The organism is Mycolicibacter nonchromogenicus (assembly GCF_002101775.1).
In the GTDB taxonomy this organism is placed as follows: Bacteria; Actinomycetota; Actinomycetes; order Mycobacteriales; family Mycobacteriaceae; genus Mycobacterium; species Mycobacterium nonchromogenicum.
The window spans coordinates 1-57,671 of the sequence record NZ_LQPI01000031.1; the positions used below are offsets into that span (position 1 = coordinate 1).

Sequence of the window (57,671 nt, forward strand, 5' to 3'; positions counted from 1 at the left end):
CACGGAATCAGTTACAGATCCCTTCCTGACACCTCCGGAGGCATTTGAGAAGGACTAACCCGATCTATATCAGCGAGCCTCGACGCAGGAGAGGCGAAGCTGGACCGCCGTATCCAATCCGGCTGAATCGGGCCGCGGGGCCGCCTGGGCCGGTTGGATGGCTGCCATGAAAACAATTGCCGCCGTGGCCCATGCGCCCAACCAGCCCTTCGAGATCATGGAGCTGGACCTGCAGGGGCCCGGTCCCGGCGAAGTGCTGATCAAGTTCGTCGCGGCCGGGCTGTGTCACTCGGACCTGCACCTGGCCGATGGTGACTGGCCCTCGCGGTTCCCGATCGTCGGCGGGCACGAGGGCTCGGGGATCATCGAAGACGTCGGTCCGGGCGTCACCAAGGTCCAGCCCGGCGATCACGTGGTCTGCTGTTTCATCCCCAGCTGCGGCAGCTGCCGGTACTGCTCGACCGGGCGGCAGAATCTGTGCGACATGGGGGCCACCATCCTGGAGGGCTGCATGCCCGACGGCACGTTCCGCTTCCGCGCCAAGGGAACCGATTACGGCGGGTTCTGCATGCTGGGCACCTTCGCGGAGCGCGCGACCGTCTCACAGCACTCGGTGGTCAAGATCGATGACTGGCTGCCGCTGGAGACCGCGGTGCTGGTCGGCTGCGGGGTGCCCACCGGCTGGGCGACGGCCAACTACGCCGGCGGGGTGCGCGCCGGGGACACCGTGGTCATCTACGGCATCGGCGGCGTGGGCATCAACGCCGTACAGGGCGCCGCGCACGCCGGCGCCAAGCACGTGGTGGCCGTCGATCCGGTCGAGTTCAAGCGTGAGACCGCCGTGAAGCTGGGAGCCACGCACGCGTACGCCACCGCCGACGAGGCGACGGCCGCGATCGCCGAGCTGACCTGGGGGCAGATGGCTGACCAGGCGCTGATCACTGTCGGCGACCTCGATGAGGCCGTCATCACCGCCGCGGTCAACACCGTCGGCAAGGGCGGCACCGTCGTCATCGCGGCCATGGCCCAGTTGGACGACCTCGACGTGCAGGTGTCGGGCACCATGCTCGCGCTGTACGGCAAGACGATCAAAGGCACGCTGTTCGGCGGCGCCAACCCGCAGTACGACATCGTGCGGCTGTTGCGTCTCTACGACGCCGGCCAGCTGAAACTCGACGAGCTGATCACCCGGCGCTACACCCTCGAGCAGGTCAACGAGGGCTATGAGGACCTGCGTGCCGGCAAGAACATCCGCGGGGTGATCGTGCACCGCTGAGCCGGATGAGGGCGAGCAGCGGGTCCGCGTGGTATGCCTGAAGTCGTGTCCGACGGACTGTTCGACCTAACGGGTGCGCCGGCGCCCGAACCGAATGGGCCCGGCGGTGCCTCCACGCCATTGGCGGTGCGGATGCGCCCCGCCAGCCTCGACGAGGTGGTCGGCCAAGACCACCTGCTGGGGCCGGGCTCCCCGCTGCGCCGGCTGGTCGACGGCTCCGGGGCGGCCTCGGTCATCCTCTACGGGCCGCCCGGCACCGGAAAGACCACGCTTGCCTCGCTGATCTCCGGCGCCACCGGCCGACGATTCGAGGCGCTCTCGGCGCTCAGTGCCGGAGTCAAAGAGGTGCGCGCCGTGATCGACACCGCGCGACGCGCGGCCGCCTACGGCGAGCAGACCGTGCTGTTCATCGATGAGGTGCACCGGTTCTCCAAGACCCAGCAAGACGCGTTGCTGGCCGCGGTCGAGAACCGGGTGGTGCTGCTGGTGGCCGCCACCACGGAGAATCCGTCGTTCTCGGTGGTCGCCCCGCTGTTGAGCCGGTCGCTGATTTTGCAGCTGCGGCCGCTGGGGCCTGAGGACATCGCCACGGTGGTGCGCCGCGCGATCGACGACGACCGCGGCCTTGGCGGACGCGTCGAGGTGGCTCCCGACGCCGTCGACCTGCTGGTTCGGCTGGCGGCCGGGGACGCCCGCCGAGCCCTGACCGCACTGGAAGTCGCGGCGGAGGCCGGCACCCGGGTGACCGTCGAGGTCGTTGAGGGCTCCCTGGACCAGGCGGCGGTGCGCTACGACCGCGACGGCGACCAGCACTATGACGTGATCAGTGCGTTCATCAAGTCGGTGCGCGGCTCCGACGTCGACGCCGCGTTGCACTATCTGGCCCGGATGCTGGTCGCGGGGGAGGACCCGCGGTTCATCGCCCGCCGGCTGATGATCCTGGCCAGCGAAGACATCGGCATGGGGGATCCGACCGCGCTGCAGACGGCGGTCGCGGCCGCCCAGACCGTCGCACTGATCGGTATGCCCGAGGCCCAACTGACCCTGGCGCATGCCACCGTGCACCTGGCCACCGCGCCGAAGTCCAATGCGGTGACCACCGCGCTGGGCGCGGCGATGGCCGACATCCGGGCCGGAAAGGCCGGGGCCGTTCCGGCGCACCTGCGCGACGGGCACTACGCGGGGGCGCAGTCGCTGGGCAATGCGGTCGGGTACCGCTACGCCCACGACCATCCCGACGGTGTTGTGGCGCAGCAATATCCACCTGACGAGCTGGTGGGTGTCGACTACTATCAGCCCACCGGGCGGGGCGCCGAACGTGAGATCGGCGCGCGTCTGGCGCGGTTGCGAGCGATCATCCGGCGCCGCTGATCACCGGTGCTGCCGGCGAGGCTGCAGCGCCCCGGCACGAGCGAGAGCTCCTACCCTGGAACCATGAACACCGAAGTCCTCGACATCGACACCTCCCGGCGGCGCACCGTCGACCTCACCGATCAGGTGCGGTCGTTCTGTGCCGGGCAGCGCGACGGGTTGTGCAACGTGTTCGTGCCGCACGCGACGGCCGGCGTGGCGATCATCGAGACCGGCGCCGGATCCGACTCCGACCTGGTCGACACGCTGGAGCGGCTGCTACCGCGCGACGACCGCTACCGGCACGCGCACGGCTCGCCCGGGCACGGGGCCGATCATGTGCTGCCGGCGATCGTCGCGCCCTCGATCACGGTGCCGGTGGCCGACGGTGAGCCGCTGCTGGGCATCTGGCAGTCGGTGGTCCTGGTCGACCTGAACCGCGACAACCCTCGTCGAAGCGTGCGCTTGAGTTTTGTCGGCGCCACCTGAGGATCCTTGCCTGCCGAGAACGAGATCGGCAGACCGGTACTGTAGTGCCGTCTAATCGGACGAGACGGCGGGAAGCGATAGATAGTGCAGACACACGAGATCAGGAAGCGCTTCCTCGATCACTTCGTGAAAGCGGGCCACACCGAGGTGCCCAGCGCTTCGGTGATCCTGGATGACCCCAACCTGTTGTTCATCAACGCCGGCATGGTGCAGTTCGTGCCGTTCTTCCTGGGGCAGCGCACCCCGCCGTACGCCACCGCCACCAGCATCCAGAAGTGCATCCGGACCCCGGACATCGACGAGGTGGGCATCACCACCCGGCACAACACCTTCTTCCAGATGGCCGGCAACTTCTCGTTCGGCGACTACTTCAAACGCGGTGCGATCGAGCTGGCCTGGACGCTGCTGACCAACAGCGTCGAAGACGGTGGCTATGGAATGGACCCCGAACGGCTGTGGGCCACCGTCTATCTCGACGACGACGAGGCCATCGCGTTGTGGCAGGAGATCGCCGGACTGCCACTCGAGCGGATCCAGCGCCGCGGCATGGCCGACAACTACTGGTCGATGGGCATCCCGGGGCCGTGCGGCCCCTCGTCGGAGATCTACTACGACCGCGGCCCGGAGTTCGGTGTCGACGGTGGGCCGGTCGCCAACGAGGATCGCTACATCGAGATCTGGAACCTCGTGTTCATGCAGAACGAGCGTGGCGAGGGCACCTCCAAGGACGACTACGAGATCCTCGGGCCACTGCCGCGCAAAAACATCGACACCGGCATGGGCATCGAGCGGGTCGCCTTCCTGCTGCAGGGCGTGCACAACGTCTACGAGACCGACCTGGTCCGCCCGGTCATCGATCTGGTGGCGACCCGCGCGCCGCGCGGCTACAACACCGGCAATGACGCCGACGATGTGCGGTACCGGATCATCGCCGACCACTCCCGCACCGCGGCCATCCTGATCGGTGACGGTGTGAGCCCGGGCAACGACGGCCGCGGCTACGTGTTGCGCCGGCTGCTGCGCCGGGTGATCCGCTCGGCCAAGCTGCTGGGCATCGAGGGCCCGATCGTCGGCGACCTGATGGCGACGGTGCGCGACACGATGGGACCGTCGTATCCGGAATTGGTCACCGACTTCGAACGGATCAACCGGATCGCAGTCGCCGAGGAGACCGCGTTCAACCGCACCCTGACCTCGGGCTCGAAACTGTTCGAGGACGCAGCGGCAGCCACCCGGGCCGCCGGGGCCACCGTGCTCTCCGGCAGCGACGCCTTCGCGCTGCACGACACCTACGGCTTCCCGATCGAACTCACCCTGGAGATGGCCTCGGAGGCCGGGCTGCAGGTCGACGAGGCCGGGTTCCGCACGCTGATGGCCGAGCAGCGACAGCGCGCCAAGGCCGACGCCGCCGCGCGCAAGCATGCCCACGCCGACCTGAGCGCCTACCGGGAGCTGATCGACGCCGGACCGACCGAGTTCACCGGGTTCGACGAGCTCACCACCGAGGGCCGCATCCTGGGCATCTTCGTCGACGGCAGGCGCGTGCCGGTGGTGTCGCATGAGGATGTCGCCGCAGACCGCGTGGAGCTGGTGCTGGACCGCACCCCGCTCTACGCCGAGGCCGGCGGCCAGATCGCCGACGCCGGGACCATCAGCGCCGGCACCGCCCAGGCCACGGTGACCGACGTGCAGAAGATCGCTCAGACGCTGTTCGTGCACCGGGTCAACGTCGAGTCCGGCGAATTCGTCGAGGGCGACACGGTCACCGCAGCGGTGGACCAGGGCTGGCGCAAGGGCGCCACCCAGGGGCACTCGGGTACGCACATGGTGCACGCCGCTCTGCGGCAGGTGTTGGGACCCAACGCTGTTCAGGCCGGCTCACTGAACCGGCCCGGCTATCTGCGATTCGACTTCAACTGGCAGGGCGCGCTGAGCGACGAGCAACGCCGCCAGGTCGAGGAGGTCACCAACGAGGCCGTCCAGGCCGACTTCGAGGTGCACACCTTCGTCGAAGACCTGGAGAAGGCCAAGGCCATGGGTGCCATGGCGATGTTCGGCGAGAAGTACCCCGAAAAGGTCCGCGTCGTGGAGATCGGCGGGCCGTTCTCTCTGGAACTGTGCGGCGGCACCCACGTGCACAACTCGGCACAGATCGGTCCGGTCACCATCCTGGGCGAATCGTCGGTGGGATCCGGGGTACGCCGCGTCGAGGCCTACGTCGGGCTGGACTCGTTCCGGCACCTGGCCAAGGAGCGGGCGCTGATGGCCGGGCTGGCCTCGTCGCTGAAGGTGCCCTCGGAGGAGGTGCCGGCCCGGGTGGCCAACCTGGTCGAGCGCCTCAAGGCCGCCGAGAAGGAACTGGAGCGGGTCCGGCTGGCCAACGCGCGAGCGGCGGCGGCGAATGCCGCTGCCGGCGCCGAACAAATCGGTAACGTGCGCCTGGTGGCGCAGCGGATGTCGGGCGGTATCGGCGCAGGGGACCTGCGCTCGCTGGTGGGCGACGTCCGCGGCAGGCTGGGCGAGTCGCCCGCGGTGGTGGCGCTGATCGCTGATGCACCGGAAGCGGCGGGCAGCGTTCCGTATGTGGTCGCCGCCAACGCCGCCGCACAGGAGCTCGGATTGCGCGCCGATGACCTGGTCAAGGAGGTGGCGGCCGCGGTCTCCGGAAGGGGCGGTGGCAAGGCCGATCTGGCGCAGGGCTCCGGAAAGGACTCCGCCGGGATCGAGGCCGCGCTCGCGGCGATCCGCGCGGCGGTCGCCCGGAGCGCGCCGGCGTGACCTCACCCCACCATCGCACCCCGGACCGGCCCGGCGGGCCGGACGATCCCGGCCGCGGACGACGGCTCGGGATCGATGTGGGCAGTGTGCGTATCGGGGTGTCGTGTAGTGATCCCGACGGACTGCTGGCCACCCCGGTGGAGACCGTGCGACGCCACACATCCGGCTCGCACCTGCGCCGACTGGCCGATCTGGCCGACGAATACGACGTCGTCGAAGTGGTGGTGGGATTGCCGCGCACCCTGGCTGACCGGGCCGGTTCGGCTGCCGAGGACGCCATCAAGGTGGCCGATGACCTGACGCGGGTACTGGCGCAACGCCGTCGGCGCGCCCCGGTGCGGCTGGCCGACGAGCGGTTGAGCACCGTCAGCGCGGCGCGGTCGCTGCACGCGGCCGGCGTGCGGTCCAAACGGCAGCGTTCGGTGATCGACCAGGCCGCCGCGGTGACGATTCTGCAGAGCTGGCTCGACCAGCGCAGGTCCCTGAGCATGCCGGCCCCGGACGCGCAGACGGAGGGCAACGGTGCCTGACAGACGAGCCGGGACGCGGGCCACACCTCAGGCGGTGGGGCCGCCGAGACGCCGGATGAGCCGAACCCAGCGGGCCCGTGAGCAGCGCCGCCGGCGCCAGCACGACAGGCACCGCCGGGTGGCCAGGGGCCTTGGCATGACGCTGATCGCTCTGGTGGCGATCGCCGGGGTGTTCCTGGGCTCGAAATTCTGGCACTCCAAAGGTCCGGTCGTCGACTTCACCGGCGACGGCGGCCAGCAGGTGCTGATCGAAGTGCACGAGGGTGACTTCACCACCGCGGTCGCCGAAACCATGCTCGAGGCGGGCGTGATCGCCAACGTCAAGAAATTCCTCAGCGCCGCGCAGGGCAACCCCGCCATCGCGGCGATCCAGCCCGGTTTCTACCGGTTGCGGACCGAGATCCCGGCGGCCACCGCGGTGCAGCAGCTCACCGACCCGCAGAGTCGGGTGGGCAAACTGGTGATTCCGGAGGGGCGTCAGCTCGATGACACCACGGACATGAAGACCGACCGGGTGACGCCGGGAGTGTTCACCCTCATCGCCGAGGCCAGCTGCCTGGAACTCAACGGTGACCGCACCTGCCTGGACGCCCAAGACCTGCGCCGCGCCGCGGAGACCGAGCCGCCGGAGGCGCTGTCCGTGCCGGACTGGGCCCTGGGGCCGGTCATCCAGTTGGGCAGCGACCACCGCCGCATCGAGGGCCTGATCACGGCGGGCACGTGGAACGTCGACCCGACCGCCTCGGCGCCCACGGTGCTGTCGAGTCTGATCAGCCAGAGCACCGCGCAGCTAGACAAGTCCGGCCTGCCCGACACCGCCGCGCAGCAGGGCATGACGCCCTACGAGATGCTGGTGGTGGCGTCGCTGGTGCAACGCGAAGCGCTGCCGCACGACTTCGCCAAGGTGGCGAGGGTGATCGACAACCGGCTGGGGCAGCCGCAGCGGCTGGAGTTCGACTCGACGGTCAACTATCCGCTGGACCGCCAGGAAGTGGCCACCACCGATGCCGACCGGGCCAAGGTGACGCCGTGGAACACCTACGCCTCCGACGGTCTGCCGGCCACCCCGATCTGCTCACCGGGAATGGATGCCCTGCGCGCCGCCGAGCATCCCGAACCGGGCGACTGGCTCTACTTCGTGACGATCGACAAGGACGGCACCACCCTGTTCACCCACAACTACCAGCAGCACCTGACCAACATCGAGATGGCGCTGGACAACGGTGTCCTCGACAGTTCCCGCTGACGCCGGGCCGCGCCGGGCCGCGGTGCTGGGTTCGCCGATCGCCCACTCGCGGTCACCGCAACTGCATCTGGCGGCCTATCGGGCGCTCGGTCTGCAGGACTGGACCTATGAGCGCATCGAGTGCAGTGCCGAGCAGCTGCCGGCGCTGGTCGCCGGTTTCGGGCCGGAATGGGTCGGTGTCTCGGTCACTATGCCGGGCAAGTTCGCGGCCCTGGCCTTCGCCGACGAACGCACCCGGCGCGCCGAGCGCATCGGTTCGGCGAACACGCTGGTGCGCACCGCCACCGGATGGTTGGCCGACAACACCGATGTGGACGGGGTGAAGGGGGCGCTCGGGTCGGTGTCGGGGGCAGCGATCGTGCTGGGCTCGGGCGGCACCGCGCCGGCGGCGGTGGTGGCGCTGACCGAACTGGGCGCCAGCCACATCACGGTGGCGGCCCGCAACGCCGACAACGCCGCGCGGGTGGTCGCGCTGGCCACCGAGGTCGGTGTGCCGGCTCGCTTCTGCGCGCTGGATGACCCCGGCCTGGCCGCGGCGGCCGCCGGCGCCTCAGTGCTGGTCAGCACGTTGCCGGCGGAGGTCGCCGGCCGCTATGCGCCGGTCCTGGCCGGGGTGCCGGTGCTGTTGGACGCCATCTACGACCCGTGGCCGACGCCGCTTGCCACTGCGGTGAGCGCGGCGGGCGGCACCGTGATCAGTGGCCTGCAGATGTTGTTGCATCAGGCCTTCACCCAGGTGGAGTTGTTCACCGGTCGCCCGGCGCCCCGCGCGGAGATGACTTGCGCGGTGGCCGACCTCGGCTGAGCATGGCGCCATGGCGGAAGCGGTGGCGGCAGTCGCCGTGCTGGTGTGGCTTACGCTGCTGAGCGGCTACGACATCCGGCAGCGCCGGCTGCCGAACTGGTTGACACTGCCTGCGGCGGTGCTGGTTCCGGCGGTGGCTGCCCTGGTCGGCCGCGGGCCCGCGGCGCTGGCCGGCGCGGCGGCTCTCGCCGGGGTCTATCTGGCCGTCCATCTGATAGTCCCGACCGGATTGGGTGCCGGCGACGTCAAGCTGGCCGTCGCGCTCGGGGCGCTCACCGGCACCTTCGGCGCCGACGTGTGGCTGCTGGCCGCGCTGGCCGCGCCGCTGCTGACCGGATTGTGGGGGCTGATCGTGGCGCCGGCGGGTCGGGCGCGCACCGTGCCGCACGGACCGTCGATGTGCCTGTCCAGCGCGCTGGCAGCGGCCCTGGCCATGTGGTGAACAGGTCTTGCCGCCGCTCGTTGGCCGGGTACCATGCTCAGGGAACGCATATTAACGTCGCCTGTGACCTTGCCGGGAGACGATTGCTGCTCAGCCCATTTTTAGGTAGCATTGATCCTAAGTGAAGTTGTTAACCGGCAGCCAGAGGAGGTGACCGTGAAGCGAACCGTACTTGGAGTCGTGGCAGCTGCTTCGGTTGCTGCCGCTGGCGGGATCGTCCTCGCCGGCAACATGGCTTCGCCGTCCCTGCCTGACGTGCAGGTTCCGGCGGTTCAGCTGTCCAGCGCAGAGGGAAGCGATGCCACCGTGCAGTGGCTGGACCTGTTTGCGCAGACCGCGGCCGCCTACCCGGACGCCTTCGGCGGGTATCTGCTGGACCCGAGCGCGGCGGTGCCGTCGGGTGAGGCACCGTTGGTGCTGATCGACCCGGAGACCTCCGCAGAGGACTTCGACCGGATCCTCGACGGCGCGGTCGACAATGTCGGCACTCAGCTCGATGCGGTGACCTCGCCGAGCAACGGCCCCGACGCGGTCACCTACCTGATCCTCAAGAACGGTTCCTGAACCCGAGCGAACTCGTTCGCCGGTGGCGGGACCGGATCGACACCGGTTGTCGCTGCGCTGAGCAGCCTGTGTGCGCAACCGTAAACTCCTCCGAGCCCGGGCGGGCCTGACCGGCATGGGAAGATGGGACACGTGTTGCGTTGGATAACCGCCGGGGAATCGCACGGTCGCGCGTTGGTGGCCATGGTCGAGGGCATGGTCGCCGGAGTGGCCGTCACCTCGGCTGACATCGCCGATCAGCTCGCTCGCCGACGCCTGGGCTACGGGCGCGGGGCCCGCATGAAGTTCGAGGCCGACGCGGTCACCGTGCTGTCCGGGGTGCGGCACGGCGTCACCCTGGGCGGCCCGATCGCCGTCGAGATCGGCAACACCGAATGGCCCAAGTGGGAGACGGTGATGTCGACCGATCCGGTGGACCCGGCCCAACTGGAGAGCGAGGGCGGCGCGCGCAATGCGCCGCTGACGCGGCCACGGCCCGGCCACGCCGACTTCGCCGGCATGCTCAAGTACGGCTTCGACGACGCCCGTCCGGTCCTCGAACGTGCCAGCGCACGGGAGACCGCCGCCCGCGTCACCGCGGGCACCATCGCGCGGGCATTCCTGGACCAGGCGCTGGGTGTTCAGGTGATCTCCCACGTGATCTCGATCGGCGCCTCCGAGCCCTACGACGGTCCGGTGCCGCAACCGGCCGACTTGGCCGCCATCGATGCCAGCCCCGTGCGGGCCTTCGACGCAGACGCCGAGGCATCCATGATCGCCGAGATCGAGGCGGCCAAGGCCGACGGCGACACCCTGGGCGGCGTGGTCGAGGTGGTCGTGTCGGGACTGCCGATCGGTCTGGGCTCCTTCATCAGCGGCGACGAGCGGCTCGACAGCCAACTGGCTGCCGCGATCATGGGCATTCAGGCGATCAAGGGCGTCGAGATCGGCGATGGTTTCACCACCGCCCGCCGGCGCGGGAGCGCGGCCCACGACGAGATGTACCCCGGCCCCGACGGCGTGGTCCGCTCCACCAATCGGGCCGGCGGCCTCGAGGGCGGCATGACCAACGGTCTGCCGTTGCGGGTGCGTGCGGCGATGAAGCCGATCTCCACGGTGCCGCGTGCCCTGGCCACCGTCGACATGGCCACCGGCGAGGAAGCCGTGGCGATCCATCAGCGCTCCGATGTGTGTGCGGTGCCGGCCGCCGGTGTGGTGGCCGAAGCCATGGTGGCGTTGGTGCTGGCCCGCGCCGCGCTGGCAAAGTTCGGCGGCGATTCGCTGGCTGAAACCCGGCGCAACATCGAGGCCTACCGACGTTCGGTGGCCGACCGGGTGCCGGCGGGCGATCAGGAACGGGTCTCGGGGTAGCCCATGGCGCCCAGAGCGGTTCTGGTGGGGTTGCCCGGCGCGGGCAAGTCCACGATAGGACGGCGCCTGGCCAAGGCCCTCGACGTTGAGCTGCTCGACACCGATGCGGCCATCGAGGCCCGTACCGGTCGCACCATCGCTGACATCTTCGCCACCGACGGCGAACCGGAATTCCGTCGCATCGAAGAAGAGGTGATCCGGGAGGCGCTGGCCGAGCACACCGGGGTGCTGTCGCTCGGAGGCGGAGCCGTCACCACCCCCGGGGTACGCGAGGCGCTGGCCGGACACACCGTGGTGTTCTTGGAGATCAGCGCGGCCGAAGGTGTGCGGCGCACCGGCGGCAGCGCGGTACGGCCGCTGCTCGCCGGACCTGGCCGGGCCGAGAAGTTCCGCGAGTTGATGTCGCAGCGGGTGCCGCTGTACCGCAGGCTCGCGACGATCCGGGTCAACACCAACCGGCGTAATCCGGGTGCGGTGGTCCGCTATATCGTGTCTCGGCTGGACGGCGACGCTCCCGCCGAGCAGGGCGACCCCCAGCCGGTGGCGCCGGCGCCCCCCGATTCGCCCCCCACACCCGCCACGCTGGCCGCACGACAGACCGGAGGACGCAAGTGACCGACATTCCCGAGCCGATCACCGTGACGGTGGCCACCGACCCGCCGTACCCGGTGGTGATCGGCAAAGGCCTGCTCGGTGATCTCGCCGGGTTGCTCGCCGGGCGCAACAAGGTCGCGATCCTGCACCAGCCGACGTTGGAAGCAACCGCGGAGGGAATCCGAACCTACCTGGCCGACAAGGGGATCGAGGCGCACCGCATCGAGATTCCGGACGCCGAGGACGGTAAGTCGCTGCAGGTGCTGGGCTTCATCTGGGATGTGCTGGGCCGCATCGGACTGGACCGCCGTGACGCACTGGTCAGCCTCGGTGGCGGTGCCGCGACCGACGTCGCGGGATTCGCCGCGGCGACCTGGTTGCGCGGCATTTCGATCGTGCATGTGCCCACCACGCTGCTGGCCATGGTGGACGCCGCCGTCGGCGGCAAGACGGGCATCAACACCGAAGCCGGCAAGAACCTGGTCGGTGCGTTCCACCAACCCGCCGCCGTCGTCGTCGACCTGGCCACCCTGGAGACGTTGCCGCAGCGCGAGATCGTCGCGGGCATGCCCGAGATCGTCAAAGCCGGCTTCATCGCCGATCCGGTCATCCTGGATCTGATCGAGGCCGACCCGGTGGCGGCGATGGACCCGGCGGGGGAGGTTCTCGGCGAGTTGATCCGGCGTGCCATCACCGTCAAGGCAGAGGTGGTCGCCGCCGACGAGAAAGAGTCGGATCTGCGCGAGATCCTCAATTACGGACACACTCTGGCGCATGCGATCGAGGCGCTGGAGCACTACCAATGGCGCCACGGCGACGCAGTCTCCGTCGGCCTGGTGTTCGCCGCTGAACTGGCTCGCATCACCGGACGTCTCGACGACGCGACCGCGGACCGGCATCGCTCGATCCTGCTGTCGCTCGGACTGCCGGTCAGCTACTACGAGGACGCGCTGCCGGCGCTGCTGGAATACATGATGGGGGACAAGAAGACTCGGGCCGGGGTGTTGCGGTTCGTGGTGCTCGACGGCCTGGCCAAGCCGGGCCGGCTGGAAGGGCCTGACCCGATGCTGCTGGCAGCCGCCTACGACGAGGTGGGCCGGCGATTCCGATTGGAGCGGCGATGAACCGGATCAACGTCATCAACGGCCCCAACCTGCAGCGGTTGGGTCGCCGCGAGCCGGACGTCTACGGCAACACCAGCTATGCCGACCTGCAGGCGCTGATCGAGCGGGAAGCGGCCGAACTCGGAGTGGATGTCGATGTGCGCCAAAGCGACAGCGAAGCCGAGCTGCTGGAATGGATTCACGCCGCAGCCGATGCCGCGGAACCGGTGATCCTCAACGCCGGCGGTCTGACCCATACCTCGGTGGCGCTGCGGGACGCATGCGCTGAGTTGCCCGCCCCGCTCATTGAGCTGCACATCTCCAACGTGCATGCCCGCGAAGACTTTCGGCGACACTCCTACCTGAGCCCGATCGCCAACGGGGTGATCGTCGGCTTCGGGGTGCGCGGTTATCTGCTGGCGCTGCGCTATTTGGTCGAGTCGTCGGAGGACGACTCGGCTTCGGACACCGCGTCCTGCGACTGAGTCTCGGCGCCGCCGTTGTCCTCGATCACGGGGAACTCGGTGGTGGCGTCGCTGTCGGCCGGGAACTCTTCGGTGGTGAAGCCCCCGGAAGGAGCGGTGGGGTCGGCCAGAGTCGCAGCGGCGGCCTCGGTCTGCACGGCGCCGGTCTCTTCGGCGGCCACCGCGGGAGCGCCGACGGTGGCGAACACATCGGTGGCCGGCTGGCTCTCCGCCGCAGCGGCCCGGACCGGGCGCCGCTCCGGGTGCTTCTCGTACTCGCGGTCGATGGCGCGCCGTCCCAGCGCCACCCCGGCCACCGCCACCACGAACACCAGCAGCGCGGTGAAGGCCGCGAAGCTGGTCAGCTCATTGAAGAAGGTGCTGATGTAGAGCGCCTTGTCGAACTGGCCTATCAGCCACGAGACGAACCCGCTGAGCAGCCCGGCGACCAGGCCGGCACCCAGCCAGGTCATCGCGAGGTCGGCGCGCCGGTCCGGGTCGGCTTCGGCCTTGGCGTCCTCGCGGCCATCGGCACGACCCCAGATGAACACCGCGATCGAGAACAAGATCATCAACACGAGGCTGATCAGTCCGGCCTGCGCCTCGAAGGCGTTGATCAGTACCCCCTGGATGAGGCGGATCACGACCATCAGTGCAGCGAACACCAGCCCGCGCAGAAACCACTTGCTCATGGGGCCACAGCGTAGCGAGTACCGTCACACCGCGTGACACATTCCTCTCGTCGGGCGCGTCTGAGTGCCGAGATACGCGCCGCCGGCCTGGACGCGATGCTGGTCACCGACTTGATCAACGTGCGTTATCTGTCCGGGTTCACCGGCTCGGCCGGGGCACTGCTGGTCTACGCCGACGAGCAGCCGCCGATTTTGGCGACCGACGGCCGCTACCGCACGCAGGCGGCCCGCCAGGCCCCCGACCTGCAGGTTGCCATCGAACGCACCGGGGCACGTCATCTGGTGAGCCAGGCTGCGGCGGCCGGGGCGCTGCGGGTCGGCTTCGAGGCGCACGTGGTGACCGTGGACGGATTCGACGCCCTGTCGGCAGCGCTGCAGGCGGCGGGCGGGGACAGGCCCGTCGAACTGGTCCGGGCCTCGAACACCGTGGAGGTGCTGCGCGAGGTCAAGGACGCCGGCGAGGTGGCCCTGCTGCGACTGGCCTGTGAGGCTGCCGACGCGGCCCTGCATGATCTGGTGGAGCGCGGCGGGCTGCGGCCGGGCCGCACCGAACGGGACGTCCGCCGGGAACTGGAAGCCCTGATGCTCGACCACGGCGCCGACGCAGCGTCGTTCGAGACGATCGTGGCGACCGGCCCCAATTCGGCGATTCCGCATCACCGGCCCACCGACGCGGTGCTGGCCGCCGGTGACTTCGTCAAGATCGACTTCGGTGCCCTGGTGGCCGGATACCACTCCGACATGACCCGCACCTTCGTGCTGGGGCCGCCCGCGGACTGGCAGCGGGAGATCTATGCGGTGGTGCAGGCCGCGCAGCGGGCCGGTCGGCAGGCGTTGCGACCAGGCGCGGAGTTGCGTGAGGTGGACGCCGCCGCACGGGCTGTGATCGCCGAGGCCGGCTACGGTGAGACCTTCGGTCACGGCCTCGGCCACGGCGTCGGCTTGCGGATTCATGAAGCGCCCGGAATTAATGCGGCGGCCGACGGTACACTGCTTGCCGGTGCTGTGGTGACCGTAGAGCCCGGCGTCTATCTGGCTGATCGTGGCGGGGTTCGTATCGAGGACACGCTCGTGGTCGCTGATACTGCCGGGCAGGCCCCGGACCTGCTGACTCGGTTCCCCAAGGAACTGACCATTCTCTAGGAGACGTGAACGACCGTGGCTTCAACTGCTGACTTCAAAAACGGGCTGGTGCTGGTGATCGACGGCCAGTTGTGGCAGATCACCGAGTTTCAGCACGTCAAGCCGGGCAAGGGCCCGGCCTTCGTGCGCACCAAGCTCAAGAACGTGGTGTCGGGCAAGGTCGTGGACAAGACCTACAACGCCGGTGTGAAGGTGGAGACCGCCACCGTGGATCGCCGCGACGCCACCTACCTGTACCGCGACGGTAATGACTTCGTGTTCATGGACAGCGAGGACTACGAGCAGCACCCGCTGCCGGAGTCGCTGGTCGGTGACGCCGCGAACTTCCTGCTGGAGAGCATGCTCGTGCAGATCGCCTTCCACAACGGGGTTCCGCTGTATTTGGAGCTGCCGGTCAGCGTCGAGCTGGAGGTCACCCACACCGAACCCGGCCTGCAGGGCGACCGGTCCAGCGCGGGCACCAAGCCGGCCACCATGGAGACGGGCGCGCAGATCAACGTGCCGCTGTTCATCAACACCGGAGACAAGCTGAAAGTCGACACTCGCGACGGCAGCTACCTGGGACGGGTCAACTCCTGACCATGCCTGCTGGCAAGCCGGTAAAAGGCCGGCACCAGGCCCGTAAGCGCGCTGTCGACGTGCTCTTCGAGGCCGAGGCCCGGGGGCTGACCCCGGCGCAGGGCGCGGAGCTGCGGACCGCGCTGGCCAGTGAGCAGCCCGACGTGTCGCCCCTGCATCCTTACACCGTCACGGTGGCGCGCGGGGTCACCGAGCACGCCGCCCACATCGATGACCTGATCACCTCGCATCTGCAGGGCTGGACACTGGAACGGCTGCCGGCGGTGGACCGGGCGATTCTGCGGGTGGCGATCTGGGAGTTGCTGCACGCCGACGACGTGCCGGAGCCGGTCGCCGTCGACGAGGCGGTGAAGTTGGCCAAGGAGCTGTCCACCGACGACTCACCCGGATTCGTCAACGGCGTGCTGGGCCAGGTGATGCTGGTGACGCCGCAGTTGCGGGCGGCTTCGCTGGCGGTACGGGGGGCCACGGCGCCGCTGGACGCCGGTGCGGACGGCGGCGACGAGGCGGACTCGGACTCAGCGGACTGAACCCGCCCCGTCCCGAACCGACTCAGGCCACACTGACCCTATGGTCGAGGGCTGGGACGCACCGAATCGAAGACTGCGAGTATCGGCGTTGGCTGCGGTGGCCAATCCGTCGTATTCGCGCGTGGACACCTGGAACCTGCTCGACGACGCCTGCCGGCAACTGGCCGAGGCCAGCCGAGCCGGCCTGGACACCACCCATGAAGCCGCGCGGGTAAAGCGACTGCTCGACCGGCTCGGCGCCTACGAGCGGTACTGGCTGTTTCCCGGGGCGGCGAACCTGGCGACTTTTCGCGCCCACCTGGAGTCGATGGCCACGGTGTCGCTGACCGAGCGGGTGTCGCTGGTGGTGCGGCTGCTGTCGGACTACGGCGACCGGGCGGCGCTGTTCGATCTCGGTTCGCCGCTGTCGGACCAGGAACTGGTGGCCAAGGCCCGCCAGCAGCAGTTCTACACGGTGCTGCTGGCCGACGACTCGCCGCCGGATGTGCCGGAGAGCCTGGTGGAAAGCCTGCGCCGGCTGCGCAACCCCGACGACGATGTGCAGATCGAACTGCTGGTGGTCTCCAGCGTCGAGGACGCCGTCACCGCTGTCGCGCTCAACGGCGAGATCCAGGCCGCGATCGTGCGGCACGACCTGCCGCTGCGGTCACGAGACCGGGTGCCGCTGATGACCACCCTGCTGGGCGCCGATGACGACCCGACGGCCATCGACTGCGCCCGCGACGCCATCGAATGCGGTGAGTGGATGCGCCTGTTGCGGCCGCACATCGATCTGTACCTGCTCACCGACGAGTCGATCGCCGCCGACACCGAACACGAACCGGACGTCTATGACCGGACCTTCTACCGGCTCAACGACGTCACCGACCTGCACAGCACCGTGCTGGCCGGCATCCGGAAGCGCTACGCCACACCGTTTTTCGATGCGCTGCGCGCCTACGCCTCGGAGCCGGTGGGGCAGTTCCACGCGCTGCCGGTCGCACGTGGGGCCAGCATCTTCAACTCGCGATCGCTGCAGGACATGGGAGAGTTCTACGGCCGCAACATCTTTATGGCTGAGACCTCCTCCACCTCCGGCGGTCTCGACTCGTTGCTCGATCCGCACGGCACCATCCGGGTGGCGATGAACAAGGCTGCCAAGACCTGGAACGCCGACCACACCTACTTCGTCACCAACGGGACCTCGACGGCCAACAAGATCGTGGTACAGGCACTGACCCGGCCTGGGGACATCGTGCTCATCGACCGCAACTGCCACAAGTCGCATCATTACGGGCTGGTGCTCGCCGGGGCGTATCCGCTGTATCTGGACGCCTACCCGCTGGCGCCGTACGCGATCTACGGGGCGGTCGCATTGCGCACCATCAAGCGTGCCCTGTTGGACCTGGAGGCTGCCGGACAGCTGCACCGGGTGCGGATGCTGTTGCTGACCAACTGCACCTTTGACGGCGTCGTCTACAACCCCCGCCGGGTCATGGAGGAGATCCTGGCGATCAAGCCCGACATCTGTTTTCTGTGGGATGAGGCGTGGTACGCGTTTGCGACCGCGGTGCCGTGGGCCCGGCAACGCACTGCGATGGTCGCCGCCGAGGGCCTGGAGGCCAAATTGGGCTCGGCGCACTACGCCCAGGAATACCAGGCCTGGCACGACAGCATGGAAGGCATCGATCGCGACCAGTGGAGCGAGCACCGGTTGCTGCCGCACCCGTCGGCGCGGGTGCGGGTGTATGCGACCCACTCGACCCACAAGTCGCTGTCGGCGCTGCGGCAGGCGTCGATGATCCACGTCCGGGATCAGGACTTCAACGCGCTGGTCCGCGAGTCGTTCACCGAGGCGTTCTTGACCCACACGTCTACCTCGCCGAACCAGCAGCTGCTCGCCTCCTTGGACCTGGCCCGCCGACAGGTGGACATCGAGGGCTTCGACATGGTCCGGCGGGTCTACGACATGGCCTTGGTGTTCCGCCACCGGGTTCGCAAAGACCAGTTGATCAGCAAGTGGTTCCACATCCTCGACGAGAGCGACCTGGTGCCCGATCGTTTCCGGGAATCGACGGTCAGTTCCTACCGGCAGGTGCGTCAGGGGGCGCTGGCGGAATGGAACGAGGCCTGGCGGTCCGATGAATTCGTGCTCGACCCCACCCGGGTGACCCTCTACGTCGGGAAGACCGGGATGACCGGCTACGACTTCCGCGAGCGAATTCTCATGCAGCAGTACGGCATTCAAATAAACAAGACGTCCATCAACTCGGTGCTGCTGATCTTCACCATCGGCGTCACCTGGTCCAGCGTGCACTACCTGCTCGACGCGCTGCGCCGGGTCGCCGGCGACCTGGACCGGGCGTGGAACGCGGCCAGCACCGATGATCGCGCGCTGCAGCGCCGGCGGGTCGTCGAGATCACCGAGGATCTGCCCCCGCTGCCGGACTTCAGTGCGTTCGCGCCGGAGTTTCGTCCCGGCGGCACCAGCCCGATCGGCGACATGCGTTCGGCGTTCTACGGCGGTTACGAAGAGGCCGACCGCGAGCACGTGTTGCTGGGCGATGCCGGCCGCCGCGTCGCCGACGGTAAGACCCTGGTCTCCACCACGTTCGTCGTGCCGTACCCGCCCGGCTTCCCGGTGCTGGTTCCCGGTCAGGTGATCTCCAAGGAGATCCTGTACTTCCTGGCCGAACTCGACGTCAAAGAGATTCACGGCTACAACCCGGAGTTGGGGTTGGCGGTGTTCACCCCCGAGGCGCTGGCCCGCTACGGGCCGGCCCGCGATGTCGGCGACCAGCCTCACCGTCAATGACACCGACGGTGCGCGCGCATGCGCGTCGGGCGTTGCGACAAGCGGCCGGGTCACTACGCTGACTCGGCATGGCCACGTCGGAAGCAGTTGGCGGGTCGGGCGGCAATCCCCGGCTGTCCGTGCCGGACTGGGTGCAGGCCGGCTTTCGGATTCTGGCCGAGGACGGCGTCAAGGCGCTGACCATCGACCGGCTCTGCAAGCGGCTCGGGGTCACCAAGGGCAGCTTCTACTGGCATTTCGCCGACATGAAGGCCTACCGTCAGGCGCTGGTCGAGACCTGGGCCGCGGTACGCGACGCCGACCGCGGCGACTTCGATGCGCTGGCGGAACTGCCGCCGCGTGAACGACTCTCGCGCATGATGACCGCGCTGGTGGGCCCCGACCACTGGATGCTGGAACGGGCGATGCGGGAATGGGCGCGAACCGAGGACAGCGTCGCGGCCGCGGTGCGCAGCTCGGATCGGCGGGTGCTCGCAGCGGTCCGGCAGGCGTTTCTCGACGACGGCTTCGACGCCGACGAGGCCGACATGCGTGCCAACGCCACCTTCGCCGCGGGAATCGGGTTTCTGCATCTGGCGCCTAGGGCGCCGAGTCCACGAGCGGCGGGCCGGCGGGATCAGTTTCTGGACGTCATGCTGCGGCACTGACTCCATACCAAAAGGTATGGTACGGTCCGGGCATGGCAATCACGACGGCACCGGTGGTGACCGAGGAATTCATCTCCCGACTGGCCCAGCGCGCCGCCGAGGCCGAAGAGCTGCGCCGACTTCCCGCGGCCACCGTCGAGGACTTCCACGAGTCCGGGCTGGCCCGCCTGCTCCTGCCGGCACGCTACGGCGGGTGCCAGGCCGAGTTCCCCGCGATCCTCGACCCGGTCCGGCGGATGGCGCACGGCTGCGCGTCTAGCGCCTGGACGCTCGGGTTCTACGTGCTGCACAACTGGATGCTGGCGCTCTTCGGCGAGCAGGCCCAAGACGAGGTGTTCGCCTCCGGGCCGGTGCTGTGTCCGGCGCCGCTGGCGCCCACCGGGCGCGGCGTGCCCGACGGTGACGGCATCCGGCTGTCCGGGCGATGGTCCTGGGCGACCGGGGTGGCCGACGCCGACTGGATCATGGTCGGAGCGATCTGCGGACCCGACGATGCGCCCTACCCGGCGCTGGTGTTGCTGCCGGCGAGCGACATCCGCGTCGAGGACGTGTGGCACACCGCGGGCATGCGGGCCACCGGTTCGAACGACGTCGTCATCGAGGACGTGTTCGTCCCGTCGCACCGGCTGGTCACGGTCGTCGACATCTACTCCGGCACCGCCCCCGGTGCCGAGCTGCACGACGCCTCGGCGTACCGGTGGCCGATGGTTCCGGCGCTGGCCCTGGTCGCCGCGATGCCCGCCCTCGGGTCGGCGGAGTGGGTCGCCGACCTGTTCGCCGAACGCTTGGCCGGCCGGGTCCTGGCCTATTCCGGTGTCGCGCAGAAGAATCAGCCGGCCGCCCAGATCCGCCTCGGCGATGCACGGGTTCGGCTGCGCGCCCTGCGCGGCCTGCTCGACGACACCGTGGGCCGGATCCAAGACGCGGTGGACGCCCGGGAGCGCATCGGTCGTCCCGCACGCGCCGACGCCCGGGCGGCCGCCGCCCATATCGTGCACGAATCCCGCGCCGTGATCGCCGATCTGCTCGAAGCGTCCGGAGCCAGTGCGCAGTTCGTGACCAACCCGCTGCAGCGCGCCAAACGCGACGTCGACGTGATCTGCGGGCACGTAGTCTTCGACTACGACGTGGCACGCGAGTTGTCGGGAGCACTCGAGGTCGGCGTGAAGATCTCACCGATCTCGATGATCTGACCGACCCGAAGGACAGGCATGAAAACTCTGTGGGTGGAGGCGAGCCCGAAGCAGGAGCATTCGCTGTCTTCGGCGCTGACCCAGGCGTTCCTGGACGCCGCGCCCGCGGCAGCGGTCGGCGACGTCGAACGGTTCTCGGTGTGGACCGACGAGATGCTGGTGTTCGGGCGCGAGGCCGCGTTCGCCAAATTCGCCCCGCTCTACGGCGAACGCCGAACCCCCGAGCAGAAGCAGATCTGGTCGGACGTGCTGGCCGAGATCGAGCGGGTGCGCTCGTTCGATCGGCTGGTGGTGTCCTCGCCGATGTGGAATTGGCATGTGCCGCACGCACTGAAGGCCTGGATCGACGTCATCGTGCAGCCGATTGCGAGCTTCACCCTCAACGAGCGCGGCGAGCACGTGGGCACGTTGGGGGAGGGCAAGCCGCTGCACCTGATCTTGACCCGCTCCAGCGCCTACGACGGCGACCGCGCGGATCTGCAGGACTTTCAGCGCCCGTACCTTGAGTACGTGTTCACCATGCTGGGCTACAACGTGTCGACCCTGGTCTTCGAGCCCACCACGCGCTGGACCGCCGAAGAGCGCGCACAGATGCGCGACGCCGCACTGGAGAGGGCCCGCCTCGCGGGTGCGGATCTCTAGGACAGGGCGGCGTAGGTCCGGCGGACGAACTTCGGCTGCGCCACGCGCAGCTTGGCGATCGAGGTGTTGCCGGCGACTGCGGTAGCCATGTCGGCGGTCAGGGTCGGGGAGTTCTGGACCAGGTAGATCAGGATCAGGTCTTCGTCCGGATCCGCCTGCCACCAGGTGCCGTAGGCGCCCGGCCAGCCGAACGCTCCCGCACCACCCGGCCCGAACAGCGCTTGGGACTTCGCCGGGTCGGTCACCACCGACAGGTTGAGCCCGAACCCGCGCCCGACCCAGAACGGGGCCCCCAGGAACGGTTGCCGCTTCTGATCGTCGGTGAGACGGTCGGCGCGCATGGCCCGCGCCGATTCCGCGGAGAGCACCCGGGTGCCGTCGAACATGCCGTCGGCCAACAGCATCCGAGCGAAAGCCAGGTAGTCGTCGGCGGTGGACATCAAACCGCCCCCGGCGTTGGGAAACGCCGGCATCGTGATCGGCACCGGCCCCATCGCGTCATCGCGCAGCGTGTCACCGTCGACGCGGTACATGGTGGCACTGCGCCGCCGTGCCTCCGGCGTGACACAGAAACCGGTGTCGGTCATTCCCAACGGACCCAGGATCCGTTCCTCGATCACCTGGGGCAGTGGCCTGCCCTCGATCCGCGACAGCAGCACGCCCAGCACATCGGTGCCGTGGCCGTAGGTGACCCGCTCACCGGGCTGATCCACCAGGGGAAGCGCTGCCAGCGCGGTCAGCCAGGCCTCGGGCCCGCGCCCGAAGGGCAGCCGCTGGTACTCCCGCGCGATCGGGCCGGACACGGAGAATCCGTAGCCGATGCCGCAGCGGTGCGTCATCAGGTCCTCGACGGTCAGTGCCCGCCGTGCCGCGGTGGTGGATTCCAGCGAGCCGGTCGGGTCGACCAGCACCCGTGGCGCGGCGAACTCCGGCAACCAGTGTGCGATCGGGTCGGAAAGCCGCAGCCGGCCCTCATCGACTAGGGTCATCGCGGCGGCGACGGTGATCGGCTTGGTCATGGAGGCGATCCGGAAGATCGTGTCGCGCGTCATCGGCAGGCGGGCGCCGACATCGCGATGGCCGATCTCGTTGACCTGCAGCACCGAGCCGCGCTGCCAGACCAGCGTCACCACCCCGGCGAGCAGGCCGGTGTCGCAGGCCTCGCGCAGCGGCGCCTGATTGGGGTCGAGATTCACCCGGTCAGGTTAGCGGTTCCCCACCACTGGCCCCCACTACTGCACTACTGCGCGGGCGTGCGTGTTTGTACCCAACACGCCGTCATTGCGCGTACCTCCGCGCACGCTCGCCGGGGGTTTCTCGCCGGGGTTTCTCGCCGGGGGGTTGCTAGGTCACCAGCCGTGCCGCTCCCGGTCGATGTCCTCCTGACGGCGCTCCCAGGTGTCCTCGGTGCTCGCCGTGCCCCCGCCGGGGTCGCAGGTCGGTTGCTCCCCGCGCAGCACATGCCATCGCGAGTCCGCGTCGACGTTGCCGTTGGCGTGCTGGACGACGTGCTGCCTGCCCCGGTGCAGGCAGGACACGGCCTGCGCCTGCGGGGCCGGCATCAGCGCCAGCCCGCCGGCGATCAGCACCAGGGCGGCGGTTGCTCTCATTGACGGTTCTCTTTTCGCCGGGGGCCTCGATCGTACGAATCGGCCGGCCGTGGACCCGGGTCGGTATCGGTGTTGCGCTCTGCCTCCGTGGTGCGCGGTTACCGTCCGAGGGGACAGGCTGTTACCCTCGGAATCCGAGATTGCGGCGACGCAGTCTCCACAAAGCCCCTTTAATGATCCGTCCTGTGAGGCGGAGAAGGAGGTCCCGCGGTTTCGCATGGGCGCTGCCGGTAATTCCAGCACCGACCGGGAACTGATGTCCTCGGCGGATGTAGGTCGCACGGTTTCTCGTATCGCACATCAGATCATCGAGAAGACGGCTTTAGACGACCCCGACAGAGCCGATGCCCCGCGTGTCGTGCTGTTGGGTATCCCCACCCGCGGTGTCACCCTGGCCCAGCGATTGGCCGCCAAGATCCGCGAATTCTGCGGTGTCGAAGTCGGGCATGGTGCGCTGGACATCACCTTGTACCGCGACGACCTGATGCGTCAGCCCCCGCGGCCCCTGGAACCCACCTCGATCCCGGCGGGCGGTATCGACGACGCGTGCGTGATCCTGGTCGACGACGTGCTCTTCGCCGGCCGGTCGGTGCGGGCGGCGCTGGACGCGCTGCGCGACGTGGGCCGGCCCCGGATCGTGCAACTGGCCGTGCTGGTGGATCGCGGCCACCGCGAACTCCCGGTCCGCGCCGACTACGTCGGCAAGAACGTGCCGACCGCCCGCAATGAAAGCGTGCACGTCCTACTGGCCGAACATGACGGTCGCGACCAGGTGGTGATTACCCGATGAGCACCAGGCATCTGCTGGCGGCCGGCGACTTGAGCCGTGATGAGGCCGTCGCGATCCTCGACGACGCCGACCGCTTCGCTCAGGCTCTGGTCGGACGTGAGGTGAAAAAGCTGCCCACCCTGCGGGGCCGCACCGTGATCACCATGTTCTACGAGAACTCCACCCGCACCCGGGTCTCCTTCGAGGTGGCGGGCAAGTGGATGAGCGCCGACGTGATCAACGTGTCCGCATCGGGATCCTCGGTCAACAAGGGGGAGTCGCTGCGCGACACCGCGTTGACCCTGCGCGCCGCCGGCGCCGACGCGCTGATCATCCGCCACCCGTCGTCGGGCGCGGCGCACCTGCTGTCGGAGTGGACCGCGGGAGCTCTGCCCGCCGGCGCGACCGGCCCGGCGGTGATCAACGCCGGCGACGGCACCCATGAGCACCCCACGCAGGCGCTGCTCGACGCGCTGACGCTGCGCCAGCGCCTCGGCGGCATCGAGGGCCGCCGCGTGGTGATCGTCGGCGACATCGTGCACAGCCGGGTGGCCCGCTCCAACGTGAGCCTGCTGTCGACGCTGGGCGCCGAGGTGGTGCTGGTGGCCCCGCCGACTCTGCTGCCGGTCGGGGTGGCGGACTGGCCGGTGACGGTCTCGCATGACTTCGACGCCGAGCTGCCGGCGGCCGACGCGGTGCTGATGCTGCGGGTGCAGGCCGAACGGATGACCGGCGGATTCTTCCCGTCGACGCGGGAGTACTCGGTGCGCTACGGATTGAGCGAGAAGCGCCGCGCGGTGCTGCCCGACCACGCGGTGGTGCTGCACCCCGGGCCGATGCTGCGCGGCATGGAGATCTCCTCGTCGGTGGCCGACTCCTCCCAATCCGCGGTGTTGCAGCAGGTTTCCAACGGGGTACATGTGCGGATGGCGGTGTTGTTCCATCTGCTGGTGGGCAGCGAATCCGCGTCGGGCACCGGATCGGTTGGAGAGGAAGCAGCGTTGTGAGCGTGCTGATTCGGGGAGTTCGGTGTTACGGCGAAGGCGACCAGGTCGACGTCCTGGTCGAAGACGGCCAGATCGCGCAGATCGGCACCGGCCTGTCCGCTTCCGGCGGAACCGAGATCATCGACGCGCCGGGACAGGTATTGCTGCCGGGCTTCGTCGACCTGCACACCCACCTGCGGGAACCGGGACGCGAATACGCCGAGGACATTGAGACCGGCTCGGCGGCCGCGGCCCTGGGCGGCTACACCGCGGTGTTCGCGATGGCCAACACCGATCCGGTGGCCGACTCGCCGGTGGTCACCGACCACGTCTGGCAGCGCGGACAGCAGATCGGCCTGGTCGACGTACACCCGGTCGGCGCCGTCACGGTCGGACTCGGCGGTACGCAGCTGACCGAGATGGGCATGATGGCCGCCGGTACCGCGGGCGTCCGGATGTTCTCCGACGACGGGGTCTGTGTGGACGACCCGCTGGTGATGCGTCGCGCGCTGGAGTATGCGACCGGACTGGGGGTGTTGATCGCCCAGCACGCCGAGGAGCCGCGGCTGACTGTCGGCTCGGTGGCCCACGAGGGACCCAACGCCGCCCGGCTGGGCCTGGCCGGCTGGCCGCGCGTCGCCGAAGAGTCGATCGTGGCCCGCGACGTGCTGCTGGCCCGCGACGCCGGCGCCCGCCTGCACGTCTGCCATGCGTCCACCGCCGGAACGGTTGAGCTACTCAAATGGGCTAAGGCTCAAGGCATCTCGGTGACCGCCGAGGTCACCCCGCACCACCTGATGCTCGACGACAGCCGACTCGCCGCCTACGACGGCCGCAACCGGGTCAACCCGCCGCTGCGCGAGGCGTCCGATACCGAGGCGCTGCGTGCGGCCTTGGCCGAGGGGGTCATCGACTGTGTCGCCACCGACCACGCCCCGCACGCCGAACACGAGAAGACCTGCGAGTTCGCCGCGGCCCGGCCCGGCATGCTCGGCCTGCAGACCGCACTGTCGGTGGTGGTGGCCACCATGGTGCAGCCCGGCCTGCTGACCTGGCGTGACGTGGCCCGGGTGATGAGTGAGCGGCCGGCGCAGATCGTCGGCCTGCCCGACCAGGGGCGCCCGCTGGAGGTGGGCGAGCCGGCCAACCTGACCGTGATCGACCCCGACACCACCTGGGTGGTCGCCGGTGCGCAGCTGGCCAGCCGCTCGGACAACACTCCCTATGAAGAGATGACTCTGCCCGCGACGGTCACGGCGACCCTGCTGCGCGGCCGGATCACCGCCCGGGACGGGAAGAGTCCGGCATGAACACCCCCACGCTGATCGGCTCGCTGATCTTCGCTGTGGTGCTGGTGGTCCTGATCGGCGTGGTGATCCGGCTGATGATGCGCGGCTGGCGCCGACGCGGCCAGCTGCAGGACGCGCTGATCGGGACACTGCCGACGGTGCCCGACACGGTGGGCTCGCCGACGGTGGCCGCCACCCGCGGGCAGTATCTCGGTTGCACGCTGGCCCCGAAGTGGAACGACCGGGTGGTGGTCGGTGACCTGGGCTATCGCACCAAGGCGGTGCTGACCCGCTACCCCGAGGGAATCATGGTGCAGCGCAGTGGCGCCCGGCCGATCTGGATCCCGGCGGACTCGGTGATCGCGGTCCGCACCGAACGCGGCATCGCCGGGCGCACGATCCCAACCCGCAGCCACGACGGGGTGCTGGCGATCCGCTGGCGATTGCCGTCGGGCACCGAGATAGACACCGGCTTCCGCGCGGACGACCGCGCAGAGCACAGCCGGTGGGTAGAAGAACAGTGAAGACGACAGATGAACGCGCCACTGAACGATGCAGTGGGGGACCCCGTCAGGGGGACGCAGCGATGAACAGGAGTGGCGCAATTGAGTAACGCGCGAGCGGTGCTGGTTCTCGAGGACGGCCGGACGTTTACCGGAACACCGTTCGGGGCGGTGGGACAGACCCTGGGTGAGGCGGTGTTCTCCACCGGGATGTCCGGCTACCAGGAGACCCTGACCGACCCCAGTTACCACCGGCAGATCGTGGTGGCCACCGCCCCGCAGATCGGCAACACCGGCTGGAACCGCGAAGACGGGGAGAGCCGCGACGAAAAGATCTGGGTGGCGGGCTATGTCGTGCGCGACCCGTCGCCGCGGGCGTCGAACTGGCGGGCCACCGGCACGCTGGAGGACGAACTGGTCCGCCAGGGCATCGTCGGTGTCGCCGGCGTCGACACCCGTACCGTGGTGCGCCACCTGCGCAATCACGGCTCGATGAAAGCCGGGGTGTTCTCCGGTGACGCCCTGGCATCCCCGGAGGAGCTGCTGACCCGGGTGCTCGAGCAGCCGTCGATGCTCGGCGCCGACCTTGCCGGGCAGGTCAGCACCGGCACGGGATACGTGGTGGAACCCGAGGGCGCACACCGGTTCACCGTGGCCGCGCTGGACCTGGGCATCAAGACCAACACGCCCCGCAATTTCGCGCGGCGCGGAATCCGCAGCCATGTACTGCCCTCATCGGTGGATTTCGCGCAGATCGCCGACCTGAAGCCGGACGGGGTGTTCCTGTCCAACGGGCCCGGGGACCCGGCCACCGCAGAGGCCACGGTCGCGTTGACCCGCGAGGTGCTGGGCGCCGGAATCCCGCTGTTCGGAATCTGTTTCGGAAACCAGATCCTGGGCCGGGCACTGGGCCTGAGCACCTACAAGATGACGTTCGGCCACCGCGGCATCAACATTCCGGTGATCGACCATGCCACCGGCCGGGTGGCGGTGACCGCGCAGAACCACGGTTTTGCGCTGGAAGGCGAAGCAGGCCAGCGCTTTGACACCGACTTCGGCCCGGCGGTGGTCAGCCACACCTGCGCCAACGACGGAGTCGTCGAGGGCGTCAAGCTCGCCGACGGCCGCGCGTTCTCGGTGCAGTACCACCCGGAGGCCGCCGCCGGACCGCACGACGCGGAATACCTGTTCGACCAGTTCGTCGACCTGATGGCAGGGGAGAAGTAATGCCGCGCCGTACCGACCTGCGCCATGTTCTGGTGATCGGCTCCGGGCCGATCGTGATCGGACAGGCCTGCGAGTTCGACTATTCGGGAACCCAGGCCTGCCGGGTGCTCAAAGCCGAAGGCCTGCAGGTGAGTCTGGTCAACTCCAATCCGGCCACCATCATGACCGACCCCGAATACGCCGACAACACCTACGTCGAGCCCATCACCTGGGAATTCGTCGAGAAGGTGCTGGCGCAGCAGGCCGAGCGCGGCAACAAGGTCGACGCGCTGCTGGCCACCCTGGGCGGGCAGACCGCGCTGAACACCGCGGTGGCCCTGCACGAGCACGGGGTGCTGGAGCGCTACGGCGTCGAGCTGATCGGCGCCGACTTCGAGGCGATCCAGCGCGGTGAGGACCGCCAGCAGTTCAAGGACATCGTCGCCAAGGTCGGTGGCGAGTCGGCGCGTTCCCGGGTCTGCTACACCATGGCCGAGGTCGAGGAGACCGTCGCCGAACTCGGGCTGCCCGTCGTCGTCCGCCCCTCTTTCACCATGGGCGGTCTGGGGTCCGGGCTGGCGGCCAGCCTGGACGAGGTGGCGCGGATGGCCGGCGACGGCCTGGCCGCCTCACCCACGGCCAACGTCTTGATCGAGGAATCCATCTACGGGTGGAAGGAATTCGAGCTCGAGCTGATGCGCGACGGCAACGACAACGTCGTCGTGGTCTGCTCGATCGAGAACGTCGACCCGATGGGCGTGCACACCGGTGACTCGGTGACGGTCGCACCGGCGATGACGCTGACCGACCGGGAATACCAGCGGATGCGCGATCTGGGCATCGCGATCCTGCGCGAGGTCGGCGTCGACACCGGCGGCTGCAACATCCAGTTCGCGGTCAACCCCAAAGACGGCCGCCTCATCGTGATCGAGATGAACCCGCGGGTGTCGCGATCCAGTGCGCTGGCGTCGAAGGCGACCGGGTTCCCGATCGCCAAGATCGCCGCCAAGCTCGCGATCGGCTACACCCTCGACGAGATCATCAACGACATCACCAAGGAGACCCCGGCCTGCTTCGAGCCGGCGCTGGACTACGTCGTGGTCAAGGCGCCGCGTTTCGCGTTCGAGAAGTTCCCCGGCGCCGACCCGCGGCTGACCACCACCATGAAGTCGGTGGGCGAGGCGATGTCGTTGGGCCGCAACTTCATCGAATCGCTCGGCAAGGTGATGCGCTCGCTGGAGACCGATCGTGCCGGGTTCTGGACCAAACCCGACCCCGAGGGCACCGTCGACGACGTGTTGGCGCGGTTGAGGGTGCCCACCGAGGGCCGGCTCTACGACATCGAGCTGGCGCTGCGGCTGGGCGCCACCGTGGAGGCGGTCGCCGAGGCCTCCGGGGTGGACCCGTGGTTCGTCGAGCAGATCAACGGCCTGGTGGCGCTGCGCTCCGAACTCGTCGACACCCCGGTGCTCGACGCGGACCTGCTGCGCCGCTGCAAATACAGCGGCCTGTCGGACCACCAGATCGCGGTGCTGCGCCCGGAACTGGCCGGTGAAGACGGTGTGCGGCTGCTGCGGGAGCGGCTGGGCATTCACCCCGTGTTCAAGACGGTCGACACCTGCGCTGCGGAATTCGAATCCAAAACGCCGTATCACTACAGCACTTTCGAGCTCGACCCCGCCGCCGAGACCGAGGTGGCGCCCCAGGACGTCAAGCCCAAGGTGCTCATCCTCGGGTCGGGGCCCAACCGGATCGGCCAGGGCATCGAGTTCGACTACAGCTGCGTGCACGCCGCGATCACGTTGAGCCAGGCCGGGTTCGAGACGGTGATGATCAACTGCAACCCCGAGACGGTGTCCACCGACTACGACACCGCCGACCGGCTCTACTTCGAACCGCTGACGTTCGAGGATGTCCTCGAGGTGTACTACGCCGAACAGCAGTCCGGGCAGGGCGGCCCCGGGGTGGTCGGCGTGATCGTTCAGCTCGGCGGGCAGACCCCCTTGCGGCTGGCCCAACGGCTGGCCGACGCCGGCGTGCCGATCGTCGGCACCAGCCCGGAAGCCATCGACCTGGCCGAGGACCGCGGCGCCTTCGGCGACGTGCTGACCACGGCCGGCCTGCCGGCGCCGCGGTACGGCACCGCGACGACGTTCGAGCAGGCCAAGCGGATTGCCGCTGACATCGGCTATCCGGTCCTGGTGCGCCCGTCGTATGTGCTGGGCGGGCGGGGCATGGAGATCGTCTATGACGAAGAGACCCTGCACGGCTACATCACCCGGGCCACCCAGCTGTCACCGGAACACCCGGTGCTGGTCGACCGGTTCCTCGAAGACGCCATCGAGATCGACGTCGACGCGCTGTGCGACGGCACCGAGGTCTACATCGGCGGCATCATGGAGCACATCGAGGAGGCCGGCATCCACTCCGGTGACTCCGCGTGTGCGTTGCCGCCGGTGACACTGGGCCGCAGCGACATCGAGAAGGTCCGGCGTGCCACCGAGGCCATCGCGCACGGCGTCGGGGTGGTGGGCCTGCTCAATGTGCAGTTCGCCCTCAAAGATGACGTGCTCTACGTCCTGGAGGCCAATCCGCGGGCCAGTCGCACCGTTCCGTTCGTGTCCAAGGCCACCGCGGTGCCGCTGGCCAAGGCGTGCGCGCGAGTCATGCTGGGCGCCACCATCGCCGAGCTGCGTTCTGAGGGCCTGCTGGCGACGACGGGGGATGGGGCCAGCGTCGGCCCGAACGCCCCCATCGCGGTCAAGGAGGCCGTGCTGCCGTTCCACCGCTTCCGGCGCGCGGACGGCACGGGTATCGACTCGCTGCTGGGCCCCGAGATGAAGTCCACCGGTGAGGTGATGGGCATCGACCGCGATTTCGGCACCGCGTTCGCCAAGAGCCAGACCGCCGCCTACGGGTCGCTGCCGGCCCAGGGTGCCGTCTTCGTGTCGGTGGCCAACCACGACAAGCGCTCCCTGGTGTTCCCGGTCAAACGGCTCGCCGACTTGGGCTTCCGGGTCCTGGCGACCGAGGGGACTGCAGAGATGCTGCGCCGCAACGGGATTCCGTGCGACGTGGTGCGCAAGAATTTCGAGGAGCCCAACGAGCAGCGCCCGGCCCTGTCCGCGGTGGACGCGATCCGGGCCGGTGAGGTGGACCTGGTGATCAACACCCCCTACGGCAATTCCGGCCCGCGGGTGGACGGTTACGAGATCCGGGCGGCAGCGGTCAGCGTGAACATCCCCTGCATCACCACCGTCCAGGGTGCGGCCGCGGCCGTGCAGGGCATCGAGGCCGGCATCCGGGGCGATATCGGGGTGCGCTCCCTGCAGGAACTGCACAGCACCCTCGGCGGGCAGTAGCGGTGCCGGGGTTCGGCGCACGCCTGGCCGACGCGACGGCGGCCCGCGGGCCGCTGTGTCTGGGCATCGACCCGCACCCCGAGCTGCTGGCCTCCTGGGGCCTGTCCGCGACACCGGACGGGCTGGCGGCGTTCAGCGAGACGTGCGTGACGGCGTTCGCCGACTTCGCCGTCGTCAAGCCGCAGGTGGCGTTCTTCGAGGCGTACGGATCGGCGGGCTTCGCCGTGCTGGAACGCACCATCGCGGCGCTGCGCGAGGCCGGTGTCCTGGTGCTTGCCGACGCCAAGCGCGGTGACATCGGCTCGACCATGGCCGCCTATGCGGCGGCCTGGGCCGGGCAGTCGCCGTTGGCCGCCGACGCGGTGACCGCCTCGCCCTACCTGGGCTTCGGGTCGTTGCAGCCGTTGTTGGAGACGGCCGCGCAGCATCGGCGGGGAGTGTTCGTCTTAGCGGCCACCTCCAACCCGGAGGGCGCGAGCGTGCAGCGAGCGCAGGACGCGGACGGGCGCACCGTGGCGCAGGCGATCGTCGACGCTGCCGCGGAGGCCAATCGGGCCGAGGGCGCGGCGGGACTGGGCTCCATCGGGGTCGTGGTGGGTGCCACGCTGCGTGAGGTGCCCGATTTGAGCGCCTTGGGGGGTCCGGTGCTGGTGCCGGGCATCGGGGCCCAGGGCGGGCGTCCAGAGGCCCTTGCCGGGCTCGGAGGGGCCCCTGCGGGCACCTTGCTGCCGGCGGTCTCGCGCGAGGTGCTGCGGGCGGGCCCGGACGCCGGTGCGCTGCGCGCCGCGGCCGAGCGGCTGCGCGATGCCGTGGCCTACCTGGCCGCTGCTCAATAGTTCCTGCCCGCGGGGCCGATGAGGCCACAATTCCCGGCTATTTCTACCGCGGCGGCATCGCGGCGAAAATATTCCCAGTCATGTCCCCGGAAAGCCCCCCGGGTGGGCCGTCTACCTGGCCGGACCGGTGCGCGGCTGACCCACTGCGGCCGTTTCCCGACACAATCTCCTGAATTGTTGCTGTCAATCTGTCAGGTGGCAGTTTTCGGGGTTATCTCGGTGCCATTCGGGCCTTCGCAGAAACACAATGCGGGATTATCGGCCGACGAATCCGCGAGCATCCCGCCGCTCGTCAGCCGGGGTGCCGAGCGGCGCGCGGGACACGCTACGGGCTGTGGTGTCGGGCGTTCGACGCCGCACTCGACACGCCCGACACGCCGCGAGCTGGAAGTCGCCGGCCCGAATGGCCGGTCCACACCTCGAAGGCCGCTGCCGCGCCCGTGGCGCGGGCGCCCCATCCAGCCGGCGGGCAGAGGCAAAAGGCTAGTTCAGAGCTGCTTTTGGGGTCCGGCGGTCCGGGACTGTGGCTCGCCCGGGAACGCCAGACCGATCGTGGCGGACTCGCCTGGGACGGCGGCGCACCCAAACCCCATACGCTGGGCATTTGTAGCCGTAAACGGGGGGGTGGGGTTAGATTTCGTCAGACGGCGTGGGTACGGTCGTCGTCTCTGGCCGAAGTACCTGGCCGGGACAAGGAAAACATCGACGACGTCGATGATGACGAGACGGAGGAATCGTGGCCCTTCCCCAGTTGACCGACGAGCAGCGCGCCGCCGCGTTGGAGAAGGCGGCGGCCGCGCGTCGGGCCCGAGCGGAGCTCAAGGACCGGCTGAAGCGTGGCGGCACCAATCTCAAGCAGGTGCTCAAGGACGCCGAGACCGACGAGGTCCTCGGCAAGATGAAGGTGTCTGCACTGCTCGAGGCCCTGCCGAAGGTCGGCAAGGTCAAGGCGCAGGAGATCATGACCGAGCTGGAGATCGCCCCCACCCGCCGGCTGCGCGGCCTGGGCGACCGGCAGCGCAAGGCGCTGCTGGAGAAGTTCGACTTCTCCTGACCCGGCAGTGACTACCGGTGGAGGACCGGACAGCGGGCACGCGGGACGCGTCGTAGTGCTGTCCGGTCCATCCGCGGTCGGTAAGTCGAGCGTGGTCCGGTGCCTGCGCGAGCGGGTACCGGACCTGTATTTCAGTGTGTCGGCCACCACCCGGGCTCCCAGGCCCGGGGAGGTGGACGGCGTCGACTACCGATTTGTTTCGCCGGCGGAGTTCGACCGGCTCATCGAGAAAAACGAACTGCTGGAGTGGGCAGACATCCACGGCGGGCTGCAGCGCTCAGGTACCCCGGCGGCGCCCGTGATCGACGCCACCCGTGCCGGCCGGCCCGTTCTGATCGAGGTCGATCTGGCCGGAGCCCGGGCCATCAAGAAGGCGCTGCCGGAGGTGCTGACGGTGTTTCTGGCGCCGCCGGACTGGGAGACGCTGCAGGCCAGACTGGCCGGTCGGGGCACCGAATCGGAAGAGGTCATGCAACGCCGACTGGCCACCGCGCGTACGGAGTTGGCGGCGCAGGGAGACTTCGACGTGGTCGTGGTCAACAGTCGATTGGAAACAGCCTGCTCAGAATTGGTATCCTTGCTGGTGAACACCGCACCGGGCGCGGCCTGATTTACCCGGACGACAACCAGCAGGCGCGAACCGCCCCAGCCCAAGAGCTTCAGGAGATTGTCTTAAGTGAGTACTTCGCAGACCGGCTCGGCCGTGGCGACCGACGCTGACGAGTTCGACCCGGCGTTGATCGGCGGTTACGACACGCCTCTCGGCATCACCAACCCGCCCATCGACGAGCTCCTGCAGCGGGCCTCGAGCAAATACGCGTTGGTGATCTACGCGGCCAAGCGGGCGCGCCAGATCAACGACTACTACAACCAGCTCGGTGAGGGCATCCTCGAATACGTCGGGCCGCTGGTCGAGCCCGGCCTGCAGGAGAAGCCGCTGTCGATCGCGCTGCGCGAGATCCACGGCGACCTGCTCGAATACACCGAAGGCGAGTAGCCGAGCCGGGCAGGACGGGTCGTAGCCGGTGGGCCAGAAACGGGTCGTCGTCGGGGTCTCCGGGGGCATCGCCGCATACAAGGCGTGCACCGTGGTCCGGCAGCTGGCCGAGGCCGGGCATTCGGTTCGGGTCGTCCCGACCGAGTCCGCGCTGCGGTTCGTCGGGGCAGCAACCTTCGAGGCGCTGTCGGGCCAGCCGGTCGACACCGGGGTGTTCGACGACGTACCCCGCGTGCCCCACGTGGCGATCGGTCAGCAGGCTGACTTGGTGGTGGTGGCACCGGCCACCGCCGACCTGCTGGCACGCGCCGTCGCCGGCCGCGCCGACGACCTGCTGACCGCCACCCTGCTCACGGCACGCTGCCCGGTGCTGTTCGCCCCGGCCATGCACACCGAGATGTGGCAGCATCCGGCCACCGTCGCCAATGTGGCGACGCTGCGCGAACGCGGCGCGGTCGTTCTTGAGCCCGCATCGGGCCGGCTGACCGGCGCCGACACCGGCCCGGGCCGGCTGCCCGAGGCCGAAGAGATCAACACCTTCGCGTCGCTGCTGCTGGAGCGGGCCGACGCGCTGCCCTACGACCTGGCCGGGCAGAAGGTCCTGGTGACCGCGGGAGGCACCCGCGAGCCGATCGACCCGGTCCGCTTCATCGGCAACCGCAGTTCCGGCAAGCAGGGCTACGCGGTGGCCCGGGTGGCGGCACAGCGGGGTGCCGAGGTCACCCTGATCGCCGCGCACACAGCGGGGCTGATCGATCCGGCCGGAGTGCATGTGGTCCATGTCAGCTCGGCCCAACAGCTACACGATGCGGTGTCCAAGCACGCCCCCGAGGCGCATGTGCTGGTGATGGCCGCCGCCGTCGCCGACTTCCGCCCCGTCCGGGTGGCGCAGGCCAAGATCAAGAAGGGGCCGGGGGAGCACGACCAGGCCCCCACGATCGATCTGGTCCGCAATGAGGACGTGCTGGCCGGCGCGGTACGTGCCCGCGCCGATGGGCAGCTGCCCCATATGCGGGCCATCGTCGGCTTTGCCGCGGAGACCGGTGATGAGAACGGCGATGTGCTGTTCCATGCCCGGGCGAAGCTGCGCCGCAAGGGCTGTGACCTGTTGGTGGTCAACGCGGTCGGGGACGGTCGGGCGTTCGAGGTCGACCACAACGACGGATGGTTGCTGACCTCCGACGGTACCGAGTCCGCCCTGGAGTCGGGCTCCAAGACGCTGATGGCCAGCCGCATCGTGGACGCCATCGTCGCGTTCCTCGACAGCAACGGCGAATAGCCGGTCAAGCCGTCGTGCCGGCGTCGGCCGCGGATCACGTCGTTGACCGCGCATCGCCTCTGGGCTAACTTTCAGATCGTAAGTTAGTCGAGAGGGGTCGGGTATGGATGATCGTCGCTACGTGGTGATCGGCGGTGGCCTGGCAGGGCTGGCCGCAGCGGTCTGGTTGGCCGAGGCCGGTAAGAAGGTGACCCTGCTGGAGCGGCGCGGCCGCCTCGGGGGACGCACCCAGGCGATGCAGGTACAGGGCATCGCGGACCTCGCGGACAACGGACAGCACGTGATCGCCAGCGGCTACGATCACCTGTTTCGCTATCTGACCAGTGTCGGAACCCGATCGATGGTCGAATTTCCGACCGGGGGCACGCTGCGTTGGCCCGGCGGGTCCACCACCGCGTTGGTGACCCGCGGACTGGGTGCGGTGCGGACGCTGTTCGGCCCGCACCCCGATGCGAGCCTGTTCGAGCGGTTGCGCACCGCTGCGGCGACCCTGCGGCTGACCGGTGAGGCGCTGTTCCAGCCCGCCGATCTGCCTGATCTCAGCACCGACCAGTGGCTCCGCCGCGTCGGGATGCCCGCCCGGGCCCGGGAGGCGGTGTGGGACTGGCTGGCGCTCGGCATCGCCGCTGAGCCGGTGGACCGGGGTTCGGCCAAAGTCTTCGCCGACGTCCTTGCCACCGGCATCCGGCTCGGGTTGCGCCACCGCAGCGCGGTGACGATCGGCTACCCCACCACCGATCTCGACACGCTCTACATCTCCGGCGCGCTCGCCGTCTTCGACCGGCATGGCGTGGACGTGCGCTACCGGGCAGTTGCGCGGCGAATCGTGGTGGAGAACAACGCTGTTCGCGCCGTGCAGTTGGCAGACGGCAGCGAGGTGGCGGCCGATGCAGTGGTGTGCGCGGTGCCCAACTCCAACATCGCCGGCCTGTTCGACGATCTGCCCGAGCACGCCGAGATCTACGCCGCGGCAGAAAAGCTGCATTACACGCCGATCGTCAGCACCAACCTGTACTTGGACCGGCCGTTGGGCACCGAGGCGGCGATGGAATCGCTGATCGGGGGTACGGGCGTCATCGACGAGGTGTTCGACCGGCAGCGGATGCAGCGCCGCGATCCCAATGGCGCCTGGCTGTATTGCCTGACCACCAGCGGCGCCTACGAGCAGATTCACCGCACCAACGAGCAGATCGTGGACGAGCAGATGGACATGCTGCGCCGCTACTATCCGGCCGCGGCCGAGGCCAACGTGGTGGCCGCACAGGTGGTCAAAATGCCCAAGGCCACCTTCTCGCAGGTGGTGGGCACCGACGGACTGCGGCCGGATCAGCGGACGTCGGTGCCGAGCCTGGTGCTCGCCGGAGACTGGACCCGCACCGATTGGTCGGCGACCATGGAGAGCGCCGCGCAGAGCGCTGCCCGCGCCGTCGAACTACTACTCCAGTTGCCGGAATCGACGTGAGCACCCAGCCAGAGCCGAAGCGGCGGATGTCGGCGCAGGCGCGACGGACGCAGTTGCTCGACTACGCCCGCGACATCGTCGCCGCCGAGGGTTATGCCGCGGTGACCATCGAACGGGTGGCCCGTGCCGCGCAGGTCACCCGGACGGTGGTGTATCAGAACTTCGGTGATCTGGCCGGACTCATGACAGCGCTGCTGGACCGCGAATCGGCGATCGCGTTCGCCGGGATGCGCAGTGTCGAGGGGCCGCTCGGCGACGACCCGGACGCGATCGGGCGCGGCATCCTGGCGTATCTGCATGCGGCGCCCACCAGTTGGCGCATCATCCTCAGCCCTCCCGCCGGTGCCCCGCCGCAGGTGAAAGCGCGTACCGAGGCTGGCCGTCGCTATGCCCGAACCATCGCCGCGGGGCGGCTGTCCGGGCTGGCGGGCCACCCGATCGACGCCGACGGAGTGACGACGCGGCTGTTGTTGTCCGCACTGGAAGAACTGGCGCTGCTGCATCTCACCGATCCGCAAGCTCACCCGGACGAACTGGTGCTGACTTATCTGCGGTCACTGGTCGCCTGGGCGGTCCGGGTCGAAACGGCGACACCGGCGGCGGGACGGTAGAGTGGGCGCTCGCAGGGCCGAGTCGTTCAGGTTTCTCGTCGTGGGGGATGTTGTCGAGGAATGGACGCAGGGCAGCACAGCCACTACCCGGCCCTTGGTACCGGGCGATGCGCACCGGGCTGCCAGGCTCGCCCGAGGACTGCAAAGCTATATTTGCCCGAGCTAACTTTTGGATCCATTACCCGGAAGGCGACATTGTGAGCGAAAAGGGACGGCTGTTCACCAGTGAGTCGGTGACGGAGGGCCACCCCGACAAGATCTGTGACGCCATCAGCGACTCAGTGCTCGACGCTCTGCTCGCCGATGACCCCCGTTCACGTGTTGCGGTGGAAACCCTGGTCACCACCGGCCAGGTGCACGTGGTCGGTGAGGTGACGACCAACGCCCGTGAAGCGTTCGCCAACATCACCAACACGGTGCGCGAGCGCATCCTGGAGATCGGCTACGACTCTTCGGAGAAGGGCTTCGACGGCGCCAGCTGCGGCGTCAACATCGGGATCGGGGCACAGTCGCCGGACATCGCTCAGGGCGTCGACACCGCGCATGAAGCGCGTGTCGAGGGCGCGGCCGACCCGCTGGACTCCCAAGGCGCCGGCGACCAGGGTCTGATGTTCGGCTACGCGATCGCCGACACCCCGGAACTGATGCCGCTGCCCATCGCGCTGGCCCACCGGCTGTCGCGTCGGCTGACCGAGGTCCGCAAGAACGGCACGCTGGACTACCTGCGCCCCGACGGCAAGACCCAGGTCACCATCGAGTACGAAGACGACGTCCCGGTCCGGCTGGACACCGTGGTGATCTCCACCCAGCACGCCGAGGGTATTGACCTGGTCAACACCCTGGACCCGGATCTGCGGGAACACGTCATCAAAACGGTGCTCGACGAGCTCGCCCACGAGACGCTGGACTCCTCGTCGACGCGCGTGCTGATCAACCCGACCGGCAACTTCGTCGTCGGTGGGCCGATGGGCGACGCCGGCCTGACCGGACGCAAGATCATCGTCGACACCTACGGCGGCTGGGCCCGCCACGGCGGCGGCGCCTTCTCCGGCAAGGACCCGTCGAAGGTGGACCGCTCGGCCGCCTACGCGATGCGCTGGGTTGCCAAGAACATCGTCGCCGCGGGCTTGGCGCAGCGCGTCGAGGTCCAGGTGGCCTATGCCATCGGCAAGGCCGCGCCGGTCGGACTGTTCATCGAGACCTTCGGCACCGCCACCGTCGACCCGGTCAAGATCGAGAAGATCGTGCCCGAGGTCTTCGACCTGCGCCCGGGCGCGATCGTGCGTGACCTGGACCTGCTGCGTCCGATCTACGCACCCACCGCGGCCTACGGGCACTTCGGCCGCACCGACATCGAGCTGCCGTGGGAGCAGCTGGACAAGGTCGACGACCTCAAGCGCGCCATCTGATCCGGTTCCCACGCCGAGCAGACGCCAAAGCCCCCATTTCGGACCGAAATTGGGGGCTTTCGCGTCTGCTCGCGGTGGTAAAAGGCGGTGAAACTCAGGCGCTGAACCGGTAGTCGTCCAGGTCGAAGCTGCGGCTGCGCCAGTAGGCCTCCACCGTGGTGGCGGGCCGCAGCGGGACATCGCCGTTCTTGTCGAAGTAGTAGCTGTTGGCCGCCTCGCAGCTGTCCTGCCAGAACACCTGCCGGTGCCGCTTGCGCATCATCTCGTCGAAGTAGCGGGCGTTGGCCGCCTCGGAGATCTCGATCCGGGTCGCCCCGCGTTGGCGGGCGCTCTTGAGGCACCGCACGATGTGATGGCTCTGCGCTTCGACCAGCGCGAAGTACGACGACCCGACGTAGCCGTACGGGCCGAACACGCTGAACAGGTTCGGGAAGCCGGGAATGCTGACCCCCTCGTAGGCCTGCAGCCGATGTTCGTCCCAGAACTGGGCCAGAGTCTGGCCCCCGGCCCCGGTGACGGCGAACGTGGGGATGTTGTCGCTGTCCATCACCTTGAACCCGGTGGCCAGGATCAGCACGTCGACCTCGTGGGACGTCCCATCGGCGGTGACGACGCCGGTGGGCGTGATCCGGTCGATGGGGTCGACCACCAGCGCAACGTTGTCGCGGTTGAACGTCGACAGGTAGGTGTTGTGGAAGCCGGGGCGCTTGCAGCCGACGGCGTAGCGGGGAGTGAGCTGCTTGCGCAGTTCCGGGTCGTGCACCTGTTGTCGCAGATAGGCCCGCCCGGCGGCCTCCATCCGCTTGGCCACCGGAAACACCGTGAAGTACTGCGCCGCGATGGGGAAGGTCGCCTCGACGAAGGCCTGACTGACCAGCCGCTGCAGGGACTTGCCGCCGGGAATCCGCATCGCCCAGCGGATCGGAGGCGGCAGCGGCACATCGAATTTCGGGAAACACCAGATCGGTGTCCGCTGAAACACGGTGAGGGAGGAGACCTTCGGTGCGATCTCGGGGATCACCTGCACCGCAGAGGCTCCGGTCCCGATCACCGCCACGCGCTTACCGGTCAGATCTTGCGCATGGTCCCAGCGTGCGGTGTGGATCCTCACCCCGGCGAACGTGTCGACGCCGGCGATGTCAGGCATGTTCGGGGTGGTCAGCACCCCGCTGGCATTGATCAGGTACCGGGCCGTGATGACACCCGCCGAACCGCTGTGCCTGTGCGGCGGTTCCAGCTTCGCCTCTCCTTCGTCGAGCCTCGCTGAACCGCTGTGCCCGTGCGGCGGTTCCAGCTTCGCCTCTCCTTCGTCGAGCCTCGCTGAACCGCTGTGCCTGTGCGGCGGTTCCAGCTTCGCCTCTCCTTCGTCGAGCCTCGCTGAACCGCCGGATTCAATCTGCACCCGCCAGCAGTCGTGCTCCTCATCGAATTCCGCGGCAAGCACCATGGTGGAGAACCGGATTCGCGAGCGCAGGCCGTACTTGTCGACGCAGTGCTCGGCGTAGGCCTTCAGCTCCTCGCCCGGCGCATACGTGCGCGACCAGTCCGCGCTCTGCTCGAATGAGAACTGGTAGGAGAAGGACGGGATGTCCACGGCGATACCCGGATAGGTGTTCCAGTGCCAGGTGCCACCCACCCCGTCGCCGGCCTCGATGATCACAAAGTCCGACATGTCGGCACGGTCGAGGCTGATCGCCGCTCCGATGCCGGAGAAGCCTGCGCCGACGATCAGTATCTCGTGGTCGGGTTGCTGGCTCACGAGGTCGACGGTAGACCGCACACCGGGGGACCGGGGTCGTCTTACGGCAAATCCTGTGCTTCCGGCAGGCGCCACGGCGGATTCCGGCGGGCCTCGCCGGCGTGAAACAGGCACAGCCGGTGGCCGTCCGGATCACGCAGTCGCGCCTCGCGCCACAGCCACGGCATGTCGGTCGGTGGCTGGGAGAACTCAACCGAGGCACGCAACCGGTCATATTGCTCGTCGAGGTCGTCGGCTTCGAAATAGATCGTCACCTGCTCCTCGGCCGCGACCTGGCCGACCCGCTCCACCGAAAAGGTGCTGTCCCCGTCCGGGCATTCGAATCGCAGGTAGTCGTCGGTCTTGACGATCAGGCGCAGACCCAGCAGGCGGTAGAACCGCTCGGTGCGGTCCAGGTCGGCGCTGCCGATGGTGACCTGGTTCAGCCGCATCGCATCACGCCAGGGCAGCCCGCAGTGCGGCCAGCCCGCGATCGGCGGCGTCGGTGGCCACCGGGATCACTCCCGCGTAGCCCAGATAACCGTGAATCAGTGTCTCGGCGTTGTGCACCTGCACCGGCACCCCGGCGGCGGCCAGCAACTCGCCGTAACGGATGCCGTCGTCGCGCAGCGGATCGTGGCCGGCGACCGCGATGTATGCCGGGGGCAGGCCGGCCAGATTCTCGGCCCGGGCCGGGGCCAGCATGGGCGGCGGGTTGCTCAGATCCAGGTCCCCGACGTACGCGCGCGTCAGCGCGGCGATCGCGGCGCTGTCGATGATCGGTGCGTGGGCGTTCTCGGTGAACGACGGCAGGGTGCCGTCGTAGGTGGTGGCCGGGTACCACAGCAGCTGGAAGGCGATCGCCGGTCCACCGTTGTCGCGGGCCAGCTGGGCCACCACCGCCGCCAGGTTTCCGCCGGCCGAATCCCCGGCGACGGCCAGCCTGGCCGGATCCACCCCCAGTTCGGCGGCGTGCGCCGACACCCACTGCGTGGCTGCCAGGGCGTCGTCGACAGCGGCCGGGAACAGATGCTCCGGGGCCAGTCGGTAGTCCACCGACACCACCACCGCGCCCGCCTCGGCGGCATGCATGCGGGCGGTGCCGTCGTGGGTGTCGAGGTCGCCGGCGATGAAGCCGCCGCCGTGAAAGAACACCACTACCGGCGCCGGGCCGGATTCGGTGCCCGCCGGGCGGTAGATACGGATCGGCAGGTCGCCGCCCGGACCCTCGATCACCCGGTCTTCGCTGGGCAGCTCCGGGTGCACCGGGCGGCGCGGAAGATTGCGCATGGCGCGACGCGCCGCCTCGGCACCGTCGTCCAGTGTCAGTTGGAACGGAATGGCATCCAGTACCTTCAGCACTATGGGGTCGATGGCTGGCATACAAACACCGTACGCAACCAGACGGGTCTTCACCGGCTGGGCAGCTGCCGGTTGGCTGGGAGTGGCTTACGGCATTTTCCTGACGGTGGTGGCGTTGCACTCAGGGCCGGGAGAGGCGCTGACCGGGCAGTGGATCGGACAGCCGGCCTTCAAGTCGGCGATGGCGGTGCTCCTGGCCTTCGCCGCGGCCACCCACCCGATCCTGCGGGAGGCGCGATGGCTGATCCCGGCCCTGATCTTCTCGGCCACCGGCGACTGGTTGTTGGCGATCCCGTGGTGGGAACCGTCCTTCGTCGCGGGTCTTTCCGCATTCCTGGTGGCACACCTGTGCTACTTGGGCGCTCTGCTGCCGCTGGCCGTGGTGACGCGGCGGCGCCTGATCGGGCCTGCGCTGGTCGTCGGGAGCTGCCTGGTGCTGTTGGTGTGGTTCTGGCCCGGAATGGTCCGCGAGGGCTTGACGATCCCGGTCACCGTCTACGTCGGGGTGCTCGGTGCCATGGTGTGCGTCGCCATGCTGGCGAAGCTGCCCACGCCCTGGACCGCGATCGGTGCGGTGTGCTTCGCGGTGTCGGACGCCATGATCGGAGCCAGTCAGTTCGTGGTGGGCAATGAACTGCTGGAGGTGCCGATCTGGTGGGCCTATGCGGCGGCGCAGCTGCTGATCACCGCCGGGTTCTTCTTCGGCCGATCCGCCGGCGCCGACGAGGCCGCCTCGGCCTGAGCTGCCCCCCGGGCCGGTCAATGCCGGTGATTTCCGGTTCCGGGCCGCAGTCGTTCCGGATCGAAGGCGGGCAGTGCACGCCGGTGCAGGGCCGTCATGTGGTGGTTCGCCAATGCATCGCCGTGGCCTGAAGCGATGTCACCGATGCTGAACAGGGACTCGCCGCCGGGATCGAAGTAGGAGCTGTGGCCCCTCATCGGCCACCTGGTCTCGGCTTTGAACCGGGTGGACCCGTACCCGTCGGCGGCGGGGTCGACACCCAGCCCGATCGGCGCCGAGCTGCCGGGCAGCGAAAGTTGCGGTTGCCCCGCGAAACCGGTGATCGGATCAAAGGATGCGGCCCCCACATACACATGTCCGCCCGCCGGCAGGTGAAAGTCGTTGGCGCTGCGGGCCAAATCGGTTCCCGGTGAACCCACCAGCACCACGTCGTCGGCGCGCAACCCCGCCGAGGCGGCCGCGTCGGCCACCGTCGTCGACCCGTAGGAGTGGCCGATCACGGTGATGTGCGAGGCACCGATGTGCGATGCCACCAGGGACTCGACGTCGGCGGCCAGCAGTCGGCCCCCGGCCCGGGCCGCGGCAGGTTGGGCCACCGCCGGATCGGCCAGACTGTCCGGCGCTCGATAACCCATCCACACGACAACGGAATTGGTGCGCTCCGGATCAGCCCGCGCCACCTCGCGATAGACATTGCGCCCGTCCGGATGCGACAGGTAGCCGTCGCGGACGCTGCTGTGTGCACCCGGTACCAGCACGGTGGTGTTGTCAGCGGTGTCGGGGTCGCCGATCGCGATCGCGGCCCGACCCCGTCCGCCGAATGCCGCCGGTTCATAGGTGAGCAGCAGAACCTCTGCGCCGTCACTGACCGCGAGTCCCTCGCGGACCCGTAACGCGTTCTCGTAGCGCACCATGTCGGCGGCGCTGATCGCCGAGGTCGCGGTCTCCACCCGGCGAAGGTCGTCGGCCAGGGCCTGGCGGTTGATCCGGTCGCGTACCCGAGCGGGCATGCCATAACCGACACCGGTCGAGAACAGTCGCGCCGTCTGAAAGCGATTGTCGGCACCGGCATCGGCGACCACCCGGCTGATCTCTCGAGCCTTGGCGGCCAGGAACAGCTGGAACTGGCGGGCGCCCGCCGGGGTGCCCAACACCGGCGCCCAAGGGTCGGCCACGCGGATCTCGGCGTGGATGGCGTCGAGGCGGCGGCGGCCCGCGCGGGCGTGCGTGGCGGCGTCGCGCACCGCACCGGCCAGGACGTGATCGGCGCACGCCGCACTGCGCAACCGCGCCGCGAGGTCCGCCTCGTCGCCTCGTACCGCGACCGCGTGGGCTCCGCGCTGTTCGGGCATACCGCAGCAACGTAATTCAGTCCGGCTGGGGACGTGCCCGCCGATACACAGCCCGCCGGGCCTGTGATCCGCCGTCGGTCGCGGTCGGCTGCGTCTGCTAGACCTGCGTGGTGAGTGTCGAGCGCGGACCCGACGAACCGGGCGCATCCGGCGACCCGAGCGAGCCCATCGCTCGGGTGCTGCCGATGTTGTCGGTGCCTCACCTGGACCGCGAGTTCGACTATCTCGTCACGCCGGAGCAGGCCGAGGACGCCCGGCCCGGAGCGCGGGTACGCGTCCGATTTCACGGCCGACTGGTGGACGCCTTCGTCTGGGAGCGTCGCGCCGACACCGACCATGTCGGCCGGCTGGGCCGGCTGGAGCGGGTGGTCTCGGCTGAGCCGGTGCTCACCGGCGAGGTCCGCCGCCTGGTGGAGGCGGTGGCCGCCCGCTACGCAGGCAGCCGGGCCGACGTGCTGCGGCTGGCGATCCCCCCACGGCACGCCCGGGTCGAACGCGAAGTGACGACGCCACCGGATGCGCCCGTGATCGCCCCGGTCGATCCCGCCGGCTGGCAGCGGTACGGGGCGGGCGGATCGTTTTTGACCGCGCTGGGCGAAGGCCGGGCCGCACGCGCGGTATGGCAGGTGCTGCCGGGGGATTCCTGGACCGACCGGTTCGTCGACGCCGCGGCCCAGACAATCCGCGCCGGCCGCACCGCCCTGGCGATCGTGCCCGATCAGCGAGACGTCGATGCACTGCATGGCGCCGCGACGGCTCGAATCGGCGAGTCGGCGGTGGTGGCGCTGTCCGCGGGGTTGGGCCCGGCCACCCGGTACCGGCGCTGGCTGTCGGTGCTGCGCGGCGGGGCGCGGCTGGTGATCGGCACCCGCAGCGCGGTGTTCGCCCCACTGGCCGATCTGGGTCTGGTGATGGTGTGGGACGACGGCGACGATTCGCTTGCGGAGCCCCGGGCCCCTTACCCGCATGCCCGCGATGTGGCGATGCTGCGGGCACACCTGGCGGGCTGCGCCGCTCTGATCGGGGGCTTCGGCCGCACCGCCGAGGCGCACGCGCTGGTGGGCAGTGGGTGGGCGCATGACGTGGTGGCCCCCCGGACCGTGGTGCGGGCGGCCGCACCACGGGTGGTCGCGCTGGACGACACCGGATATGCCGAGGAGCGCGACGCCGCGGCCCGCAGCGCTCGGCTGCCGACGGTCGCGTTGCAGAGCGCACGCAGTGCACTGGCCGCCGGGGCGCCGGTACTGGTGCAGGTGCCGCGACGTGGCTATGTGCCGTCGCTGGCCTGTGGTCGCTGCCGCACGATTGCCCGCTGCCGGCACTGCACCGGCCCGCTGTCGCTGCCCGAGCGCGGGGGAGCCGCACTGTGCCGCTGGTGCGGCCGGGTCGACCCGGCCCTGCGGTGCGCACGCTGCGGTTCGGACGCCGTTCGCGCGGTGGTCATCGGCGCCCGGCGCACCGCCGAAGAACTCGGCCGCGCGTTTCCGGGCACCCCGGTCATCACCTCCGCCGGTGACACCATCGTCGACCACATCGCGGACGGCGCAGCGTTGGTGATCGCCACTCCCGGCGCCGAGCCCCGGGCCCCGCACGGTTACGGGGCGGCGTTGCTGTTGGACAGCTGGGCGCTGCTGGGCCGCCAGGATCTTCGCGCCGCCGAGGACACCCTGCGGCGCTGGATGGGCGCCGCGGCCCTGGTGCGCGACCATGCGTCCGGCGGGCTGGTGACGGTGGTCGCCGAATCGTCGATCCCCACCGTGCAGGCCCTGATCCGGTGGGATCCGATCGGCCACGCCGACGCCGAGTTGACCACCCGATCCGAAGTGGGGCTGCCGCCCGCGGTGCATATGGCGGCCCTCGATGGTGATCCGGAGTCGGTGACGACGCTGCTCGAGCAGGCGCGGCTGCCCGACGGCGCCGACCTGCTGGGGCCGGTGCCGCTGCCGCCGGGAGTGCGGCGCCCACCCGGTGTCCCCGATGAGCGCGACGTGATCCGGATGCTGGTTCGGGTGGGCCGCGACCACGGCCTGCCGTTGGCCTCGGCGCTGCGCCACGGGGTCGCGGTGCTCAGTGCGCGCGGCTCGAACCACCCGGTGCGGGTCCAGATCGACCCGCTGCACATCGGTTAGTAGACCAATGCGATGGCTGCCGAATACTCACAATGAGGTCCAACGGCCCCTGCGAATCGTCCCGGACCGCGGTAATTTCAAAGGTAAGTCGGCTGGCCGGCCGATCAACAGGGTTGGAGGAATGCGATGTCACAAGTCAGGACGACGCCCGGAATCGTGGTGGGCGTCGACGGGTCGCCTGAATCCGACGCGGCGGTGGCCTGGGCGACCCATGAGGCGATCATGCGTGGGCTGCCGATCACTTTGATGCATGTGGTGACGCCCCTGGAGACCGGCTGGCCCCCGGGGCCGGCGACCGAAGGGTTACCCAGTTGGCAGGCCGACGAGGCGACCAAAATTCTGGCGGGGGCCCGCAATGTGGTCGACGCCAGCCGGGGCGACGCCGCGGCGCCCGAAGTGAGCACCGAGATGGTCTACGCCCAGCTGAACTCGACGTTGATCGACGCCACCAAGAAGTACTGGCTGACCGTCGTCGGCTCGACCGGATTGGGCGCGATCGGCCGCCTCCTGCTGGGCTCGGTGAGCACCAGCCTGATTCACCACGCACAGGGACCGGTCGCGGTCATTCGTAACGATCGGGCCACCGCGTCAGATGCGCCCGTGGTGGTGGGCATCGACGGTTCGCCCACCTCGGAGCGAGCCACGGCGCTGGCCTTCGACGAAGCCTCGCGTCGCGGAGTGCCGCTGGTGGCAATACATGCCTGGAGCGACGTGGGAGTCATGCCCCTGCTCACCGTGGACCGGCATGACTACGAAGTCCAGGGCCAGGAGATCCTCGCGGAACGCCTGGCCGGCTACCAGGAGCAGTATCCCGATGTCGCCGTCGAGCGCCGAGTGGTCCGCGACCACCCGGCCCGCTGGCTGGTCCAGGCAGCCGAGCAGGCTCAACTGGTGGTGGTCGGCAGTCGCGGCCGCGGCGGATTCACCAGTCAGCTCTTGGGTTCAGTCAGTTCCACGGTGGTTCAGGCGGCGGGGATTCCGGTGATCGTCGTCCGTCCCGCCCCGCAATGACACGGCGCAATGCCGGGGATAGTCCATTGACCGCCCCCGGCGGTTGACACTGGACGCCATGGAGTTCACGACACGCGGCGACGCGGGTTCGCCGAACGCGGCGCCCTACGTCGCGGCCCACGAGACGCACTCCGGCGTGGTGATCTTGGCCGGCGATCGGGCCTACAAGGCCAAGAAGCCGCTGCAGACCGACTTCCTGGACTTCCGCACGGTCGAGCAGCGCGAAGAGGCGTGCCGGCGCGAAGTCCGCCTCAACAGCCGCCTTGCTCCCGACAGCTATTTCGGAATCGCCCATCTCAGTGGGCCTTCCGCAGACAAACCCGAACCGATCATCGTGATGCGGCGCTATCACGATGATGAGCGGCTGGCCTCGCTGGTCAAGCGTGGCGCGCCCGTCGACGACGTGCTCGACGGCATCGCGCGGGTCCTGGCCGACTTCCACGCCCGAGCCGAACGCGGCCCGGAAATCAGCCTGCAGGGTGGGGCAGAGGCGATACACCGCCGGTGGTTCGACAACTTCCCGACCCTGCACCGCCACCCCGACACCGTGCCCGCGGAGTCGGTGCGTCGCGTTGAGGACCTTGCCGCGGCGTATCTGGCCGGCCGGACGGATCTGTTCGCTCAGCGGATCGACGAAGGCTGCATCGTCGATGGTCACGCCGACCTGCTTGCCGACGACATCTTTTGGACGGACAACCGGCCGGTGCTGCTGGACTGCCTGGAGTTCAGTGACGAGTTGCGGTTCGTCGACCGCATCGACGACGCCGCCTTCCTGGCCATGGATCTGGAATTCCTCGGCCGCAAGGATCTCGGCGACTACTTCCTGGACCGCTACGCCGACTACTCCGGCGATACCGCCCCTGCGTCACTACGGGCGTTCTATATCGCCTACCGCGCCACCGTGCGGGCCAAGGTCGACTGCGTGGCGATGACCCAGGGCAAGTCGGGGGCCGACGCCGCCGCGGCACGCCACCTGGCCATCGCCGTGAGCCACCTCGAGCGTGGCGCCGTTCGGCTGGCGCTGGTCGGTGGCGGACCCGGAACCGGCAAGTCGACGATGGCCCGAAAGCTCGCCGAACAGGTCGGGGCGGTGGTGCTGTCCACCGACGACGTACGCAAAGAGCTGCACGAGTCGGGGCAGTTGAGCGGAGAAGCCGGCTCCCTGGGCACCGGGCTGTACGCACCGGCCAATGTCGCTGCCGTCTACCAGGCAATCCTGCATCGCGCGGGGCGCTGTCTGGCCGGCGGTCAGTCGGTGATTCTCGACGGAACCTGGCGCGATGCGCAGGTCCGCGCCCGGGCCCGTCGCATCGCCGCCGATACGCACGCGGCGTTCACCGAGATCCAGTGCGTGGTCCCGGTCGAGGTCGCCGCAGAGCGCGTCCGAAGCAGAGCCCCGGGGAACTCCGACGCCACACCCCAGATCGCGCAGGCGCTGGCCGCTCAAGACTTCGCGTGGGACACCGCGCATCGCATCGACACGGCGCAACCCCTCGATGACTGCGCGCGGGAGGCTGCGGAGCTGTGGCGTGCCGCGATCGGGCGGCCGCGTCTTCCCTAAACTGTCCCGGTGCGCATTGTCTTCGCCGGCACCCCGGACACCGCGTTGCCGTCGTTGCAACGGCTGATCGATTCGCCGCGCCACGACGTGGCGGCGGTACTGACCCGACCGGATGCCGCATCCGGGCGGCGGGGGACTCCGCAACCGTCCCCGGTGGCCCAACTGGCCCTCGACCATGGCATTCCGGTGCTGCGGCCGGCCCAGCCCAATGCGCCCGAAGCGGTCGCCGAGCTGGCCGAAATTGCTCCCGAATGCTGCCCGGTGGTCGCCTACGGGGCATTGTTGCGCGACGCCTTGCTGGCGGTGCCGCCCCACGGCTGGGTCAACCTGCACTTTTCTCTGCTGCCGGCCTGGCGGGGCGCGGCTCCGGTGCAGGCGGCGATCGCCGCCGGCGACGAGGTGACCGGCGCGACCACCTTTCGCATCGAGCCGGAACTGGACGCGGGGCCCGTCTACGGGGTCACGACCGAAACCATCCGGCCCGATGACACCGCCGGTGAACTGTTGGCGCGACTCGCCGTCTCGGGTGCCGAACTGCTGGCGGCGACCCTTGACGGCATCGCCGACGGAGCGCTGCACGCGGTGCCGCAGCCGCTTGACGGGGTCAGCTATGCACCGAAGATCAGCGTCGACGACGCGAGAGTGCGCTGGGATTTGCCGGCCGCGGTGATCGAGCGGCGGATCCGCGCCGTCACCCCGAATCCGGGTTCCTGGACCATGATCGGCGACCTGCGAGTCAGAGTCGGTCTCGTCGGCCTGGCCGATGATGGACCAGAAGGGCTGTCGCCCGGCGACATTCGCGTCGACCGGCGACACGTGTGGGTCGGCACCGGATCAGTGCCGGTGCGGTTGGGCCAGATCCAGCCGCCGGGAAAGAAATTCATGGATGCGGCCGACTGGGCGCGCGGTGCCCGGCTTGACGCGAGCGTGCGGGCCTCATGACCGGACCGCAGCACGGCCGCCGTCGGCCGCAGCGTCCCCAAGATGGCGCCCGCAAACCCCGCCGCAAACCTCTGGACCCGGCTCGACGCGCCGCATTCGATGTGCTGCAGGCGGTTTCGCAGCGCGATGCCTACGCCAACCTGGCCCTGCCGGCGTTGCTGGCCGAACGCGGAATCGCCGGCCGCGACGCCGCCTTCGCCACCGAGCTGACCTATGGCACCTGCCGGGTCCGTGGGCTGCTCGACGCCATCATCGGCGCGGCGGCGCAGCGCGAACCCGAGACGATCCACCCGGTGCTGCTGGATCTGCTGCGTCTGGGCAGCTACCAGCTGCTTCGCACCCGGGTTGAGCCGCACGCCGCAGTGTCGACCACGGTGGATCAGGCGGTCATCGAATTCGATTCCGCACGAGGGGGTTTCGTCAACGGCGTGCTGCGCACCATCAGCGCCCGTGACGAGCAGTCGTGGACCGCGGAACTGGCGCCGAACGCCGACACCGACCCGATCGGCCATGCCGCCTTCGTCCGGGCCCACCCGCGCTGGATCGCGCAGGCGTTCGCCGACGCCCTGGGGGCCGATGCGGGTGAACTGGATGCGGTGCTGGCCGGCGACGACGAGCGGCCCCGGGTGCATCTCGCCGCCCGGCCGGGGGCGGTGACCGCAGCCGAGTTGGCCGCCGCGGTGGGCGGCGAAGTCGGACGGTATTCGCCCTACGCCGTCTACCTGCCTGGCGGTGACCCCGGCCAGCTCGACGCCGTGCGCACCGGCCAGGCTCTGGTCCAAGACGAGGGCAGCCAGCTGGTGGCCCGCGCCCTGGCGTTGGCTCCGGTCGACGGTGACACCGGCCGTTGGCTGGACCTGTGTGCCGGGCCGGGCGGAAAGACCGCGCTGTTGGCCGCCCTGGGTGCGCAGACCGGGGCGCGGGTGACTGCGGTGGAACAGGCCCCGCACCGGGCAGCGCTGGTCGCCGAGAACACCCGCGGTCTGGGTGTGCAGGTGCTGACCGCCGACGGCCGCGACTCGGGCCTTGAGCCGGGCTTCGACCGAGTGTTGGTCGACGCGCCGTGCACCGGCCTGGGCGCCCTGCGCCGGCGGCCCGAAGCCCGGTGGCGCCGCCGGCCCGCCGACATTCCGGTGCTGGCCAAACTGCAGCGTGAGCTGCTGGGCGCGGCGATCGGACTGACCCGGCCGGGGGGAGTGGTGCTGTACGCGACCTGCTCGCCGCACCTGGCCGAAACGGTCGGCGTGGTGGCCGACGCGCTGCGCCGGCATTCGGTGCGTGCGTTGGACACCCGGGAGCTGTTCGCGCCGGTGGACGACCTCGGCGCCGGACCGCACGTTCAGCTGTGGCCGCACCGGCACGGGACCGACGCCATGTTCGCTGCGGCGCTACAAGTAATCTGAGCCCATGTCACGAGCCATGATCGCGCCGTCGATCCTGTCGGCCGATTTCGCCCGCCTCGCCGATGAGGCCGCCGCCGTCAAGGGCGCCGATTGGCTGCACGTCGATGTGATGGACGCCCACTTCGTTCCGAACCTGACTCTCGGTCTGCCGGTGGTGCAGAGCCTGCTGGCGGCCACCGACATCCCGATGGACTGCCATCTGATGATCGAGGACCCGGGGCGCTGGGCGCCCCCGTATGCCGAGGCCGGCGCGCACAACGTGACCTTCCACGCCGAGGCCACCGACGACCCGGTCGCGGTGGCCCGTGACATCCGGGCGGCGGGCGCCAAAGCCGGTCTGAGCATCAAGCCCGGCACGCCGCTGGACCCCTACCTGGAGATCCTGCGAAACTTCGACACCCTGCTGGTGATGTCGGTGGAGCCCGGTTTCGGCGGGCAGTCCTTCATCCCCGAGGTGCTCAGCAAGGTGCGCACCGTGCGCAAGCTGGTCGATGCCGGGGAGTTGAGCATCCTGGTGGAGATCGACGGCGGCATCAACGCCGACACAGTCGAACAGGCCGCCGCCGCCGGCGTCGACTGCTTCGTCGCCGGCTCAGCGGTCTACAGCGCCGCGGACCCGGGCGCCGCCGTTGAGTCACTGCGCCGCCAGGCGCTGGCGGCGTCACCGCACTTGCGCGCATGAGCACCCACGGCGACGGCGAGCACGCCGTCGACCACGACGCCGCGATGCTGTTGGCGATCGAACAGGCGCAGCGGGTCAAGGGCAACACCTACCCCAATCCGCCGGTGGGCGCCGTCATTCTGGATCGCGACGGTCGGGTCGCCGGAGTCGGGGGGACCCGACCGGCCGGCGACGCACACGCCGAGGTGGTGGCGCTGCGCCGGGCCGGTGAGCTCAGTGTCGGCGGCACGGCGGTCGTCACACTCGAGCCGTGTAATCACCACGGCCGGACCCCGCCGTGTGTGGATGCCCTGCTGGCCGCCGGGGTGGCGCGGGTGGTCTACGCCGTCGACGACCCCAATCCGGACGCGGGGGGCGGGGCAGCGCGACTGGCCGATGCGGGCGTGCAGGTGATCGCCGGGGTGCAGGCCGCGGCCGTGAGTAGTGGGCCCCTGCGGGAGTGGCTGCACAAGCAACGCACCGGCCGCCCGCACGTCACCTGGAAATACGCCACCAGCATCGACGGTCGCAGCGCGGCCGCCGACGGTTCCAGCCAGTGGATCACCAGCGAGGCGGCTCGCGCCGACCTGCACCGCCGACGGGCAGCAGCCGACGCCATCGTGGTCGGCACCGGCACCGTGCTCGTCGACGACCCCACGCTGACCGCCCGGCTGCCCGACGGCAGCCTGGCCGACCGTCAGCCGCTGCGGGTTGTGGTGGGCCGGCGGGAGATCTCCGCGGACGCGCACGTGCTCAACGACGATTCACGCACCATGGTGATCCGCACCCACGACCCGGCCGAGGTGCTGCGCGCGCTGGCAGACCGCACCGATGTGCTGCTCGAGGGCGGCCCCACGTTGGCCGGGGCATTCCTGCGAGCCGGGGCGATCGACCGCATCCTGGCCTATGTGGCGCCGATCCTGCTGGGCGGACCGGTCACGGCCGTCGACGACGTCGGGGTACCCAACATCGCCCGGGCCCTGCGCTGGCGATTCGACACCATGGAGCAGATCGGCCCCGACCTGCTGCTGAGTCTGGTGCCGCACTAGCGGCTCAGTGCGAGAGCGCGGCCTCCGGCTCGGATGCCTCCGGGTCCTCGGCGGACACCTTGTTGCTGCCGATGAACAGCCCGAGCACGGCGCCCACCACACACACCAGGGCGGTGATGCCGAAGATCTCGCCGTACATCATGGCGAACGCCACCTTGGAGTTGGCGGCCTTGTTGAGCATCTTCTCCACCAGAGTCTCGCCGGTCGCCCGGGGCAGTTCGGCCAGGATCTGGTTGAACCGGTACAGACCCCAGGCGGACAGTGCTGCCATCCCGACCAGCATCCCGGTCATCCGAGCCACCACCACGCTGGACGCGGCGATGCCGTGCTCGCGCGGCGGCACCGCCCGCATCACCGCCGAGGTCAGCGGGCCGATGACCAGACCCAAACCGAAACCGGCCAGCATCTGGTCGGTGTCCAAGGCGGGCACCGAGAACAGTCCCAAGATGTGGTGGTCGTAATCGAGCAGGTCCACCGGCCATTTCGAGATCAGCAGATAGCCACCGGCTGCGATCAGCAGACCGACGAACGCCACCACCCGGTCCCCGGTGCGGGTTGCGATCCAGCCGCCGACCAGCGCGCCGATCGGCAGTGCGATCAGGAACCGCAGCAACAGCCCGGCGGCCTCGTTCTGGGTCATCCCCAGCACGCCCTGCCCGAACAGTTCGACGTCGACCAAAGTCACCATCAGGGCCGCGCCGGCGCACACGGAGGACCCCAGGGCCGCCAGGAACGGACCGAATCGCGCCCCGGTCGGGTCGATCAGCTTGGTGCGGGCGAACCGTTCCCACACCGCGAACGCCACCAGGGCCACCAGGGCTCCGCCCAACACCGGCAGCCCCCAATCGGGCAGGGCCTGCTTCGCGCTGGGTTCGGGGTTGTAGAGACCGAACACCGCCAGCCCCAATGCCACCGCCAACAGCAGTCCGCCGACGACGTCGACGCGTTCGGGCGGGGCGCCGTCCTGCGGCTCCGAGCGTGACGGCAGGCTGAAGTGGATCATCAGCATCGCCAGTGCGGTCAGCGGGACATTGATCCAGAACACATCGCGCCAGTCCCGCAGCGCCCACACGATGAAAATGCCGTACAGCGGGCCCAACACACTGCCCAGCTCCTGGGCGGCGCCGATCCCGCCGAGCACACCCGCACGATTACGCTGCGACCACAGGTCAGCGCCCAGCGCCAGGGTCACCGGCAGTAGCGCACCGCTGGCCACACCCTGGATGGTGCGTCCGATCACCAAGGTCTGCAGGTCCATCGACAACGCCGTCACCACCGAACCGATGGCGAACGTGGTCAGGCTGACCTGCAGCAGCAGTTTGCGTCCGAACCGGTCGGACGCCCGGCCCAGCAGTGGCATCGCCGCGATGTAGCCGAGCAGGTAGCAGGTGATGACCGGGGTCAGCTGCTGGACCTTGTTGATCGGGATACCGACGCCCGCCGGCTGCGGAGCCATGATGTCGCGCATGATCGTGACCACGACATAGGTGTCGAGGGCCCCGAGCAGGACGGCGAGGCTGCCGGCGCTGATCGCGAGTCGGCGATTGACCCGCATTACGCTCCCGCCGGCTTCTCAATAGTGACCGGCGCGTTCCAGTTCGACAGGGTCATCTGAATGGCGTTGCCCGCGCTGGGGTCGAGCTGAGCCTGAACCAGCTGGTGCTCGCCCTCCTCGGAGATCCACACCGTGGCCGGGGTCGGCGCGGTCGCCTTCAGCTGCGGCGCCAGGGCGTTCACGTCGTCGGCGGGCACGTTGCCGGTGATCCGGACGGCCTTTTCGCCGTTGATGGTGTCGCGGCCTTCGGACTTGGCGTCGGTCAGCTTGTCCAGCAGGTTGGCCAAGCCCTTCTCCGGGCTCAGGATTGCGGCTACGTCGTAGATCTTGTCGGCGGAGCCGAAGTTGTCGTAGTCGTCGCCGGTGATCGCCGCGTACAGGTCGCCGTCGATCACGACGAACTTGGCGTCGACGTCCGAGCCCAGCATCATGATCGTCGCGCTGCCCTTGGCCGCGGTGGCCGGCTGGGTGGTCAGATCACCCTCGAGGGTCTTGACCGGCAGGTTCTTGATCTGGCCCGTCACCGACAGTGCCAGGTGCGCGCTGCGCAGGTTGGCGGTGGTGGTGGCCGATTCCTTGACCAGAGTTGCCGCGTCCGGCAGCGGTCCGCCGGAGTCTTTGGACGAACAGCCGACGACCAGCGCCGCTGCAGTGGTCATGGTGGCCAGGGCGATGAGAAGTCTGCGCATGGGGGACATCGTATAGACGCCGCCTGATCGGGGCGGAGCAGCATAGACATCACCGTGAGTCTTTCTCGGCGCGAACGGCGACGTCATCGCCCGGCTTACCCGCGCGGTGGCGCGCCCACGACGAAGCTCATCGTGGTGGCGGTGCTGCCGCCGATGTTGAGGGTTCCGAATCGGCGCGCGCCGGGGATCTGGTAGTCGCCGGCGTTGTCGCTGACCTGCTTGGCCGCATCGACGAGCATGCGCACGCCGGTGGCCCCGACCGGATGTCCTCCTCCGATCAGCCCGCCGCTGGGGTTGATCGGCAGACGCCCCCCGATGGCGATGTCGTCGTTCTCGATGGCTTTCCACGACTGCCCGGGCTCGGTGAGGCCGATGTGGTCGATCGCCAGATATTCGCTGGGGGTGAAGCAGTCATGCACCTCGAAGCCGTCGACATCGTCGAGCGTCACTCGGGCGCGGTCGAATGCCTCCGCAACGGTCTGCCGCACATGCGGCATGACGTAGGGAGATTCGTTGTCGCGCTGGAGTTTCTGGCGCAGGCCGAGCCCGACGGTGCGGTGTCCCCACCCTTCGATGCGGGCCAGTGGACGCAGCCGGGGATGGTCTCGCAGGTACTGGTCGCTGACCAGGACGAGGCCGGCGCCGCCGTCGGTGAGTTGGCTGCAGTCGTATCGCCGCAACCGGCCCTCGACAATCGGATTGACCGTGTCGTCGGCGGCCTCGGTGAGATCGGGCACCGTCCAGGTGCGGGTCTGGGCATTCGGGTTGCGGCGGGCATTACCCAGGTTGGTGGTGGCGATGGCCTGCAGGTGGGCGTGGTCAAGGCCGTAACGGCGCTCGTATTCGTCGGCGACCTGCGAGAACACGCTGGCCCATATGTTCTTGGTGTCGGCGCCCTCGTGCCCGGCCCAGGCGGCCGCGCCCAGATGTGCCGCGCCGACGTCGCTGGGTACGGTGCGCTCCAGCTCCAATCCGAGCACCAGTGCCACCTGGTGAAAACCCGCGGCAAGATCGGCGATCGCTCCCCGGGTGGCCACACTTCCCGAGGCGCAGGCGGCTTCGTGCCGGGACGCCGGAAGGCCCCACAGCGCCGGGTCGACGGTGGCCGGCATCGCCCCGAGGTGACCCTGACCGGCGAACAGTTCACCGAACGCGTTGCCGACGTGGACGACGTCGACCTCGGCGCCGGACAGCCCGGCACTGGACAGGGTTGCCTCGGTGACCTCTGCGGTCAGATCCGCGAAATCACGCCCCTCGCGGGAAAGGTTGCGGCCGAAATCGCTCTGGTACGCGCCGATGATCCACACGCCCTGGTTCATCTGTGTCCTCCCGCGACGGCCGGAGACCCGAAATCGCGACGATGATACAGTTAGCAGAGCCACTCTGGCAATTGAACCTTGGCGTTGGAGGCAGCATGGGATCCGAACTGGTCACGACGTTCACCTCGACCTTGCCGGTGGACGACGACCACCCGTACCGCACCGGACCGTGGCGCCCGCAGCGCAATGAGTGGCGGGCCGATGATCTGGAGGTCGTGCAGGGCAAGGTGCCCGACGACCTTGACGGGGTGTACCTGCGCAACACCGAGAATCCGCTGCACCCGCCGGCCCAGCACTACCACCCCTTCGACGGGGACGGAATGATCCACGCGGTCGAGTTCCGCAACGGAAAAGCCAACTACCGCAATCGGTTCGTGCGCACCGACGGGTTCTACGCCGACAACGAGGCCGGCGCCTCGCTGTGGGCGGGGTTCATCGAATCACCGTCGGATGCCACCAGAACCGACGGCTGGGGTGCGCGGCGGCGGATGAAGGATGCGTCGAGCACCGACGTGATCGTGCACCGGGGAGTGGCGCTGACCAGCTTCTACATGTGCGGCGATCTGTACCGGGTGGACCCCTACACCGCCGAGACGCTGGGCAAGGAGACCTGGCAGGGACAGATCCCGGACTGGGGGGTCTCGGCGCATCCCAAGGTGGACCCCGTCACCGGTGAGCTGTTGTTCTTCAGCTACAGCAAGGAATCCCCATACCTGCGATACGGGGCGGTCGACAAAGACGGCAACCTCTTGCACCTGACCGACGTCGAGTTGCCCGGCCCCAGGCTGCCGCATGACATGGCGTTCACCGAGAATTACGTGATCCTCAACGACTTCCCGTTGTTCTGGAATCCCGAGCTGCTCAAGAGCGATCTGCACGTGCCGCATTTCAGCCGCGACATCCCGTCGCGTTTCGCCGTGGTGCCACGCCGCGGCGACCTGTCGAAGGTGATGTGGTTCGAGACCGAGCCGACCTACGTCCTGCATTTCACCAACGCCTACGAGGACGGTGACGAGATCGTGCTCGACGGGTTCTTCCAGAGCAACCCGTCACCGTCGGCCAAGGGAGCGCGCTCCCTGGAGGAGGCGGCGTTTCGATGGCTGGCGCTGGACGGTTTCGAGTCCCGACTGCACCGCTGGCGCTTCAACCTCGCCACCGGTAAAGCCACCGAGGAGCGGCTCAGTGACAACTTCACCGAATTCGGAATGATCAACGCCGAGCAGCAGACTCGCGACTACCGCTACGTCTACGCCGCCACCGGCGAGCCGGGCCGGTTCCTGTTCAACGGTCTGGTCAAGCACGACCTGCAGACCGGATCGGAGGAACGCATCAGTTTCGGCGACGGGGTTTTCGGCAGCGAGGCACCGATGGCGCCCAGGGTCGGCTCGACCGGTGAGGACGACGGCTACCTGATCACCCTGACCACCGACATGAACGAGGACGCCTCCTACTGCGTGGTGCTGGATGCGGCCCGGATCAGCGACGGACCGGTCTGCAAGCTGCGACTGCCGGAACGGATCAGCAGCGGAACCCATTCCACCTGGGTAGCCGGTTCCGAACTCCGCCAGTGGCAT

53 protein-coding genes (1 of these 53 running past the window's edge) are annotated in these 57,671 nt (G+C 69.1%); 43 read left to right on the forward strand and 10 right to left on the reverse strand.

All coding sequences use genetic code 11. The features are described from left to right. Positions 1–166: 166 nt before the first annotated feature. The 13 genes from AWC18_RS05225 (at position 167) to aroQ (ending at position 13,012) form a co-directional block, all read left to right on the forward strand. Positions 167–1,276 carry an NDMA-dependent alcohol dehydrogenase gene (locus AWC18_RS05225; protein ID WP_085138003.1) on the forward strand — a complete coding sequence of 370 codons (1,110 nt, stop codon included), beginning with the start codon at positions 167–169 and terminating at the stop codon, positions 1,274–1,276. Between the two features lie 33 nt (positions 1,277–1,309). Further along, positions 1,310–2,647, forward strand: coding sequence for a replication-associated recombination protein A (locus AWC18_RS05230; RefSeq protein ID WP_208858320.1), 1,338 nt, complete (start codon positions 1,310–1,312; stop codon positions 2,645–2,647). 63 nt (positions 2,648–2,710) lie between these two features. Beyond that, entirely contained in the window at positions 2,711–3,115 is a 405-nt protein-coding gene (locus AWC18_RS05235) for a secondary thiamine-phosphate synthase enzyme YjbQ (RefSeq protein WP_085138004.1), read from the forward strand. 84 nt (positions 3,116–3,199) lie between these two features. Further along, a complete protein-coding gene (gene alaS, locus AWC18_RS05240) occupies positions 3,200–5,893 on the forward strand; it encodes an alanine--tRNA ligase (RefSeq protein WP_085138005.1) in 2,694 nt (897 codons plus the stop codon). Continuing rightward, on the forward strand, positions 5,890–6,423 hold the full coding sequence (gene ruvX, locus AWC18_RS05245; protein ID WP_085138006.1) for a Holliday junction resolvase RuvX: 534 nt from the start codon (positions 5,890–5,892) through the stop codon (positions 6,421–6,423). Before alaS ends, ruvX begins: the two co-directional genes overlap by 4 nt. Further along, complete coding sequence (locus AWC18_RS05250; RefSeq protein ID WP_420093313.1) at positions 6,416–7,669, forward strand: endolytic transglycosylase MltG; 1,254 nt, start codon at positions 6,416–6,418, stop codon at positions 7,667–7,669. Before ruvX ends, AWC18_RS05250 begins: the two co-directional genes overlap by 8 nt. Then, positions 7,647–8,474 (forward strand): shikimate dehydrogenase, encoded by an 828-nt coding sequence (locus AWC18_RS05255; RefSeq protein WP_064996942.1) that lies wholly within the window; start codon positions 7,647–7,649, stop codon positions 8,472–8,474. Before AWC18_RS05250 ends, AWC18_RS05255 begins: the two co-directional genes overlap by 23 nt. A gap of 22 nt (positions 8,475–8,496) precedes the next feature. Next, on the forward strand, positions 8,497–8,916 hold the full coding sequence (locus tag AWC18_RS05260) for an A24 family peptidase (RefSeq protein WP_234784377.1): 420 nt from the start codon (positions 8,497–8,499) through the stop codon (positions 8,914–8,916). Between the two features lie 180 nt (positions 8,917–9,096). Then, a complete protein-coding gene (locus AWC18_RS05265; protein WP_234784375.1) occupies positions 9,097–9,480 on the forward strand; it encodes a hypothetical protein in 384 nt (127 codons plus the stop codon). A gap of 123 nt (positions 9,481–9,603) precedes the next feature. Then, positions 9,604–10,830, forward strand: coding sequence for a chorismate synthase (gene aroC, locus AWC18_RS05270; protein ID WP_085138008.1), 1,227 nt, complete (start codon positions 9,604–9,606; stop codon positions 10,828–10,830). A 3-nt stretch (positions 10,831–10,833) separates the two neighbouring features. Then, positions 10,834–11,445, forward strand: coding sequence for a shikimate kinase (locus tag AWC18_RS05275; protein WP_064996945.1), 612 nt, complete (start codon positions 10,834–10,836; stop codon positions 11,443–11,445). Between the two features lie 5 nt (positions 11,446–11,450). Further along, complete coding sequence (gene aroB, locus AWC18_RS05280) at positions 11,451–12,548, forward strand: 3-dehydroquinate synthase (RefSeq protein ID WP_085138035.1); 1,098 nt, start codon at positions 11,451–11,453, stop codon at positions 12,546–12,548. Continuing rightward, a complete protein-coding gene (gene aroQ, locus AWC18_RS05285) occupies positions 12,545–13,012 on the forward strand; it encodes a type II 3-dehydroquinate dehydratase (RefSeq protein WP_085138009.1) in 468 nt (155 codons plus the stop codon). The genes aroB and aroQ overlap by 4 nt, the downstream gene beginning before the upstream one ends. Here the strand turns inward: aroQ and AWC18_RS05290 are convergent. Next, a complete protein-coding gene (locus AWC18_RS05290; protein WP_167659260.1) occupies positions 12,955–13,683 on the reverse strand; it encodes a B-4DMT family transporter in 729 nt (242 codons plus the stop codon). The genes aroQ and AWC18_RS05290 overlap by 58 nt on opposite strands. 33 nt (positions 13,684–13,716) lie before the next feature. Here AWC18_RS05290 and AWC18_RS05295 point away from each other — a divergent pair, with 33 nt between their 5' ends. The 7 genes from AWC18_RS05295 (at position 13,717) to AWC18_RS05325 (ending at position 21,211) form a co-directional block, all read left to right on the forward strand. Then, positions 13,717–14,826, forward strand: a complete 1,110-nt coding sequence (locus AWC18_RS05295; protein WP_064996948.1) for a M24 family metallopeptidase — start codon at positions 13,717–13,719, stop codon at positions 14,824–14,826. Between the two features lie 15 nt (positions 14,827–14,841). Then, the gene (gene efp / locus AWC18_RS05300; protein WP_064996949.1) at positions 14,842–15,405 is read left to right on the forward strand and encodes an elongation factor P; all 564 of its coding nucleotides are present in this window, start codon (positions 14,842–14,844) and stop codon (positions 15,403–15,405) included. A 2-nt stretch (positions 15,406–15,407) separates the two neighbouring features. Continuing rightward, complete coding sequence (gene nusB / locus AWC18_RS05305; RefSeq protein WP_085138010.1) at positions 15,408–15,935, forward strand: transcription antitermination factor NusB; 528 nt, start codon at positions 15,408–15,410, stop codon at positions 15,933–15,935. 40 nt (positions 15,936–15,975) lie between these two features. Beyond that, entirely contained in the window at positions 15,976–18,729 is a 2,754-nt protein-coding gene (locus AWC18_RS05310) for an aminotransferase class I/II-fold pyridoxal phosphate-dependent enzyme (protein WP_085138011.1), read from the forward strand. Between the two features lie 68 nt (positions 18,730–18,797). Continuing rightward, entirely contained in the window at positions 18,798–19,376 is a 579-nt protein-coding gene (locus AWC18_RS05315) for a TetR/AcrR family transcriptional regulator (RefSeq protein ID WP_064996952.1), read from the forward strand. 32 nt (positions 19,377–19,408) lie between these two features. Beyond that, a complete protein-coding gene (locus tag AWC18_RS05320) occupies positions 19,409–20,569 on the forward strand; it encodes an acyl-CoA dehydrogenase family protein (protein WP_085138012.1) in 1,161 nt (386 codons plus the stop codon). 18 nt (positions 20,570–20,587) lie between these two features. Beyond that, positions 20,588–21,211, forward strand: a complete 624-nt coding sequence (locus AWC18_RS05325) for an NAD(P)H-dependent oxidoreductase (RefSeq protein WP_064996954.1) — start codon at positions 20,588–20,590, stop codon at positions 21,209–21,211. On the opposite strand, the gene AWC18_RS05330 is transcribed toward AWC18_RS05325, so the two are convergent. Both AWC18_RS05330 and AWC18_RS05335 read right to left on the reverse strand, forming a co-directional pair. Continuing rightward, the gene (locus AWC18_RS05330) at positions 21,208–22,407 is read right to left on the reverse strand and encodes a serine hydrolase domain-containing protein (protein WP_085138013.1); all 1,200 of its coding nucleotides are present in this window, start codon (positions 22,405–22,407) and stop codon (positions 21,208–21,210) included. The genes AWC18_RS05325 and AWC18_RS05330 overlap by 4 nt on opposite strands. A 153-nt stretch (positions 22,408–22,560) precedes the next feature. Then, positions 22,561–22,821, reverse strand: a complete 261-nt coding sequence (locus AWC18_RS05335) for a DUF7199 family protein (RefSeq protein WP_085138014.1) — start codon at positions 22,819–22,821, stop codon at positions 22,561–22,563. A 217-nt stretch (positions 22,822–23,038) separates the two neighbouring features. On the opposite strand from AWC18_RS05335, the gene pyrR reads away from it, so the two are divergent. The 14 genes from pyrR (at position 23,039) to metK (ending at position 38,584) form a co-directional block, all read left to right on the forward strand. Next, positions 23,039–23,611, forward strand: a complete 573-nt coding sequence (pyrR, locus tag AWC18_RS05340) for a bifunctional pyr operon transcriptional regulator/uracil phosphoribosyltransferase PyrR (protein WP_064996957.1) — start codon at positions 23,039–23,041, stop codon at positions 23,609–23,611. Then, entirely contained in the window at positions 23,608–24,597 is a 990-nt protein-coding gene (locus AWC18_RS05345) for an aspartate carbamoyltransferase catalytic subunit (RefSeq protein ID WP_085138015.1), read from the forward strand. The genes pyrR and AWC18_RS05345 overlap by 4 nt, the downstream gene beginning before the upstream one ends. Continuing rightward, positions 24,594–25,886, forward strand: a complete 1,293-nt coding sequence (locus AWC18_RS05350; RefSeq protein ID WP_085138016.1) for a dihydroorotase — start codon at positions 24,594–24,596, stop codon at positions 25,884–25,886. Before AWC18_RS05345 ends, AWC18_RS05350 begins: the two co-directional genes overlap by 4 nt. Then, entirely contained in the window at positions 25,883–26,389 is a 507-nt protein-coding gene (locus tag AWC18_RS05355; RefSeq protein ID WP_085138017.1) for a PH-like domain-containing protein, read from the forward strand. Before AWC18_RS05350 ends, AWC18_RS05355 begins: the two co-directional genes overlap by 4 nt. 81 nt (positions 26,390–26,470) lie before the next feature. Next, positions 26,471–27,595 carry a glutamine-hydrolyzing carbamoyl-phosphate synthase small subunit gene (gene carA, locus AWC18_RS05360; RefSeq protein ID WP_208858321.1) on the forward strand — a complete coding sequence of 375 codons (1,125 nt, stop codon included), beginning with the start codon at positions 26,471–26,473 and terminating at the stop codon, positions 27,593–27,595. Continuing rightward, a complete protein-coding gene (gene carB / locus AWC18_RS05365) occupies positions 27,595–30,936 on the forward strand; it encodes a carbamoyl-phosphate synthase large subunit (RefSeq protein WP_085138018.1) in 3,342 nt (1,113 codons plus the stop codon). The genes carA and carB overlap by 1 nt, the downstream gene beginning before the upstream one ends. Before the next feature lie 2 nt (positions 30,937–30,938). Continuing rightward, entirely contained in the window at positions 30,939–31,772 is an 834-nt protein-coding gene (gene pyrF, locus AWC18_RS05370) for an orotidine-5'-phosphate decarboxylase (protein WP_085138019.1), read from the forward strand. Positions 31,773–32,508: 736 nt separating this feature from the next. Further along, positions 32,509–32,826, forward strand: a complete 318-nt coding sequence (gene mihF / locus AWC18_RS05375) for an integration host factor, actinobacterial type (protein ID WP_003932123.1) — start codon at positions 32,509–32,511, stop codon at positions 32,824–32,826. Between the two features lie 7 nt (positions 32,827–32,833). Next, positions 32,834–33,436 carry a guanylate kinase gene (gmk, locus tag AWC18_RS05380; RefSeq protein WP_064996963.1) on the forward strand — a complete coding sequence of 201 codons (603 nt, stop codon included), beginning with the start codon at positions 32,834–32,836 and terminating at the stop codon, positions 33,434–33,436. A 66-nt stretch (positions 33,437–33,502) separates the two neighbouring features. Continuing rightward, entirely contained in the window at positions 33,503–33,823 is a 321-nt protein-coding gene (gene rpoZ / locus AWC18_RS05385) for a DNA-directed RNA polymerase subunit omega (RefSeq protein ID WP_064996964.1), read from the forward strand. A 28-nt stretch (positions 33,824–33,851) separates the two neighbouring features. After that, complete coding sequence (gene coaBC, locus AWC18_RS05390) at positions 33,852–35,102, forward strand: bifunctional phosphopantothenoylcysteine decarboxylase/phosphopantothenate--cysteine ligase CoaBC (RefSeq protein ID WP_064996965.1); 1,251 nt, start codon at positions 33,852–33,854, stop codon at positions 35,100–35,102. A 103-nt stretch (positions 35,103–35,205) separates the two neighbouring features. Continuing rightward, positions 35,206–36,564, forward strand: a complete 1,359-nt coding sequence (gene hpnE, locus AWC18_RS05395; protein WP_085138020.1) for a hydroxysqualene dehydroxylase HpnE — start codon at positions 35,206–35,208, stop codon at positions 36,562–36,564. 26 nt (positions 36,565–36,590) lie between these two features. Then, positions 36,591–37,175 (forward strand): TetR/AcrR family transcriptional regulator, encoded by a 585-nt coding sequence (locus AWC18_RS05400; RefSeq protein WP_064996967.1) that lies wholly within the window; start codon positions 36,591–36,593, stop codon positions 37,173–37,175. Positions 37,176–37,372: 197 nt separating this feature from the next. Continuing rightward, positions 37,373–38,584: a methionine adenosyltransferase gene (gene metK / locus AWC18_RS05405; RefSeq protein ID WP_064996968.1), complete on the forward strand. Its 1,212-nt coding sequence runs from the start codon at positions 37,373–37,375 to the stop codon at positions 38,582–38,584. A 94-nt stretch (positions 38,585–38,678) separates the two neighbouring features. On the opposite strand, the gene AWC18_RS05410 is transcribed toward metK, so the two are convergent. From AWC18_RS05410 to AWC18_RS05420, 3 genes are read right to left on the reverse strand one after another with little or no spacing between them, the layout of a single operon-like run. Beyond that, positions 38,679–40,343 (reverse strand): flavin-containing monooxygenase, encoded by a 1,665-nt coding sequence (locus AWC18_RS05410; protein WP_085138021.1) that lies wholly within the window; start codon positions 40,341–40,343, stop codon positions 38,679–38,681. Positions 40,344–40,384: 41 nt separating this feature from the next. Further along, on the reverse strand, positions 40,385–40,774 hold the full coding sequence (locus AWC18_RS05415; protein ID WP_085138022.1) for a VOC family protein: 390 nt from the start codon (positions 40,772–40,774) through the stop codon (positions 40,385–40,387). Positions 40,775–40,778: 4 nt separating this feature from the next. Continuing rightward, complete coding sequence (locus AWC18_RS05420; RefSeq protein ID WP_085138023.1) at positions 40,779–41,705, reverse strand: alpha/beta hydrolase; 927 nt, start codon at positions 41,703–41,705, stop codon at positions 40,779–40,781. On the opposite strand from AWC18_RS05420, the gene AWC18_RS05425 reads away from it, so the two are divergent. After that, entirely contained in the window at positions 41,686–42,426 is a 741-nt protein-coding gene (locus tag AWC18_RS05425) for a lysoplasmalogenase (RefSeq protein WP_085138024.1), read from the forward strand. The genes AWC18_RS05420 and AWC18_RS05425 overlap by 20 nt on opposite strands. 17 nt (positions 42,427–42,443) lie before the next feature. Here the strand turns inward: AWC18_RS05425 and AWC18_RS05430 are convergent, their stop codons facing one another. After that, on the reverse strand, positions 42,444–43,778 hold the full coding sequence (locus AWC18_RS05430) for an alpha/beta hydrolase (RefSeq protein ID WP_085138025.1): 1,335 nt from the start codon (positions 43,776–43,778) through the stop codon (positions 42,444–42,446). Between the two features lie 185 nt (positions 43,779–43,963). Here AWC18_RS05430 and AWC18_RS05435 point away from each other — a divergent pair, with 185 nt between their 5' ends. The 7 genes from AWC18_RS05435 (at position 43,964) to ribD (ending at position 52,534) form a co-directional block, all read left to right on the forward strand. Continuing rightward, positions 43,964–45,907 carry a primosomal protein N' gene (locus AWC18_RS05435; protein ID WP_085138037.1) on the forward strand — a complete coding sequence of 648 codons (1,944 nt, stop codon included), beginning with the start codon at positions 43,964–43,966 and terminating at the stop codon, positions 45,905–45,907. 126 nt (positions 45,908–46,033) lie between these two features. Then, positions 46,034–46,918, forward strand: a complete 885-nt coding sequence (locus tag AWC18_RS05440; RefSeq protein ID WP_085138026.1) for a universal stress protein — start codon at positions 46,034–46,036, stop codon at positions 46,916–46,918. 58 nt (positions 46,919–46,976) lie between these two features. Then, positions 46,977–48,479: a bifunctional aminoglycoside phosphotransferase/ATP-binding protein gene (locus AWC18_RS05445; protein WP_085138027.1), complete on the forward strand. Its 1,503-nt coding sequence runs from the start codon at positions 46,977–46,979 to the stop codon at positions 48,477–48,479. Positions 48,480–48,488: 9 nt separating this feature from the next. Then, positions 48,489–49,421 (forward strand): methionyl-tRNA formyltransferase, encoded by a 933-nt coding sequence (gene fmt / locus AWC18_RS05450; protein ID WP_085138028.1) that lies wholly within the window; start codon positions 48,489–48,491, stop codon positions 49,419–49,421. Beyond that, positions 49,418–50,824 (forward strand): RsmB/NOP family class I SAM-dependent RNA methyltransferase, encoded by a 1,407-nt coding sequence (locus AWC18_RS05455; RefSeq protein WP_064996977.1) that lies wholly within the window; start codon positions 49,418–49,420, stop codon positions 50,822–50,824. Before fmt ends, AWC18_RS05455 begins: the two co-directional genes overlap by 4 nt. Positions 50,825–50,828: 4 nt before the next feature. Then, positions 50,829–51,506 carry a ribulose-phosphate 3-epimerase gene (gene rpe / locus AWC18_RS05460; protein WP_064996978.1) on the forward strand — a complete coding sequence of 226 codons (678 nt, stop codon included), beginning with the start codon at positions 50,829–50,831 and terminating at the stop codon, positions 51,504–51,506. Further along, positions 51,503–52,534 carry a bifunctional diaminohydroxyphosphoribosylaminopyrimidine deaminase/5-amino-6-(5-phosphoribosylamino)uracil reductase RibD gene (ribD, locus tag AWC18_RS05465; protein ID WP_064996979.1) on the forward strand — a complete coding sequence of 344 codons (1,032 nt, stop codon included), beginning with the start codon at positions 51,503–51,505 and terminating at the stop codon, positions 52,532–52,534. Before rpe ends, ribD begins: the two co-directional genes overlap by 4 nt. Positions 52,535–52,538: 4 nt before the next feature. Here ribD and AWC18_RS05470 read toward each other — a convergent pair whose 3' ends face one another. The 3 genes from AWC18_RS05470 to AWC18_RS05480 all read right to left on the reverse strand — a co-directional run bounded on the left by AWC18_RS05470 (position 52,539) and on the right by AWC18_RS05480 (position 56,097). Continuing rightward, positions 52,539–54,089, reverse strand: a complete 1,551-nt coding sequence (locus AWC18_RS05470; RefSeq protein WP_064996980.1) for an MFS transporter — start codon at positions 54,087–54,089, stop codon at positions 52,539–52,541. Beyond that, complete coding sequence (locus AWC18_RS05475) at positions 54,089–54,787, reverse strand: LppX_LprAFG lipoprotein (protein ID WP_064996981.1); 699 nt, start codon at positions 54,785–54,787, stop codon at positions 54,089–54,091. Before AWC18_RS05475 ends, AWC18_RS05470 begins: the two co-directional genes overlap by 1 nt. A gap of 86 nt (positions 54,788–54,873) precedes the next feature. Continuing rightward, positions 54,874–56,097, reverse strand: coding sequence for an acetyl-CoA acetyltransferase (locus tag AWC18_RS05480; protein ID WP_085138029.1), 1,224 nt, complete (start codon positions 56,095–56,097; stop codon positions 54,874–54,876). Positions 56,098–56,192: 95 nt separating this feature from the next. Here AWC18_RS05480 and AWC18_RS05485 point away from each other — a divergent pair, with 95 nt between their 5' ends. Beyond that, positions 56,193–57,671, forward strand: the 5' portion of a protein-coding gene (locus tag AWC18_RS05485; protein ID WP_085138030.1) for a carotenoid oxygenase family protein. It continues 12 nt past the right edge of the window; 1,479 of the gene's 1,491 nt are visible here — the first part of the coding sequence; its start codon is at positions 56,193–56,195; the stop codon falls past the right edge of the window.

What these genes read in the sequence shown, in the direction of transcription:
- AWC18_RS05225 (WP_085138003.1), top strand. Translation starts at nt 167, where the DNA reads ATGAAAACAATTGCCGCCGTGGCCCATGCGCCCAACCAGCCCTTCGAG.
- AWC18_RS05230 (WP_208858320.1), top strand. Translation starts at nt 1,310, where the DNA reads ATGCCTGAAGTCGTGTCCGACGGACTGTTCGACCTAACGGGTGCGCCG.
- AWC18_RS05235 (WP_085138004.1), top strand. Translation starts at nt 2,711, where the DNA reads ATGAACACCGAAGTCCTCGACATCGACACCTCCCGGCGGCGCACCGTC.
- aroC (WP_085138008.1), top strand. Translation starts at nt 9,604, where the DNA reads ATGGGACACGTGTTGCGTTGGATAACCGCCGGGGAATCGCACGGTCGC.
- AWC18_RS05275 (WP_064996945.1), top strand. Translation starts at nt 10,834, where the DNA reads ATGGCGCCCAGAGCGGTTCTGGTGGGGTTGCCCGGCGCGGGCAAGTCC.
- aroQ (WP_085138009.1), top strand. Translation starts at nt 12,545, where the DNA reads ATGAACCGGATCAACGTCATCAACGGCCCCAACCTGCAGCGGTTGGGT.
- AWC18_RS05290 (WP_167659260.1), bottom strand. Translation starts at nt 13,683, where the DNA reads ATGAGCAAGTGGTTTCTGCGCGGGCTGGTGTTCGCTGCACTGATGGTC.
- nusB (WP_085138010.1), top strand. Translation starts at nt 15,408, where the DNA reads ATGCCTGCTGGCAAGCCGGTAAAAGGCCGGCACCAGGCCCGTAAGCGC.
- AWC18_RS05310 (WP_085138011.1), top strand. Translation starts at nt 15,976, where the DNA reads ATGGTCGAGGGCTGGGACGCACCGAATCGAAGACTGCGAGTATCGGCG.
- AWC18_RS05315 (WP_064996952.1), top strand. Translation starts at nt 18,798, where the DNA reads ATGGCCACGTCGGAAGCAGTTGGCGGGTCGGGCGGCAATCCCCGGCTG.
- AWC18_RS05320 (WP_085138012.1), top strand. Translation starts at nt 19,409, where the DNA reads ATGGCAATCACGACGGCACCGGTGGTGACCGAGGAATTCATCTCCCGA.
- AWC18_RS05325 (WP_064996954.1), top strand. Translation starts at nt 20,588, where the DNA reads ATGAAAACTCTGTGGGTGGAGGCGAGCCCGAAGCAGGAGCATTCGCTG.
- AWC18_RS05335 (WP_085138014.1), bottom strand. Translation starts at nt 22,821, where the DNA reads ATGAGAGCAACCGCCGCCCTGGTGCTGATCGCCGGCGGGCTGGCGCTG.
- pyrR (WP_064996957.1), top strand. Translation starts at nt 23,039, where the DNA reads ATGGGCGCTGCCGGTAATTCCAGCACCGACCGGGAACTGATGTCCTCG.
- AWC18_RS05345 (WP_085138015.1), top strand. Translation starts at nt 23,608, where the DNA reads ATGAGCACCAGGCATCTGCTGGCGGCCGGCGACTTGAGCCGTGATGAG.
- AWC18_RS05355 (WP_085138017.1), top strand. Translation starts at nt 25,883, where the DNA reads ATGAACACCCCCACGCTGATCGGCTCGCTGATCTTCGCTGTGGTGCTG.
- carB (WP_085138018.1), top strand. Translation starts at nt 27,595, where the DNA reads ATGCCGCGCCGTACCGACCTGCGCCATGTTCTGGTGATCGGCTCCGGG.
- hpnE (WP_085138020.1), top strand. Translation starts at nt 35,206, where the DNA reads ATGGATGATCGTCGCTACGTGGTGATCGGCGGTGGCCTGGCAGGGCTG.
- AWC18_RS05400 (WP_064996967.1), top strand. Translation starts at nt 36,591, where the DNA reads ATGTCGGCGCAGGCGCGACGGACGCAGTTGCTCGACTACGCCCGCGAC.
- AWC18_RS05415 (WP_085138022.1), bottom strand. Translation starts at nt 40,774, where the DNA reads ATGCGGCTGAACCAGGTCACCATCGGCAGCGCCGACCTGGACCGCACC.
- AWC18_RS05425 (WP_085138024.1), top strand. Translation starts at nt 41,686, where the DNA reads ATGGGGTCGATGGCTGGCATACAAACACCGTACGCAACCAGACGGGTC.
- AWC18_RS05420 (WP_085138023.1), bottom strand. Translation starts at nt 41,705, where the DNA reads ATGCCAGCCATCGACCCCATAGTGCTGAAGGTACTGGATGCCATTCCG.
- AWC18_RS05430 (WP_085138025.1), bottom strand. Translation starts at nt 43,778, where the DNA reads ATGCCCGAACAGCGCGGAGCCCACGCGGTCGCGGTACGAGGCGACGAG.
- AWC18_RS05435 (WP_085138037.1), top strand. Translation starts at nt 43,964, where the DNA reads ATGTTGTCGGTGCCTCACCTGGACCGCGAGTTCGACTATCTCGTCACG.
- AWC18_RS05440 (WP_085138026.1), top strand. Translation starts at nt 46,034, where the DNA reads ATGTCACAAGTCAGGACGACGCCCGGAATCGTGGTGGGCGTCGACGGG.
- AWC18_RS05445 (WP_085138027.1), top strand. Translation starts at nt 46,977, where the DNA reads ATGGAGTTCACGACACGCGGCGACGCGGGTTCGCCGAACGCGGCGCCC.
- AWC18_RS05455 (WP_064996977.1), top strand. Translation starts at nt 49,418, where the DNA reads ATGACCGGACCGCAGCACGGCCGCCGTCGGCCGCAGCGTCCCCAAGAT.
- rpe (WP_064996978.1), top strand. Translation starts at nt 50,829, where the DNA reads ATGTCACGAGCCATGATCGCGCCGTCGATCCTGTCGGCCGATTTCGCC.
- ribD (WP_064996979.1), top strand. Translation starts at nt 51,503, where the DNA reads ATGAGCACCCACGGCGACGGCGAGCACGCCGTCGACCACGACGCCGCG.
- AWC18_RS05470 (WP_064996980.1), bottom strand. Translation starts at nt 54,089, where the DNA reads ATGCGGGTCAATCGCCGACTCGCGATCAGCGCCGGCAGCCTCGCCGTC.
- AWC18_RS05475 (WP_064996981.1), bottom strand. Translation starts at nt 54,787, where the DNA reads ATGTCCCCCATGCGCAGACTTCTCATCGCCCTGGCCACCATGACCACT.
- AWC18_RS05480 (WP_085138029.1), bottom strand. Translation starts at nt 56,097, where the DNA reads ATGAACCAGGGCGTGTGGATCATCGGCGCGTACCAGAGCGATTTCGGC.